The sequence below is a fragment of the Paraburkholderia bengalensis genome (assembly GCF_037126505.1).
GTDB lineage: Bacteria > Pseudomonadota > Gammaproteobacteria > Burkholderiales > Burkholderiaceae > Paraburkholderia > Paraburkholderia bengalensis.
This window is the reverse complement of record NZ_JACFYJ010000069.1, coordinates 1-43,472: the sequence shown is the minus strand read 5'-3', so window position 1 is coordinate 43,472 and position 43,472 is coordinate 1. Positions and strand designations below refer to the sequence as shown.

Sequence of the window (43,472 nt, the reverse complement as noted above, 5' to 3'; positions counted from 1 at the left end):
CGCCGACGCCACCGGCACGCCCGGCGCGGTGGCGCCCGACGCCCCGGAAGCCGCAGTCGCCTGCGCCTGGGCCGTCAGTTGCTTCGCGCCCTGCTTGCCTACCACGTCCGCCGACGATTTGCGCGACGCTCCTTCCTGCTGCCTGATCGCTTCGCCGATGGGGATTGGCTGGCCGAGCGTATCGACGACGGCCTGCATCTCGATCTTCTTCTGCTGGTCGGAAAGCGCGATAGTGCCTTTGTTCAACGCGATGTCGTGCAGGTCGAGCTTCCACTCCGACGGCCTCGCCGACGACTTCAGCTTGAACGTCCAGTTATTGCGCCCGTCGAGCAGCCGTTCGAGATCCACGGACGGATTCACGACATTGATCGTCGGAATCACGATGTCGTGCGTGATCAGCGGCAGCACCTTGACCTGAAAATTGATTTCGTCGAGCGTGGCGAAGTGCTTCTGCTTCGTCCAGTCGGGATTCGCGACCGTGACGTTTTGCGCGGAGAAACGCGGCCACGGCACCCACGCGCGCCAGCCCGTCTCGCCGACGGAATGCCGCCAGCCCACCTTCAGATCGCCTTCGATTGCGAACGGACGCCCGATCGCCTCGCTGACCTTGTCGTTCACGTAGGGCCGCGCGCGATTCCAGTCGAACGTCACAACGAACACCGCCAGCGCCGTGATCAGAATCAGCAGCACGACTACCAGCCACGCGAGAACCTTCCCTATCGATTTGCCGACCGACCCGCTTGCCGAATGCAGCACAGCCATGAGTGCTCCGGAGAAAATACCTGCCTCGATAGTCAGGCGAGCATGCACTGTGCCCGCGTCTGAGCCTCTCCACGCCTCTCTCCACGCCCTCTACGGCTTCGCTATGATGATGCGCTGCGACGAACATCCATTCTTATGCCCCACGACACGAACATGACAGACCGGCCCCTCGTCGATGCCACCGACATCGTGCGGCGCGACGCAACGCGCGGACAAACGCTGCTGCACGCCACGCGCATCGCGATCCGCGCCGGCGAGCGCATCTCGATCACAGGTCCGTCGGGCTCGGGCAAGAGCGTGTTCATGCGCGCACTTGCGCTGCTCGATCCGCTCGATGGCGGCGAGGTGCGATGGCGCGGCAAGCGCATCGCGCGCGCGGCCATTCCTCGCTACCGCCGCCATGTCGCCTATATCCGCCAGCGGCCCGCGCTGCTCGACGGCACCGTCGAAGACAATTTGCGCTATCCGTACACGCTGCGCGCGTATCGCGACGTGCGCTTCGACCGCGCGCAAGCGGCAGCGCTCGCGTCGCAGGCAGGACGCGCCGCCGACTTTCTCGAGCGGCGCGCGAGCGAGCTGTCAGGCGGCGAAGCGCAGATCGCCGCGCTCATCCGCGTGCTGCAGCTCGCGCCCGACGTGCTGCTGCTCGACGAGCCGACGGCCTCGCTCGACCCCGAATCGGCGCTGGCGATCGAAGGTCTCGTGCGCGCGTGGTTCGACGCCGCGCCGCATGCGCGTGCGTGGCTGTGGGTCTCGCACGATCTCGCGCAGGCGGCGCGCGTCTCCAGCCGTCATCTGACGATGCGCGCGGGCGTGCTCGACGACACGCCGCCAGGCGCGCTCACTCCCGCCACGGAGGCCCGCTCATGACCTTGCAGAATCTCAGTCTGTGGGACGTCGCGCTCGCGGCGCTCCTGATCGTCGTGAACGGCGCGGTGTCGCTGCTGCTCAAGCTCGATCTCGAACGCAAGCTCGCGTGGGCGGCCGTGCGCACGGTCGTCCAGCTGCTCGCGATCGGCTATGTGCTCGCGTGGGTCTTCGCGTACGACCGCTGGTACGTGGTGCTGCCGTTGATGATCTTGATGACGCTGATCGCGGGCTTTGCGGGCGCGGGACGCGGCACGCTCACCTATGCCGGGCAGCGCGCGGACAGCATCCTGTCGATCTGGGCGAGCGCGTGGCTCGTCGCGGCCGTCGGCCTGTTCGCGGTGATCCGCATCCGGCCGTGGTACGAGCCGCAATATGCGATCCCCATTCTCGGCATGATTCTCGGCAATACGCTGACGGGCGTGTCGCTCGGCATCGAGCGAATGACGGAGGAACTGACGGCGCGGCGCGACCGCGTCGACATGGCGCTCGCGCTCGGCGCGACGCGCTGGGAAGCGGCACAGGGCCCCGCGCGCCAGGCCGTGCGTGCGGGCATGATTCCGACGCTCAACCAGATGGCCGTGGTCGGCGTCGTCAGCCTGCCGGGGATGATGACGGGCCAGGTGCTCGCCGGGCAATCGCCGCTGCAGGCCGTGCGCTACCAGATCGTCATCATGTTCCTGATTGCCGCGTCGTCTGCGCTCGGGACGGTGGGCGCGGTGCTGCTGACATATCGGCGGCTGTTTTCGCCGGAGCACCGGTTTCTCGCCTCGCGGCTCATCGAGCGCGGCTCGGGCCGCGGCTAGCTGCTCAACCTGTCGTGCCCGTCGAGTCGGCGCTCGCGCAACTCGCCGCGGTGCGCCGGCGTGATGTCGCATGTGCCGGCCCAACTGTTGACGCATGTGCGCCGAACGCAGGCAGATATGCCGCAATTCCGGCCTCGCACGCGGCGCGCGCGTCAGCCCGCCCCGTCACGCCGCACGAAATACGCGACAAGCATGCGCTCAGCGCGCGCACTACCGCTTCGCCGATACCGACACCTGCGAGCCGTCCGACAGCGTCAGCGTCTTGACGCTGCCGTTGGTCGGCATCGTAAAGCGCAGCACCTGGCTCACGCTTGCGTAGTTCGGGCACTTGAGCGACTTGCCGTCTTTCGACACCGCTTTTGTGCCCTTTGGTGTTTGCGCCTGGAAGTTCATCTGCACGGTCGCGGTGCCGTCTTTCGCGACGACGGGCGCGAATCGGATCTGAGTCTGGCGGATCATGGCGCCGTTTGCATCGAGTGGCAGCGACGACAGGTCGGGACAGTCGGCATCGGCCGCGACGGGGCCGCCAGGCGGCACGGTCTTCCACGTGAAGTCGTCGGACTCGCCGGAGCGGATCGTGCGCGTTTCCTGCGAATTGCCGAACTGCTTCGACGTGACCTTGACGGTATAGCGGATCGGGCCGTCCGTGGCTGCCTGCGACGTCACGGTGATGGGCGTCGCCGCGCGCGCGGGCGTGGCCCACGCGGCGAGCGCGAGCGTTGCGCATGCGAGAGAAGCAACAACAGAAACGGCGGGAAGTTTGACGCTGATGCTCATACTGTCACCTCGTTGTTGTGCTGCCGCGCGGCCATGCATTTGCGATCGCGCCGATGGGCGCGCAGCGGTTTTTTTGCATGATGCAGGTGAAGTCTAACGCCAGTGTGTGTTGTCGTTGTGTTTATGGCTTGGTGAAGGCATGCGCGTTTACGCCTAGGCGGCGTGAGCGGTGATGGTTTTTCGTCCGGCAGCGCGAGGCTTTTGTCCCGCTTTGCGGCGCGGGCGGTTGAGTGCTCACCTCAAATGCGCATTGCATCCGCGCTGCGAGTGCGCGGCGCACCGCTGCCCGGATGCAAGTGCAACGAGAAAACCCCAGAAGCGCCTGCGTCGGGAGCCGCGGCCGCGCATGCGTGCGTAAAGTTAGACACGCACGGCGAGCCTCGCGCCGCAGGCACTCGACCATCAAAATCCCGTCAGCACCAGCTTGCCGATCGCGCGCCCCTCTTCGAGCAGCCGATGCGCGCGACGCAGATTCTCCGCATTGATCTTGCCGAGATTCTCGCCGACCGTCGTGCGCAAGACCCCCGCGTCGATCAGACGCGCGACCTCCGTCAGCAGTTTGTGCTGCTCGATCATGTCGGGCGTACCGAACATCGAGCGCGTGAACATGAATTCCCAATGGAACGCCGCGCTCTTCGCCTTCAGCAGTTCGACAGGTACAGGCTTTTCGTTCTCGACGATCGTCGCAATGCCGCCCTGCGGCTTGATGACGGCGGCGGCCGCCGGAAAGTGCCGGTCGGTGTCGTTGAAGATCAGCACGTAATCGACCTGCTCGAAGCCCAGCGCCTTCAGCTGCGCGGGCATGTCGCCGAAATGGTCGACGATATGATCCGCGCCGAGGTCCTTCGCCCACTTCGCCGAGGCGGGGCGCGAGGCCGTCGCGATCACCGTCAGCTTCGCCAGTTGCTTCGCGAGCTGGATGCCGACCGAGCCGACACCGCCTGCGCCGCCGACGATCAGCACCGACTTGCCCGCGTCCTCGCCCTGCGGCGACACGCCAAGGCGCGCGAACAGCGCTTCCCACGCAGTGATCGCCGTGAGCGGCAGCGCGGCCGCGTGCGTGAAATCGAGCGACGCCGGCTTGCGGCCGACGATCCGCTCGTCGACGAGATGAAACTCGCTGTTCGCGCCGGGCCGCGTGATGCTGCCCGCATAGAACACGGGGTCCCCCGCCTTGAAGAGCGTCACGTCGGGACCGACGGCCTCGACGGTGCCCGCGGCGTCCCAGCCCAGCACGCGCGGCGTCTTTTCGACGGTGTCCTTCGGCGCGCGCACCTTGTAGTCGACGGGGTTCACGGAAATCGCTTCGACCTTCACGAGGATGTCGTGACCGGTCGGCTGTGGCTTGTCGATCTCGATATCGACGAGCGAATCGGGGTTGTCGATAGGGAGATAACGGGTCAGGCCGATGGCTTTCATGATGGCTCCTTGATTCGCGAAAAGTCTGCAATGGGATTCGGAAACGGTCGGCAGGTTTGCCGTTCGCGGGCTGGTCCTTCCAAGACGCCGCGCCGATCGCGTTGACTGAACTGTAGAAAATTCTTTACCCTCTGAAAACAATCCAAATGACTGAAACATCTTCTGGATTTTCCGAATAATCGCGCGTTGTCCGCAAACTCGTCCGCAAACCCGTCCGAAATCCGTCAATGAGCCAGCTTCTCTCCCCTTCCGCCGACGAGCGCGATCGTCTCGACCTGCTCGACGTGTCGCTGTTCGTGCGTGCCGCACTGCTGGCGAACGTGTCGGCGGCGGGACGCGAGTTCGGGCTGTCGCCCGCCGTCGCGAGCGCGCGCATCGCCAATCTCGAACGGCTGCTCGGCGCGCGGCTGCTGCACCGCACGACGCGCCGCGTCAGTCTCACGCAGGAGGGCGAGGTCTTCATGGCCCGCGCCGAGACACTGCTCGATGCGGCGGCCGCGGCGCGCGCGTCGGTCGGGCGCGGCCAGGCGGAGCCGCAGGGACGGCTGCGCGTGTCGATGCCGTCGTCGTTCGGACGACAGCATGTGTCGCCTGTGATCGCGCAGTTTTTGCGCCGCTATCCGGGCGTGAGCGTCGATCTGCGGCTCACCGACAAGATCGTCGATCTCGTCGATGCCGGCGTCGACGTCGGCATCCGGCTCGGCGCGCTGAAGGATTCCTCGCTGGTCGCGCGGCGGCTCGCGACGAACCGGCGCGTGATCTGCTGCGCGCCGTCGTATCTCGCCGAACGCGGTGCGCCGCATCATCCGTCCGATCTCGCGCAGCACGAATGCGTGATCCTCGCCGATCAGCGCGACTGGTCGTTCGTTACACCGGCCGGGCCGCTTTCCGTGCGCGTCGGCGGCCGGCTCGCAACGGACAATGGCGAAGTGATCCGCGACGCGCTGCTGGCGGGTTTCGGCATTGCGTTGAAATCGACGTGGGACGTCGCGCCCTATCTGCGCAGCGGCGAACTGGTGAGCGTGCTCGATTCGTATCCGCTCGCGGAAACGGTCGCGATCTGGGCGGTGTATCCGTCGCGCGCGTTCGTGCCGCCGAAGACCGTCGCGTTCATCGACTTTCTCGCCGCGCACTTCGGTGATCCGCCGTATTGGGACCATCGGGACGCCGCGCGCGGCGACGCATCGCGCTGACACGTCAAGCCGCGCTATAGGTTTATTCGTGTTCGTCGCCGGAATCGTCGGAATTGCGGTTGACGTTCGCGTCATTCTGCGTGCGGGCCTGATAGTCGCCGCCGCCGCGCCGGTCGGTGTCTTCGAGACCGCGTTCGAGATCGCGATGCGCCTGCTTGCCCACACCGCGCGGCGCGTGCTCGTCCTGCGACCCCGTGCTCTGGTCGGCCTCATGCGGCAACGGCGCGGCCTGCTCGCCGAACGGGCGCTTGCGCACGTTGGATTGATCGTCGCCTTGCGGGCGTGAGCCCTGTTGTTCGTGCTCGTCGCCCGTTGCGTGCTGCTGTGACGTTTTCATGCTCATCTCCCTGATGGGAAAGCGCTCGCGCCCTCCCGTTGAGTGTGCGCGTTGAGTTTGCGCCTTGAGTTGCGCCGATTGGCGCCGTTCAATCGTGCTCCGCTGTAGCGAGCCTGCGCTGCATCGCAGCCGTGATGCGCTGCTTGGTCTTTGCGTAATCGGCCCACGGATCGTTTGTCAGCGAGTCGAGCCGTTCGTGTACGTTCGAGATGTTCCATTGATCGCCGGCCGTGGTGTTGGGCACTTCGTCCCAATCGAGCGGCACCGACACGCCGAGCCCCGGCCGCGCGCGTAGCGAATACGCGCAGACGGTGCTCGAACCCCGGTTGTTGCGCAGATAGTCGACGAAAATCTTGCCCTTGCGGTTCTGCGCGCCCATCTTGGCCGCGAAGTGCTTCGGCAGCGCCGTCGCCATATGCTGCGCGACGGCCTGGGAGAACGCCTTGACCTCGTCCCAGCCGAGCTGCTTCGCAATCGGCACGACGACATGAAAGCCCTTGCCGCCGCTCGTCTTGCAGAACGACTTGAGCCCGAGTTCGTCGAGCAGTTCGCGCGTCAGTTGCGCCGCCTCGACCATCCGCTTCCAGCCGAGCGCCGGATCGGGATCGAGATCGAACACCATGCGGTCGGGCTTCTCGATGTTCGCGGCCACCGCGTTCCATGTGTGCAGTTCGATCGTGCCCATCTGCGCCGCGCCGACGAGCGCCGCCTGGCTTTCGATCGTCAGCAGCGGCGGATGGTCCGGGTCCAGCCCCGGATGCTGCGTGATGTTCGGAATCGCCAGCTTCTGGCTGTGCTTCTGGAAGAACAGTTCGCCGCCGATGTCTTCGGGTGCCCGCACGAGCGCAACCGGACGGTCTTTCAGATACGGCAGCATCCACGGCGCAACCGATGCGTAGTACTCGGCAAGCGCGATCTTTTGCACACCCGTGCTCTTGTCGATCACGCGATCGGGATGCGAGATGCGCACGCCCGCGACCGTCGCGGTTCCCGCCTTGCCGGCAGACTTCGCCGACGTTTTCGCCGGCGCTCTCTCCGGCGCTTGAACTGCGCCCGCCGCGCCTCGTGCCGCGCGTTTTGTCGCGGCCTTTGCCGGTGCGGCGTCTGGCACGTCCGCCGCCTTCGACGCGCGCTTTTTCGCCGCCGACGGTTTCGCTTTCGCCTGCTCGGCGCCCGGCTCCCGCGCTAGCTCCTGTGTCATCTGTTGCACGTCGGCTCCTTTGCGTGGTGTTTCGTGGACGATCTGCTTCGGGGACTTGTCGTTGCGCAAGCCGACGAACGACGCCTGCCGCACGATGCCGTCGCTCGTCCATTCCGCGAAATTGCATTCGGCGACGAGTTCCGGCTTCACCCAGTGCACGCGCGTGCGGCTGCGCTCGCGCGGCTCGCTCGCGAACGGCATCGTTGCCGATTCGCGCGCGTCGAGCTCCTTGCGGATCGCGCGCAGCCTGGCCGCGTCGAAGCCCGTGCCGACGCGCCCCGCGTACTGCAGCGCGCCCTTCGTGTCGTACACGCCGAGCAGCAGCGCCCCGAAGGCTTCGCGGCTGCCGGCGGGCTCCGTAAAGCCGCCGATCACGAATTCCTGGCGGCGCCTGCACTTGAGCTTGATCCATGCGGGCGAGCGGCCCGACACGTAGAGACTGTCGCGCCGTTTGCCGATGATGCCTTCGAGGTTCATGTCGCATGCGCTTTTGAGCAGGTCGTCGGCGGCGAAGCCGAAGTCGGCGGAAAAACGCAGCGTGTCGTCGGCGGCCGTTTCGAGCAGCGCATGCAGGATCGCGCGGCGCTGTTCAAGCGGCACGCCGCGCAGGTCGTAGCCGTTCAGATAGGGCAGATCGAACAGATAGAGCGTGATGTCCTGCGGGCGGTTCGCGTCGAACGCGTTTTGGAGCGCCTGGAAGTCCGGTACGCCATGGCTGTCGAGCACGACGGCCTCGCCGTCGAGCCACGCGCTGTCGACGGCGATGCGCGCAATCGCCTGCACCTGTTGCCGGAATTTCGCGGTCCAGTCGTTGCCCGCGCGCGTGAAGATTTTCACGGGCGGCTTTGCCTCATGGTCGATGCGCGCCAGCACGCGATAGCCGTCGAACTTGATCTCGTAGAGCCAGTTGTCGCCGCCGGGCGCGCTGTCGACGAGCGTGGCGAGTTGCGGCTTCAGCGTCTCGGGCAAGGCCGCTGCCACCGCGCCTTCTATCGACGGATGAGCGGCCAGCTCGCGCAACGATTCCGCGTTGCGCGTCGCGACGATGTCGGGACGGTCGGCGGGCGTGCCTTTTGCCTTGCGCGACGCGGCGGCTTTCGTCGCCTTGATCGACGTGTTGGCGCGTTCTTCCTTCGTCGTTCCCTTCATCGTTCCCTTCGCCGCAGCAGACTTGCCCGCGCCGTTGTCGCGCGCGCCCGGCGCATCGGACAACACGCTGCCCTGCCGCGCTTCGAGCACGTCGAAATCGGCTTCGCTGCGGGCGTCGTCGTCGCGTTCCTTGATGAGGAGCCACTGCTCTTTGTCGCCGCTGCCGCGCATGTGGCTGCGCACGAGCGTCCAGCCGCCGTGCAGCTTCTCGCCGTTCAGCTGGAACTTGAGCTTGCCCGCCGCGTACGCTTCGCGCGCGCCCGCTTCGCCGCCTGCGGGCTCCCACGTGCCGCGATCCCAGACGATCACCGAGCCCGCGCCATAGTTGCCCTCCGGAATCTCGCCTTCGAACGAGCCATATTCGAGGGGATGATCTTCGACGTGCACGGCAAGCCGTTTGACGGACGGATCGAGGCTCGGCCCCTTAGGCACGGCCCATGACTTGAGCGTGCCGTCAAGCTCGAGCCGAAAGTCGTAGTGCAGGCGCCGGGCGTCGTGTTCCTGGATCACGAACGACAGGCCGTCACGCGCCGCGCCCTTGCGCGGCACGCGCTTCGCGCCCGAGGTGGTGGTTGCGCGCCTGGTGCGCGCGGCGATGCCCGACGGCTCCGGCGTATCGTCGAAGCGGCGTTTGCGGTGATAGGTCTCGAGCTTGTCCGTCATATGCGCTTCCCGCTTCAAGGCTTCACGTCCTGGGCGGCGATGGCGTCGCGATCACGCGGCTCGCCGCTTGCGCGCGGCCGTGGCCGTGCTCTTGCGGGCCGTCGTCTTCGCGCGACGCGTGGTCTTCTTTGCAGCCGCGCGCGGCTTCGCCGGCGCTTTGTCGTCGGCGTGATCCGCGTCGTCCGCGTCGGCTTCGGCTGCTTCGGCTGCTTCGTTCTCCGTCGCACGCGCGGCGCCCTTGCTCTTGCCGCCGCGTCCGAGGCTGCGCTTGAGCAGGTCCGACAAGTCGAGGATATCCGCCGATGGCTGCGCTTCGCGCGGCGTTTCGATATCCATCACCTCTTCCGTCTTGCCCGCGCGCACCTTCTTGTCGACGAGGGCGAGGATGTCGTCGCGGAACGTGTCCTTGTATTCGGACGGGTCCCACTTGCCGCTCATGTCGTCGATCAGCTTTTTCGCCATCTCCAGCTCGCGCGGCGTCACGCCCGCCTTCTTCGCGTCTTCGTCGGGGAGCTTGAATTCGTCGAACGGGCGCACTTCGTCGTCCCAGCGCAGCGTGTTCAGCGCGAGCATCGGCCCGACGGGAATCAGCGCCGCCAGATGCTGCTTGTTGTGCATCACGACGTTCGCAATGCCGATCTTGCCCGACGATTTCATCGCGTCGCGCAGCAGCGCGTAGACCTTCTCGCCCTTGCGATCGGGCGTCAGGTAGTACGGCGTGTCGAGATAGAGGAACGGAATCTCGGGCGCTTCGACGAACGCGATGATGTCGACCGTTTGCGTCGATTCGGGATTGGCCGCCCGAATCTCTTCGTCCGTCAGCACGACGTACTTGTCCTTCTCGTACTCGTAGCCGCGCACGATGTTGTCCCGCGTCACTTCCTTGCCCGTGCGCTTGTTGATCTGCCGATAGCCGATGGGATCGATCGTGCGCCTGTCGAGCAGGTTGAAGCCCACTTTCTCCGATTTCGTGGCGGGATACAGTTGCACAGGCACATGGACGAGACCGAAGCTGATTGCGCCTTTCCAGATCATATGAGCCATCGCACGCTCCCGAAGTTGAATGCCATGCGAAGCAGCAAGCGTGCCCAGTGTCGCCCGGGCGCGCGCCTGTCTGCCTGTTTCCGCGAATCGCGTTCGGATCGAGCGCGCGCAGCGCGGCGGCCGCTGTGCGCCGCTGTAAGTCTTGCCTTCAGCAGGAAAAAGCTACGGACGCCGATTCAACGTGCGACGTGCGTGCGCATCATGTCCGCGTGGCCGGGGCCAGATGCGTCGGACAGCTGCGTCAGGTCGCCACCGTGCATGGCACGGCCGCGTAGCCGCGAAAGCGCACGCGTCCGCCGCGCGTCGGCTCGCCGCTGATCCTGTACGACGGGAAGCGCCGCACGAAACGCCCGATCGCGATCCGCGCCTCCAGACGCGCAAGCGACAGTCCCGCGCATTGGTGTATGCCGAAGCCGAACGCGAGATGCCGGTTCGGCGTGCGCCGGATGTCGAAGCGGTCGGGGTCCGCGAACTGCTCGGGGTCGCGGTTCGCGGCGCCGATGCACAGCGTCACGGGCGTGCCGCGCGCAACGGGCACGCCGCCGATCTCCGTGTCCAGCATCGTCATCCGGTTGCCGAGCTGATTCGAGCTTTCGAAGCGCAGGCATTCCTCGACCGCGCTTTCGATCAGTTCCGGCTCGCGCAGCAGCGCGTCGCGTTCGCCCGTCCACACGCTCAACGTGACGAGGCCGTTGCCGATCAGGTTCGTGGTCGTTTCGTGGCCTGCATTCAGGATGAAGATGCAGTTCTGCAGCAACTCGACTTCCGATAGCTGCTCACCGCCCGCCTCGCCCTGGATCAGACGGGTAAGCACGTCGTGCTGCGGGTCGCCAGGCGCTGCGCGGCGCCTCGCGACGAGATCCTTCAGATACGCGACGAACTCTGTCACGGCGCGATTGCCGCGTTCGTGCTGCTGCGGCGTGAGCGAGGGTTCGAGCGCGCCGAGGATCGCGAGCGACCAGTCGCGCAACGGCTCGCGTTCGTCGTGCGGCACGTCGAGCAGGTTGCCGATCACCTCGACGGGGATCGCTGCCGCGAAGTCGCCGATCAGATCGATCTCGCCGCGCGCGGCCGCCCGGTCGAGCAGTCCATCGACGAGCCGCACCAGGCCGTCCTCCATCGCGGCGATCGCGCGCGCCGTCAGCGCGCCAGCGATCAGCTTGCGCACGCGCGTGTGCAGCGGCGGATCATTGAACACGAGGCTCGTCGTGTGATGCTCGAACAGCGGCGTCGCGCCGTACTTGGGCGCGAACTCGACTTTCTTGTCCGAGCTGAAGGTCTTCGGATCGCGATAGACGGCCTGAACGTCGCGAAAACGCGTCAGAAACAGCGAGCCGTCAGGCATGCGCTTGATGGGCTCATGCGCGCGCAAAGCGTGGTAGACGGGATACGGGTCGGCGTGAAACGATGCATCGAGATGCCGCAGATCGAAAAGTCGGGCGATGTCGGCGCTGCTTTGCGTCGCGTGGGACGAGGTCATCGGTGTCTCCGTGTTGTCTTCGCCGCTCATGCGGCTGCTTGTTGTGGCTGCTTGTTGTGGCTGCTTATGCAGCGGCTCGTTGTGACTGCTTGCCGTGCGGCTGCCGGTTTCGAGACGCCAGTATGAACCATGACGCTGCGCGCGTGCAGCGTCCCGCCGCGCCCGCGCGATGCGTGCGAATGCATCGCGCGGGCATCGCTTGCTTCAATCGATACGAACGCTACTTGCCGGGAAACGGCGCGAACGCCTGGCTGCAATCGACGGGCGCGACGTTCGCAGCCGCCGCCAGCGTGACAGACACGCCGCTGCCCACCTGCGACGGCAAAGACGTGCCGCCCGGCCCGATCGCGAACTGCGTGTCGGCTCCTTTCAGGCTAAGCGGCGCGGCGTCGGCGACGACATTGTTCAGCGAGATCAGCAGCAGATTCGCGACGGGCGGATTCGGCACGCCCGTCGTCCTCGCCGACCACCCGGCAGCGAGCAGGACGGGACTGGCCGAATTGAAGCCCTGGAACGTGTACCCCGACGCATTGACGATGCGCACGCCATCGAGTGCGATGCCCTGGAAGTTCGGATGGAGGCCGGCGCTCGTCGTCGGGCTGTAGTACGGAAAGAAGGTCAGCGCGTCCGACGCGAGCGCAGGAGTGGGATCGGACGTGCGGATGCAGACGTTCGTGTACCGGATGTTCGACACCAGCCCGCCGCGGCTCCAGTCGGACTTGATGCGCAAGCCGTTGTCCGCGCCGTTGATCGACAGCTGGTAGACGTTCACGTTGCTCACGCTCGGATACACGCCGCCGACGGGCGTCACGTCGGCATTCGCCACGCCGTTGTCCGCACCCGACGATACACTGCCGATCGACATGCCATGCCCTACATAGAAGTGGCTGTGGGCGACGGTCACGTTGTACGTGCGTCCATTGACGGGCGCCGTGCCGCCCTTGATCGCCATGTTGTCGTCGCCCGTGCGGATGGACGTGTAGGCAATCACGATGTTGCTGGCGTCGCCCGTCAGCTTGCCGGGTTGCCTGGGTTGCTCGTGATCGGCCCGGAACTCGCGGGATCGATGTCGTCGGTGTTCTTCGCGGTGAGCGTGCTGTACGGCATGCCGAGATAGTTCGTCATCGCTTCGTACGCGGCCGTCGGCGTATAGATCTTCACGCCCCACGCCGTGAAGCCTTCGACGCCGCTCGGCACGACGTGACTTCGGTGCGTTTTGCAGCGTCACGCGATAAAGCGTGAAGTTGCGGCCATTATTGATCTGGATCAGCCGCGGGTTGTTCTGCGACTGGCTCAGCACCCCGTTCGCTTTCCAGCCGATGTCCCACCAGCTCATCGCCGCGCCGTCCGGGCGCTTCAGCAGCGCCCGGTCGTTCGGCACACTGCTGACGAGCGGGCTGCCGCCGCGTCCGTCGATCGTGCCGTCGCCGACGACGGCGGCGTTGCCCGCCTTGCTTGCCGTCATCAGCGCGTTGCAGCCGTTGTCGCTCGCGGTGATCAGGCCGCAGCTCGGGGGCCCTTGGTCTTGTCGTACTGGCGCGGATCACGCGATGCGAACAGCGTCACGCTTCTGTCCGAAACAATGGAAAACCACATGGACAATTCCCGATGGCGCTCCCTTTTATTTGGTAATACGACATATTTGAGATATGTCGCCTGACTGCGCTGATCCGCGTACGAGCCCGGCTCGCCGGTCTTCCGGAGCGAACCCGCTACAATAGGCGGATTTCCCGCGTGCCCCTTCCCGCTCCAACATGAATCTCGTCATCCAAAGCCCCACGCCGCTTGCCGCCGAACATCACAAGCCGCTCCTCGCGTTGTCGCGCGGCGCTGATCTGACCGTGACCGATCCGTACGCGGTCCGCATCGGCAACGCCGAACTCGCGCAGCGCGCCGATCTCGACGTCTACTGCGGGACGCATGCGCTCGACTATGCGTTCGTCGAAGCGGGCCGCCGCTTGACCGATTTCGGCCTCGTGGCAATGGATATGGATTCGACGCTGATCACGATCGAATGCATCGACGAAATCGCGGATTTTTGCGGCCGGAAGGCGGAAGTTGCGGCAATCACCGAAGCGGCGATGCGCGGTGAAATCAAGGATTTCAACGAAAGCCTGACGCGCCGCGTCGCGCTGCTCGAAGGCCTCGATGCGAGCGCGCTGGAAAAGGTCTACGAAGAGCGGCTGCGACTGTCGCCCGGCGCCGAAAAAATGCTGGCGGGCGCGAAGGCGGCGGGTCTCAAGACGCTGCTGGTATCGGGCGGCTTCACCTTCTTCACCGACAAGCTCCAGGCGCGTCTCGGTCTTGACTTCGCGCGCGCGAACACGCTGGAAATCGTCGACGGCAAGCTGACGGGGCGTGTGCTCGGCGAGATCGTCAACGCCGACGTGAAGGCGCGCACGCTGCGCGACACTTGCGACAAGCTCGGCATCGAACCGACGCGCGCGATCGCGATGGGCGATGGATCGAACGATCTGACCATGATGTCGGCGGCGGGACTGTCGGTTGCGTTCCGCGCAAAGCCCGTCGTGCGCGAGGCGGCGAGCGTCGCATTCAATCACGTCGGGCTCGACGGATTGCTACGGCTGTTTTGAAGCCACGCTCTGCCCGCGTGAAAGATCGCTAAAGGAAAAAGCCCGCTCGTGAATGAGCGGGCTTTTTTACGCCATGCGGCGCGGCGTTCGGACGGCGTTCAGCCCAGTGCGACGAGGCAGCGCTCGATGTCCGCGCGCAGGTCGGCTTCCTCTTCGAGCCCGACGTAGAAGCGCACCAGCGTGCCGCGATGCGGCCACGACGACTCGGTGCGCATCGACGCGACGTTGTACGGCATCGCGAGACTCTGCGCGCCGCCCCAGCTCCAGCCGAGCGAGAACAGTTCCAGCGATTCGCAGAACGTGTCGATCTGCTGCGGCGTGTAGCGCGCGTCGAACACGACCGAGAACAACCCGCCCGCGCCCGTGAAATCGCGCTGGTAGAACGCGTGGCCGGGACAATCGGGCAACGCCGGATGCAGCACGGCGGCGATTTCCGGGCGCGTCTTCAGCCATTTTGCGAGTGCCAGCGCGCTTCTGTCGTGCTGCTCGAAGCGCACTTTCATCGACGGCAGGCTGCGCAGGATCAGCGAGCAGTCGTCCGACGACACGCCGATCCCCATGCGCATGCGCGCCAGCTTCAGCTTCAGATGCAGTTCGCGGTCGACGGTAATCGTCGCGCCCATCAGCACGTCGCTGCCGCCCGACTGATACTTCGTGAGCGCCTGCATCGAAATGTCGACGCCGTGATCGAACGGCCGGAACGAGAGCCCCGCGGACCACGTGTTGTCGATCGCCGTGATGACGCCGCGCGCGCGGGCGGCCGCCGTGATGGCGGGAATGTCGGACACTTCCATCGTCACCGAGCCGGGTGCCTCGAGCCAGATCAGCTTCGTGTTCGGCCGGATCAGATCGGCAATGCCCGCGCCGATCATCGGGTCGTAATAGCGCGCGGTGATGCCGAAGTCTTTCGCGAGCCACTCGGCGTGGTCGCGGTTCGGCGAATACACGTTGTCGGGAATCAGCACGTCGTCGCCCGATTTGACGAGGCCGAAGTACACGTTCGAAATCGACGACAGCCCCGACGGCTGCAACAGTGCGTGATTGCCGCCTTCGAGCGCGGCGAGACGCTGCGCGAGCGCGATCGACGTCGGCGTGGCGTGCAGGCCGTAGCGCCACTGCGCGTCGTTCTTCCAGTCGAGCGCGCGCATCGCCGCAAGGTCGGGAAAAACGACGGTCGACGCGCGCGCGACGGGCACCGAGAACGATTCCCAGCCGGGCGTCAGCTGGTCGCTCGGCTGAACGATGCGGGTCTGCAAGCCGTGCTTCGGAGTGTATTGAGTCATGGTCAGTGAGAGTTGGATTCGAAGTGGCGATGTAGCGAAGTATCGAGGCGATGAAGCGCGGGCTCACTCGCCCGTTGTCAGATTGCTCACGCCGTTGACGGGCTGGCTGCCCGTGCGGGCCGGCGCCGGCTGCGGCGCCGCTTGCGGCGCGGCGGGCTGCCCCTGTGCAGGCGTCTGAGGCGCCGTGCTCTTGCCCATGACAGCGGCCGGCTTTTGTCCCGCCGCGAGCGGCCGCAACGAGAACTCCTGCGGATTGGAGTCGTCGACGTTCATCCGCTCGCCTTCAAGCGAACCGTCGGCGGCGAATTTGCCGACCCAGTTGCCCGTGATGTGCGTGCCGTCGTTCGACTCTTCGACTTCGAGCGTGTCGCCGTCGCGGTCGCCCGCGATCAGGATCACTTCGCCCGTGTCGGCGTACTGGTATTCGCCGTGCACGCCGCCGGCATCGTCGGCATCCGTTTTCTTGCCAAGACGCAGCACGATCTGCCGCGTGCCGAGCGTGCCCGCGTACTGCGGAAATTTAGCGAACTCCGGGCTCGGCTTCAGCGGCAACTGGATCGGCGCAGGCGCCGCGAGCTGCTTGACGGCGTCGCTTTCTGCGTGCGTCGTGGCGGGCAACGCGACCATCATGGCCAGCGCGGCCGCCGCGAGCATCGTGGGCCACAACGCCTTGTACTTCGACTTCGATACGTGCATCCGTTATTTCCTTTCAACCGGCTTGATCACATCCGCGCCGCGAGCGGGGTTCGACCGGTTATACCGCAAGTTCGTCGGGAAGCGGGCTGCGCTGACCGCGCAGCCCGCCTCACATGCCGCCCGGACCCGCTCAGATGCGCTCGAAAATCGCGGCGATGCCCTGCCCGCCGCCGATGCACATCGTTACGAGCGCATAGCGCCCGCCGATGCGCTGCAGCTCGTACAGCGCCTTCACCGTGATGAGCGCGCCCGTCGCGCCGATCGGATGGCCGAGCGAAATGCCCGAGCCGTTCGGGTTGACCTTCGCGGGATCGAGATTCAGCTCCTTGCTGACGGCGCATGCCTGCGCGGCGAACGCCTCGTTTGCTTCGATCACGTCCAGATCGCTGACTTTCAGGCCGGCGCGCTCCAGCACCTTCTGCGTCGCGGGCACGGGACCGATGCCCATGTAGTTCGGATCGACACCCGCATGCGCATACGCGACCAGCCGCCCGAGCGGCTTGGCGCCGCGCTTTTCCGCGATACTGCGCTCCATCAGCACGACAGCCGCCGCCGCGTCGTTGATGCCCGACGCATTGCCTGCCGTCACCGTACCGTTTTCCTTCGCGAACACGGGCTTCAGCTTCACGAAGTCGTCGGCTGTGGCGTTCATGCGCACGTGCTCGTCGGTGTCGAACACCGTGTCGCCCTTCTTCGACGCAATCGTGATGGGAAGAATCTGTTCCTTGAAGTAGCCGGCCTCGATCGCCTTTGCCGCGCGGCGGTGCGATTCGAGCGCGAGCGCGTCTTGGGCTTCGCGGCTGATGTCGTATTTCTTCGCGACGTTTTCGGCCGTTACGCCCATGTGGATCGTCTGAAACGGATCATGCAGCGCGCCGAGCATCATATCGACGATGCTTGCGTTGCCCATGCGCTGGCCGAAACGCGCCGACGGCATGATGTACGGCGCGCGGCTCATGCTCTCGGCACCGCCTCCGATTGCGATGTCGGCGTCGCCGAGCAACACCGACTGAGCCGCCGAGACGATCGCCTGCAGACCCGAGCCGCACAGACGGTTCACGGTCAGCGCGGGCGCGTGCTGCGCGACGCCGCCGTTGATCGCCGCAACGCGCGCGAGGTACATGTCCTTCGGTTCCGTGTGGATCACGCTGCCGAACACGACGTGGCCGACCTCGTCACCGCCGACGTTCGCGCGCGACAGCGCCTCGCGCACGATCCGCGCGCCCAGTTCCGTCGGCGCGAAGTCTTTCAGGCTGCCGCCGAAATCGCCGATTGCCGTACGAACGCCGCTCACTACCACCACTTCACGTTGCATGCCTGCTCCTCCAGTTGTCTCAGATGAACGCCGCGCGCGCGACAGGCGCTGCGCGCGACCTTGTTTTGCTGAACCCGCTCGGGCTGTCTGATGGTGCCCGATGTTATTGTGCAGTGCAACAGTCTGATCGTGCTATTTTCGTTTCGTTCAGGCGCCGATGATCCGCTCGACCGTCGCACGGTCGGGAATCGGCGCGACGGCGCCGAAGCCTTGTGTCGACAGCGCGGCTGCGATGTTCGCATAGCGCGCTGCCTCGAAAGGATCATCGCCCGCGACGATGCGCGCGATGAACGCGCCACCGAAACAGTCGCCCGCGCCCGTCGCGTCGACGGCGCTCACGACGTGGCCCGGCACGACGCGGCGCTCGTCGGGTGTGGCGATATACGAGCCTTCCTTGCCCAGCTTCAGCGCAACCACGCCCGGCCCCTGCGCGAGCAGGAAATCGACGATCGCGTCGCGATCCGTCAGGCCCGTCAGCTCGGCGACGTCGTCCCAGCTGGGCAGGCAAATGTCCGTCTGGCGAATCGCCTCAAGCATGATCGCGCGCGCCCGCGCGAGCGGCCACAGCTTCAGGCGCAGGTTGGTGTCGAAGCTCACGCGCACGCCGCCTGCACGTGCGTGTGCCATCGCGGCGAGCGCGGCGTCGCAGGCGCTCACGCTGATCGCGAGACTGATGCCCGACAGATGGATGAGCTGCGCGGCGGCGATGGCGCCGAGCGGCAGGTCGCGCGGCGCGTAACGGCTCGCGGCGGAACCCGCGCGCAGATAGTCGAACTGATGGCCGGACGGACCGTGCGACACGAAATACACGCCCGTGGGCGCCTGTTCGTCGACGCGCACAAACGACGTGTCGACCTGCTCGCGCTGCCACAAGTCGAGCAACAGCCGCCCGAACTGGTCACTGCCGACGGCCGACACGAAGCCCGTCGACGCGCCCTGGCGCGCGGCCGCGATGCAGAAGTTCGACGTATCGCCGCCGAAGCCTTGCAGATAGGTCGGCTGGCCCTTTTCGGACTGGTTGAATTCGACCATAGCCTCGCCGAGCGCGAGGATGGACGGCGTCCGGGCGGCTGCGGTCGACGACATCGCTTAGACCTCGCCCCAGAGATCGTGGCCGTCGGCCCCCGTGATCTTCACCGACACGAAATCGCCCACCTTGTAGCGCTTCGACGCCTTCGTCGCGGGCGCGATATAGACAACGCCGTCGATTTCCGGCGCATCGGCCGCCGTGCGGCCAATGCCGCCGTCGGCGTTGATTTCGTCGACGAGCACTTTCAGCGTCTTGCCGACCTTGCGCGCAATGCGCTTTGCCGATACTTCTTCGGCGACTTCCATGAAGCGCGCGCGGCGCTCCTCGCGGACTTCGTCGGGTAGCGCGCCGTCGAGTTCATTGGCCGTCGCGCCTTCGACGGGCGAATACGCGAAGCAGCCGACGCGATCCAGTTCCGCCTCGCGGATGAAGTCCAGCAGCGTTTCGAACTGCTCTTGCGTCTCGCCGGGGAAACCGGCGATGAACGTGCTGCGGATGGTCAGGTCCGGACAGATTTCGCGCCACGCGCGCACGCGCTCGAGCACCTTTTCGGCGTTCGCCGGGCGCTTCATGCGCTTGAGCACCTCGGGATGCGCGTGCTGGAACGGCACGTCGAGATACGGCAGCACGTGACCCTTGAACGGGCCTTCCGCCATCATCGGGATCACTTCGTCGACGCTCGGATACGGATACACGTAATGCAGGCGCACCCACGCGCCGTATTGCGCGGCGAGTTCGCCGAGCGCGGCGACCAGATCCGTCATGCGCGTCTTGATCGGCTTGCCGTTCCAGAAGCCGGTGCGGTACTTGACGTCGACGCCATAGGCGCTGGTGTCCTGCGAAATGACCAGCAGTTCCTTCACGCCCGACTTGAACAGGTTTTCCGCTTCGAGCATCACTTCCGCGACGGGACGCGACACGAGATCGCCGCGCATCGACGGGATGATGCAGAACGTGCACCGGTGATTACAGCCTTCGGAAATCTTCAGATACGCATAGTGGCGCGGCGTCAGCTTGACGCCCGCGGCAGGCACCAGATCGACGAACGGGTCATGCGGCTTCGGCAGATGGCTGTGCACGGCCTGCATCACTTCGCCGAGCGCGTGCGGGCCCGTCACGGCCAGCACCTTCGGATGCACTTCTTCGATCAGATTCGAGCCGCTCGCGCTCTGCTTCGCGCCCAGGCAGCCCGTGACGATTACCTTGCCGTTCTCCGTCAGCGCTTCGCCGATGGCGTCGAGGCTTTCCTGCACGGCTTCATCGATGAAGCCGCACGTGTTGACAACGACGAGATCCGCGCCGTCGTAGGTGCCGGAGATCTCGTAACCTTCCGCGCGCAGCTGGGTAATGATCTGTTCGGAATCGACAAGGGCTTTCGGGCACCCGAGGGAAACGAAACCCACTTTCGGGTTCGAAGCGGTGGGCGCGGCGGGAGAAGAAGTCTGCGACATAGAATGGTCCGGCGAGAAGCGATGAGTGACGCGATGGTTGGGGGCTTGGGCGTGCAGCCCGGTGCCAGATCGCGGCAAACGTAGGGTGCACCGCGCGACGGCGCCGTGTGAGAATGGCCGTGGCGTAAAGGGCCGCGCAGATGACCGCAGATGGCAGTCGGGACGGCGGCCCCGCGCAAGCAACCTCATATTATACCGCGCGCACGATACGCCGGCATCGCGCCGCCCGTCGTACGCGCGACGGCAGGCAGCATGCAGCGTCCGCCCGGCTCGCTGCCGGGCGGACATGAAAAACACTCATCGGAATACCGCCGGACGACCGCCCGCCTACTTCTTCTCCGGCTCGGGATTTCCCTGCGGCGTAGGCTGCGTGAACGGGAACGAGCTGAACATGGTTTTCGCCTGGTTCTGCATCTGCTCCTGCATCTGCACGAACATGTTCTTCGACTGCTCGATGTAGCTCGTCATCATGCCCTGCATCATCGGGGCTTGCATGTTCATGAACTGCGACCAGACTTCCGGATTCATCGTTTTGCCTTCGTACAGGCCCTTCGACTGGTCCGCCAGCTTGTTCTGGATATCGATGAACGCCTGGATGTTCTTTTCCAGGTACGTGCCCATCATCCCTTGCATCGCGTGTCCGTAGAAACGGATGATCTGCGACAGCATGATCGACGAGAACATCGGCAAACCGCCGCTTTCCTCTTCGAGAATGATCTGCAGCAGGATGCTGCGCGTGAGGTCTTCGTTGCTCTTGGCATCGATGACCTTGAATTCCTCCTGATCCAGCACGAGCTGCTTCACATCGGTCAACGTGATGTAAGTGCTGGTCTCTGTATCGTACAGTCGACGGTTCGGATATTTCTTAATGAGTCGTTCGGCTGTTTTCTTTGTAGTAGTGGTCATGTAACGCCTTTGAGCGCGAATGAAGCGCAGAAACGGCGTCCTGCCGCGCGCGCAGCCTTGACACTGCGCGCACAAGACGCCGCCAGAAACATCTGAACCATGCAAGGTCCCATCTCGCCCGGCCAGCGACAAAACGGGACATTCATGGATCAGCCCATATGCAGGCCGCCGTTCAGCGAGAAGTCGGCCCCCGTCGAGAAGCCCGACTCGTCCGACGCCAGCCATGCAACGATCGACCCGATTTCATCCGGCGTGCCAAGACGGCGCACCGGAATCGTCGCGACGATTTTTCGAGAACGTCCGCGCGGATCGATTTCACCATGTCCGTGCCGATGTAGCCCGGCGAAACGGTGTTGACCGTCACGCCCTTGGTGGCCACTTCCTGCGCGAGCGCCATCGTGAAACCGTGAATCCCCGCCTTGGCGGTCGAATAGTTCGTTTGGCCGAACTGACCTTTCTGGCCATTCACCGACGAAATGTTGATCACACGTCCCCAGCCGCGCTCGACCATCCCGTCGATCACCTGCTTCGTCACGTTGAAGAGGCTGGTCAGGTTCGTGTCGATCACGGCCGTCCAGTCTTCATGCGTCATCTTGCGGAACACGACGTCGCGCGTGATGCCCGCATTGTTGACCAGCACATCGATTTCGCCGACTTCGGATTTCACCTTGTCGAATGCCGCCTTGGTCGACTCCCAGTCGCCCACGTTGCCTTCCGACGCGACGAAATCGAAGCCCAGCGCCTTCTGGTCTTCGAGCCACTTGACGCGGCGCGGCGAGTTCGGGCCGCAACCCGCGATCACCTTGAAACCATCCTTGTGCAGACGCTGGCAAATGCTCGTGCCGATGCCACCCATGCCGCCCGTTACGTACGCAATTCGTTGTGACATAAAACACACTCCATTATCGTTTTACGAGACGCCAGCCGCCTCGTGCTTCGCCTTCCTGTGCCACCCGGCCTCCCGAGGCGCGGAACACGGACCGCGGGAAAAGCCTGGTGGACCGCGCCACGCTGCGGCCATCGCCCGAGGGCGGATGCCGGCGCGCGTGGCGGCCTCCTCAAAACAGCCGTCTACGGACGCGTCCGCACGCTTAGGGACGCATCCCGACGCTTAAGGACGCTCGACCGCGAGCGCCACGCCCATGCCGCCGCCGATGCACAGCGACGCAAGGCCCTTCTTCGCATCGCGCTTCTGCATTTCGTGCAGCAGCGTGACGAGAATCCGGCAGCCCGACGCGCCGATCGGGTGACCGATCGCGATTGCACCGCCGTTCACGTTGATCTTCGACGTGTCCCAACCCATCTGCTTGTGCACGGCCAGCGCCTGCGCGGCGAACGCCTCGTTGATTTCCATCAGGTCGAGATCGTTCACGCTCCAGCCCGCGCGCTCGAGACAGCGGCGCGATGCCGGCACGGGCCCCATGCCCATCACCTTCGGATCGACGCCCGCGTTCGCGTACGCCTTGATGCGCGCGAGCGGCGTGAGACCGAGCGCCTCAGCCTTCTTCGCCGACATCACCACGACGGCAGCTGCGCCGTCGTTGATGCCCGACGCGTTGGCCGCCGTCACTGTGCCTTCCTTCGAAAATGCCGGCTTCAGGCCCGCGAGCGATTCGGCCGTCACGCCGTGACGCACGAATTCGTCAGTCGTGAACGACAGCGGATCACCCTTGCGCTGCGGAATCTGGATGGGCACGATTTCATCATCGAAGCGGCCCGCCTTCTGTGCGGCTTCCGCCTTATTTTGCGAAAGCGCCGCGAACTTGTCCTGGTCTTCGCGTGTGATGCCGTACTCCTTCGCGACGTTTTCCGCCGTGACGCCCATGTGGTACTGGTTGTACACGTCCCACAGGCCGTCGACGATCATCGTGTCGATCAGCTTCGCATCGCCCATGCGGAAGCCGTCGCGCGAGCCCGGCAGCACGTGCGGCGCGGCGCTCATGTTTTCCTGGCCGCCCGCGACGACGATATCCGCGTCGCCCGCGATGATCGCGTTAGCCGCCAGCATCACGGCCTTCAGGCCCGAGCCGCAGACCTTGTTGATGGTCATGCCGGGCACGGCCATTGGGAGACCCGCCTTGATCAGCGACTGGCGCGCCGGATTCTGACCCGAACCCGCCGCCAGCACCTGGCCCATGATGACTTCGCTCACCTGCTCGGGCTTCACGCCCGAACGTTCCAGCACGGCGCGGATCACCGTGGCGCCCAACTCCGGCGCCGCAATCTTCGCCAGCGACCCACCGAATTTGCCGACAGCCGTGCGAGCTGCCGATACGATCACTACGTCAGTCATTTCCGTTTCCTCTGGGGCTGCGGCCAGCTTCGCCACAGTCACCCGTCAAGTTGATAATCCGGTCAGTCAGCATTCCTGCGATACAGCGTCTGTCTCACTCCATCCGTCGTCACTCGTTATCCGGTTCTCGCTGGCCGAACGCCGGATGCTTCGGCCCACGAACGATTACTCGCGCTCCTGCACATAGCGGCCGGGCGCAGGTTCGATCACCGGAAATTCCGCCGAGCCCGCCTGCGCCGGCGCCTTGATCTTCTTGCCGCCGTACTGGTCGAGCCACTTCGTCCACTCGGGCCACCAGCTGCCTGCTGTTTCCGAAGCCGATTCGAACCAGTCGTCGGGGTTCTCGGGCAACGTCTTGTCGTCGCCCGCCACCGACCAGTAACTGCGCTTGTTCTTCGCGGGCGGATTGATCACGCCGGCGATGTGTCCCGACGCGCCGAGCACGAAGGTGCGCGGCCCGGTCAGGAGCGGCACCGAGGCATACGCCGATTCCCACGGCACGATGTGATCTTCGCGCGAGCCGTAGATGAAGGTGGGCACATCGATGCGCGACAGATCGACCTTCTCGCCGCACGTCGTGAGCGCACCCGGCTCGCGCAGCTTGTTTTCGAGATACGTGTTGCGCAGATACCAGACGTACATGGGACCGGGCAGACTCGTCGAATCGCTGTTCCAGTACAGCAGATCGAACGGCATCGGCGTGCGGCCCTTCAGATAGTTGTCGACGACGTAATTCCAGACCAGATCGTTCGGGCGCAGGAACGAGAACGTGTTCGCGAACTCGATACCGCGCATGAGGCCCGGCGGCGAGCCGTTCTTGCCGCCGATGGTCTGCTCGCGCATCTGCACGTGCGCCTCGTCGACGAAAATGTCGAGCACGCCCGTGTCGGCGAAATCGAGCATTGCCGTGAGCAGCGTCATCGACGCGGCGGGATGTTCGCCGCGCGCCGCCGCCACGGACAGCGCGGTGGCGAGCAGCGTGCCGCCGATGCAGAAGCCAAGCGTGTTGATCTGCTCACGGCCGCTGATCTGGCGCGTCGTGTCGATTGCCGTCAGCACGCCATCGGCGATGTAGTCGTCCCAGGACTTGTCGGCGATCGACTGATCGGCGTTGCGCCACGAAATCAGATAGACCTGATGACCGGACTCGAGCGCGTGAGCGACCAGCGAGTTTTCGGGCTGCAGATCGAGGATGTAGTACTTGTTGATGCAAGGCGGCACGATCAGGAGCGGCCGCTCATACACGTTCGCCGTGCGCGGCTTGTACTGGATCAGCTGCATCAGTGCGTTCTCGAACACGACGGAGCCTTCCGTCATCGCGAGATTCTTGCCGACGCCGAAACGCGTTTCGTCCGTCTGCGAAATCTTGCCGCGCTGCATGTCGCTGAGCAGATTCATCACGCCCTGCCGCAGGCTCTCGCCATTGCTCTCGAGCAGTGTCTTCTGCGCTTCCGGATTGAGCGCAAAAAAGTTGCTCGGCGAGGCGGCAGCCGTCCATTGCTGCACGGCGAAGCGAATGCGCTCACGCGTTTTCTGGTCGGTCTCGATCGAATCGGCGAGCTGCTGCAGATAACGCGCGTTCAGCAGATACCACGCCGCCGTGTATGCATAGACGGGCGTGGTCTTCCATGCTTCCGAGCTGAACCGGCGGTCCTTCAGCTCGAAGCCATTCGAGCTCGCCTGGGTCGCCTGTTGCAGCAACTGCATGGCGTCACGCGAATAGTCCGACTGCAACTGTTGAAGACGCGCCGGCGGAATCGACGCGCTCGGCACCTTCAGCCCCGCGAGCTGCTGCGTGAACTGTTGCGCGAACTGCGGAGGAAACGTCTGTCCGAAGAATGCATTGAACGGCTGGGAAGCACCGCCGTCCGGTTGGCCTTGCGTCGAAGCGAACTGCTTGGCCAGCTGCTCGACGAAGGGATTGGAAAAAGGCATCGAGCCAGCCTGCGCCGTCGCCGCTTTCGCGAAGTCGGGCATGGATGGAACGCTAAAAGGATTGCCGCTTGCTGCCGCAGGCGCTCCAAGCGAACGCCAGGCATTCATCCAGGCGTCGAACCATTGTTGCACCCCTGCCGCAGTCGCTTGCTGCTGCGTGCGGTCCGATGAGGTGCCCGTGCGAGAAGAAGTCGAGGAAGATTGAGATGCAGCCATGCCTGCTTTTGACCGAAAAGTCCTCGCGGACGGGTTGAGAGGCAGGTACTCGCGCGGGAGCAGCGATTGAATCGAGACCGCGTTGCGTCCTTGCCCAGTGGAGAACATTCTTGCGCCCCATCGCAAGGCATGTCAATGCTTGCTCCCGATTTTGCCGCAGTGCGATATTTTTTTCATCATCGTTTTCCCGATGTATTTCAACGCAATTGCCCAGCGGAAGAACGATCTTGCAGTGCAATGCAAAACGAGCCCGTTGCGACGGGCTCGTTTATCGAATGGGTCTGGCTTCAAACGCTTGTGCGTCGCGCGATCGCGATGGCACGCGTGGGTTCGCGCAGTGCAGCATCGAATGCGTTGCGTGAATCGTCCGATGTGATCAGGTGCAGCAAATTTGCCTTTGCACAGCAGCACTTATCGTCGCGGCTATTTGTCATCCAGCCAGATCAACGCGGCCATGCGGCCCGTCTCGCGATCGCGGCGATAAGAATAAAAACGCTCGCGTTCAGTGACCGTGCAATGGTCTCCGCCGACCACCTGCGTGACGCCTATCCGTGCAAGCCGCAGACGCGCAAGCCTGGGCAAATCGGCGAGGTACTTGCCCGCGTGATCCGGATGATCGACGAAGGCGCTGGCCACATCATCGCGTTGTGCGCCGTCGACACCATTCATGAAGGCGTCACGCACGTCTGGTCCGACCTCGAAAGTCTGCGGACCGATACAGGGACCAAGATACGCATGCAACGCTGACATGTCAGTGTCTGCCAGCTGGGCCACGCGTTGCGCCGTCTGTTCGACGACACCCGCTGCGAGACCTCGCCAGCCCGCATGCGCGGCGCCCACCGCGCGCCCTTGCGGATCGCACAGCAAGACGGGCATGCAGTCGGCAATCATCACGACGCATAGCGTGTCCGTCCGGTCGGTCACGCTCGCGTCGGCCTGCAGCGCCGGCTCGCCGCGCCGTGCGGCCGCGATGGCATCGGCGGCATCGACGACGCGTGCGCCATGCACCTGCGAGAGCCACGCAGCGTCGCGATGCCCCGCGAGCTTCATCAGCCGCGCGCGATTCGCATCGACATGCGCGGGATCATCGCCCGACTTCTTGCCGAGATTCAGCCCGCCCGCGCCGTCCACGCCATCGCGCCACGTGCCGAACGGCGGCAGGCTCACGCCGCCGTTGCGCGTCGTGACGAGCGCGCGCACGCGCGGCGATACACGCCACTCGGGGCGAAGCACATCGTTCATCGTCAGTTCAGGCAGCGTCATCTGCGGTCGTCCTTGTCGTCGGTTGAGTCTTCGTCGAGATCGTCCTCGTCGTCGTAGCCTTCGTCGATCAAGGCGCCTTCGTCGTCGTAGTACGCTTCGTAGTCGTCTTCTGCACCGTCGTATTCGTATTCGTCTTCGTGCTCGCGGCCGAGTCCCAATGCTTCGGACAATTCAGCGATATCGTCGGGAACATCCGCGCGCCACTGCATCGTGCGACCCGTTTGCGGATGAACCAGCGCGAGACGCCACGCGTGCAGCGCCTGGCGCGCGAAGCCGCCCGGCAGCGGCGCCACGGAGCGCTTGCCGCGCGCGCGTCCGTACACGGGATCGCCGAGCAGCGGATGGCCAATGTGCGCGCAGTGCACGCGGATCTGATGCGTGCGCCCCGTCTCCAGATCGCAGTGAATGGCCGACACGGGCTGCCGCTCCCACACCGTCGAATCGATCCGCCTGAAGTGCGTGCGCGCGGGCTTGCCCGACGCGCCTGTCACGACGGCCATGCGCGTGCGTTCGCGCGGGTCACGGCCGATGGGCGCGTCGATCGTCCCTTCGTCCGGCATGTTGCCCCACACGAGCGCGAGATAGCGGCGCTTCACGGTCCGCGCCTGCAGCTGGCGCACGAGATCGGTTTGCGCTTCGAGGGTACGGGCAACGACCATCAGGCCCGAGGTCTCCTTGTCGAGCCGGTGCACGACGCCCGCGCGCGGCAAGCCTGCAGCTGCATCGCCATAACGATGCAGCAGCCCGTTCAGCACGGTGCCGCTCCAGTTGCCCGCGGCGGGATGCACGACCAGTCCCGCCGGCTTGTTGATCACGACGAGCGTGTCGTCTTCGTAGACGATGTCGAGCGGCACGGGTTCCGGCGTGAACGCGAGCTGCTCGGGCAGCAGGTCGGGCACCAGTTCGATCGATGCGCCGAGCGGCACGGGCTGGCGGATCTTCGCTGGCTGTCCGTCGACGCGCACGCGCTGCCCTTCGATCCAGCTTTGCAGCCGGCTGCGCGAGAACTCCGGAAAGACTTTGGCGAGCACCTTGTCGAGGCGATCGCCCGCCAGCTCGGGCGGCACGGTCACGACACGCGGCGCCTCAACCGCGCGCGGCGCAGCGGCCGGTTCCCCTGTTGATGAGTCGGCGCTGTCGGCGCTTGGGCTATAATCTTTGTTGCTCTTCCGCGCGCCCTGAACGGGATACTGAGTGGGACGCGGAGTATTGGAACGGGTCATCGAGACTGGGTCACCTGGACGTAAAGCTAGACTGGAAAATGCGAGCCTTGAACATCATTACTCAAACTGTTCGAAAGACGGTGGCCCAACGGATGGCCGGGAAGATGGCCAGCTACGCCGCTTGCGCGGCAGCCGTCACGCTGGTGGCGGCCTGTCATGGCCTGCCGGAAAAGACGGACGAAACGGCCACGTGGACCAACAACAAATTATATACGGAGGCGCAAGACGCCTTGAGCGGCGGGGACTTCGGCAAGTGCGCGAAATACTTCGAAGCGCTCGAGGGACGCGACCCGTTCGGCCACTTCGCGCAACAGGCGCAGATCAACGTCGCGTACTGCAACTGGAAGGACAGCGAAACGGACGCCGCCGACCAGGCCGTCAACCGCTTTATCCAGCTTCACCCGGATCACCCGGACATCGCCTACGCGTACTACCTGAAGGGGATGATCCACTTCAACGACGACCTCGGTCTGTTCGGCCGCTTCTCGGGCCAGGATATGAGCGAGCGCGACCCGAAGTCGCTGCGCGAGTCGTATGACGCATTCAAGGTGGTGGTCGACAAGTACCCGCAAAGCAAGTACGCGCCGGACGCGGCACAGCGCATGCGCTACATCGTGAACGCGCTCGCGTCGCACGAGGTCCATGCGGCCGACTACTACTACCGCCGCGGCGCCTACGTGGCCGCGATCAACCGCGCGCAACTCGCGATCAAGGAATACAAGAACGCGCCTGCTATCGAAGACGCGCTGCACATCATGATGCTGTCGTACCAGAAGCTCGACCAGCCGCAGCTCGCGGAAGACACGAAACGCATCCTGGCAGGCACCTTCCCCGACAGCCCGTACATCACGGGCCACGCGCGTCCCGGCAAGGAAAAGTCCTGGTGGCAGTTCTGATGATCCCCGTCGCCTGAAGGCAAAAAGCATAAAAAACGCCACGGTTCGATACCGTGGCGTTTTTGTTTGCGCGGCAGCGTCAGCCGCGCTCAATCGCGCTCGAACAGCGCAATCGATTCGACGTGCGACGTGTGCGGGAACATGTTCACGACGCCCGCGCCCTTCAGCCGATAGCCGGCCTCATGCACGAGCAGGCCCGCATCGCGCGCCAGCGTTGCCGGGTTGCACGACACGTAGACGATGCGCCTGGGCAGCGGACCTTCGCCGCTCTGCGCGATCTCGGCCAGCGCCTTCGATACGGCCAGCGCCCCTTCGCGCGGCGGATCGATCAGGTACTTGTCGAAATGGCCGAGCGCGCGGATGTCGTCGGCCGTGACTTCGAACAGGTTGCGGCACGCGAACGACGTGTGGCCGTCCACGCCATTTTCTTTCGCGTTATCGAGCGCCCGCGAGGTCAGCACATCGCTGCCTTCGATGCCGACCACCTCGCGTGAAATCCGCGCGAGCGGCAGCGTGAAGTTACCGATCCCGCAAAACAGATCGAGCACGCGGTCCGTTTTGGCGGGCGCGAGCAGCCGCAGCGCGCGGCCGACCAGCACGCGGTTGATCTGGTGATTGACCTGCGTGAAGTCCGTCGGACGAAACGGCATGCGGATGCCGAACTCGGGCAGCGTGTAGTCTAGCTGACGGTCGAGCGGATAGAACGGATAGACGGTATCCGGGCCTTTCGGCTGCAGCCAGAACTGGACGTTGTGCTGATCGGCGAAATCGCGCAGCACCTGTTCGTCGGCGGCGTTGATCGGCTCGAGAATGCGCAGCACCAGCGCCGTCACCGACGAACCCACAGCCAGCTCGATCTGCGGCATGCGATCCCGAATGGACAGCGCTTCCACCATGTGGCGCAGCGGCACCAGCATGTCGGACACGTGCGGCGGCAGCACTTCGCAACTCGTCATGTCGGCGACATAGCTGCTCTTCTTCTCGTGAAAGCCGACCAGCACGCCGCCCTTTTTCACGACGTTGCGCACCGTCAGACGCGCGCGATAACGGTAGCCCCACGACGGCCCGTGGATCGGCCGGAACACCGTTTCGGGACGCAGCCTGGCCAGATGCATCAGATTGTCTTCGAGCACGCGCCCTTTCACGGCGACCTGCGCGCGCACATCGAGATGCTGCATCGAACAACCGCCACAGGTGCCAAAAAACTTGCACTGCGGGCGGGTACGGATCACGCTCTCTTTAAGAATATCGACGACCTGCGCCTGTTCGAAACTCGGTTTCTTCCGGTAGCTCGAATAGGTAACACGTTCGCCGGGCAGCGCGCCCTCGACGAAGATCACCTTGCCGGGCGAGCCGTCTTCCGTGACGGTGCGGCCGACGCCGCGCGCTTCCATATCGAGCGAGTCGATATCGAGTTCGGGCGCCTTGAACGGGCCGGCGGCGGCGTCTGGGCGCGCCTCTTTGCCCTTTCGGGGCGACCGCGTTCTACCAATGTGGGGGACAGTTTCGGACACCTGCGACTTCCTGACAGACTGGGTAAAAGTGGAACCAAACACGAGATTGTAGACGAACGACCAACACCGACGGAGATTTGACGATGCGACTGATCAGCTGGAATGTCCAGTGGGGACGCAGTGCGCACGGGGACGTGAACCTGTCGCGCACGATCGACGAGGCACGGCGGCTCGCCGATTTCGACGTACTGTGCATGCAGGAAGTGACGCGCGGCTTTTCGGTGCTGGCGGGTCATCCCGGCGACGACCAGTTCGCCGAACTGGCCGATCTGCTGCCCGGCTACACGGTGCTCGGGGCAATCGGCGCAGACCTGGCGCCGCTCAAGCTGGACGCGCCCGCCGCGCCGCGCCGACAGTTCGGCAATGCGCTGGCGACGCGCCTGCCCGTCGAGCGCGTGATCCGTCATTCGCTGCCCTGGCCTGCCGACCCCGATTCGCCGTCGATGCAGCGGGTTGCCCTCGAAGCCGTGCTGCGGGCGCCGGGCGGGCCGGTGCGCGTCATCGTCACGCATCTGGAGTTCTATTCGCTCAAGCAGCGGCTCGGCGCAGGTCGACCGGCTGAGGGACATGCAGCAGGAAGCGGCTGCGCACGCCGCGCACCCCGCGCCCGCCGAGAATGCGATCGGGCCTTTCACCGATACCGGGCGGCCCGTCAGCGCGATCGTCTGCGGCGATTTCAACAGCGCATATGACAGCGAGGCGTATCGGCGGATGCTGGAACCGCTTGACGGCAGCCCCGCCTTCATCGACGCATGGACCACGCTCCATCCCGGGCAGACACCGCCTATGACGGCAGGTGTCTACGACAAGGCGCAATGGTCGGATGGGCCGCTGACCTGCGATTTCGTATTCGTCACCGAGGATTTGCAGCCGCGGCTGCGCAGTTGCGAGATAGATGGCGCCACGCGGGCTTCCGATCATCAGCCCATCGTGGTCGAGGTGGATTGATCCCGTCTGTAACGCGGGTCGTGCGGCGCGGTGGTCCGTGTTGGCGCCTGTGTGGCGCTGACGCGGATGCCCGTAACCGCGAAAAACCGTCCGCGCCGCGAAGCAAAAACCTAAACTTCGAAAGCGGCCAGATACTCTGCCCAATGCGGTGCAGGGTCCTGCGCGAGGGCATTTTTCACGAACGCGATCTCATCGGCGTATGCCTGCGGCGAAAACACGCCGCGCATCAGCTGAAACCGGCAAAACAGCAGATAGGTATTGACGACATCCGTCTCGCAATAATTGCGGATCTCGTCGATGCGCCCTGCCTGGAACGCGTGCCACACCTGGCCGCCGTCCATCCCGAGCTTGCCGGGAAAGCCGCACAGTTTCGCGAGCGCGTCGAGCGGCGCATTCGCGCGCGCCTGATACATCGCGAGCACATCCATCAGATCGGTGTGCCGCGCGTGGTAACGGCTGATGTAGTTGTTCCACTTGAAATCGCGGTCGTCTTCGCCCAGATCCCAGTAGCGGTTCGCGCGAATGCCGTTGATCAGCGCGCGGTAATGCAGCACGGGCAGATCGAAGCCGCCGCCGTTCCACGAGACGAGCTGCGGCGTGTACTTTTCGATGGTCCGGTAGAACGACTGCACGAGCGCCGCCTCGCCGTCCGCGGGCGCGCCCAGCGAGCGCACCCGAAAACCGTTGTCGTCGCGGAACACGCACGAAATGGCCGCGACCCGCTGCAGATGATGCGGCAGGAAATCGCTGCCCGTCTTCTCGCGCCGTGCCGCGAATGCGTGCTCGGCGACTTCTTCGTCGGACATCGTCGCGGGAAGACTTTCAAGCCGGCGAATGCCGGCGACATCGGGAATCGTCTCGATGTCGAAAACCAGAATTGGAGTCATCAGTTTCTAGAGAACGGCGTCCTTGCGCACGCCATTGGAAGCAAAGAAGCGCTTCAGGCGCACGAGCGCCTCTTGCTGGATCTGGCGCACACGCTCCCGCGTGAGGCCCATTTCGTCGGCGAGTTCTTCGAGTGTGGCCGGTTCGATGTGATTCAGGCCGAAGCGCCGCTCGATCACATGCCGGTGCTTGTCCGACAGCCGCGCCAGCCACGCGCGCGTCAGCGTCTCCAGCTCGCGATGCTGCACTTCGGCATCGGGCGACTGGCTGGTGTCGTCCGACAACAGATCGAGCAGGCTGCTGGCGGGATCGAGATCGAGCGGCGCGTCGAGCGACGCCGTGTGCTCGTTGAGCGCGAGAATGTCGGTGACTTCGTCGGTGGTCTTGCCCGTCAGATACGCGATGTCGTCGATGCTCGCGTCGCGCCGGTCGGCCGCCTCGCCCGAATTCATCGAATTCTTCTCGAGATGGCGCTTTGCGCGCAGCACCTGGTTCAGTTCGCGGATTACATGCACGGGCAGCCGCACCGTGCGCGCCTGATTCATGATTGCGCGCTCGATGCTCTGGCGAATCCACCAGGTCGCGTAAGTCGAAAAGCGAAAGCCACGCGTCGGGTCGAATTTTTCGATGGCGTGCATCAGGCCGAGGTTGCCCTCTTCGATCAGATCGAGCAGCGGCACGCCGCGATTCAGATAGCCCTTCGCGATGCTGACCACGAGCCGCAGATTGCGCTCGATCATGACCTGACGCGCCTCGAACTCGCCCGCCTTCGCGAGACGCGAATAGCGCTGCTCTTCCTCGACGGTGAGCAGCGGCTTCACGCTGATCCGGTTCAGATAGTGCTGGATCGTGTCGGCCGTGAGCTCGGCCTGAAGCAGCGCGCGGAAATCGTCGGCGTCGGGCGCGGAATCGTTTGCGCCTTCTCGCGATTCGGATTCTTCTTCGCCGCCCGACGCGCGCTCGTCGAGGTCGTTCGAATTGTCGAGATCGTCGACGTTGTCGTCGTCGACCTCCGAAGCGCCAGCATCGTCCACCGAAACATGCGTGGTGCGGCTCACGGACTCAGTGTCTGCTTGCGATGGGCGGCGCTTCGATTTCGGCATGGTCGTATCGCTTGGCTTTATTGCGGCGGCAAATACTTCAATGGGTCGACAGGCTTGCCCTGCCGGCGAACTTCGAAATGCAACATCACGCGGTCCGAATCACTATTGCCCATTTCGGCAATCTTCTGCCCTTTGGTCACCGCGTCACCCTCTTTTACCATCAAAGCACGGTTATGTGCATACGCCGTGAGATAAGTCGCGTCATGTTTGATGATAATGAGATTGCCGTAACCGCGCAGCCCATTTCCTGCATAAACCACCCGCCCGTCGGCGGAAGCCTTTACCGGCTCCCCCGCCGCGCCGCCGATGTTCACGCCTTTGTTCTTCGAGTCGTCGAAGCCGTTGAGCAGCGGGCCACGCACCGGCCAGGCAAACGACACGTTGCCGTTGGACGCCGTCGCATCGCTTGCGGCAGGCGGCGGCGTGACGGGCTGCGCACCGGCAGCGCCCGGCGCCGCACCGTAAATGGGCGGCTGCTGGCTAGCGGCCCCAGCCGACGGCGCCGGCTGCGTGCCGGCTAGTGGTGCGCTTTGCAGCGCACCACCGCCGATCGGCGCAGTCGCGACGCCCGGCACCGCGGGTGCACCGTTCGCGCCCGGCGGCGCCACGCGCAGCAACTGGTCGACTTCGATCTGGTTCGGATTCGTCAGGTTGTTCCACGCGGCGATGTCGCGATAATTTTGACCGTTTTCGAGCGCGATCCTATACAGAGTGTCGCCAGGCTTCACTCGGTAGTAGCCCGGGGGCGGCGGACCAAGCGGCACGGCCGGCTGTGCGCCGGGTGCGACGCCCGTCTGCGTGACCGTGCCGAGCGTGCCGGAGCGATCGACGACGGGCGCCTGATCGAGCCGCGTCGCACATGCGGCCAGGACGGACAGCATGGCCACGCAAACGCTGCGCTGAGCGACGGACAACGGGACATTCAGGCTGGTTCTTTGCATCGCGCGAAACATACTCATCGGGTTCAAATCACTCCGGATTTTAAGGGGACAAAGAAAACGCGATCAAGCCGCGATTCGCGCCACTGCGCGGGCCCCGTGCGCTCGACGAGCGTGAGCACCTGCGACTGTCCGTCCTGCGATCCGACGGGCGCGACGAGGCGCGCGCCGATGGCGAGCTGCTCGAGCAACGCTTGCGGCACGTCGAGCCCCGCAGCCGCGATCACGATCGCGTCGAACGGCGCCGCCGCCGGCAAGCCGATGCGGCCGTCGCCATAGTGCAGACGGATGTTCGGAATGCGCAGCGGACGCAGATTGGTCTTTGCACGTTCGTAAAGCGGTTTGATGCGTTCAATCGAATACACGTCGCGCGCGACCTGACTCAGCACGGCGGCCTGATAGCCGCAGCCCGTGCCGATTTCGAGCACGTTGCCGAGCGTGCGGCCCTGCGCGGCAAGCTCGATATCCGCGCGACCACCGACGGCTTCGAGATCGTCTGGTGATGGCCGATCGGCAGCGCGGCATCCTCGTAAGCCTGCGTCGCGAGACCGGGATCGACGAACATGTGGCGCGGCACCATCGCCATCGCGTTGAGCACGCGCGGGTCCGTGATGCCGTTCGCCCGCAGCCGTTCGACCATGCGCTCGCGCACCCGCTCGGACGTCAGCGTGTGCGCGCTCGTCAACGCCACGTTCGGCGCGCCCATGCGCTCGAACGATGCCGTCACGGGACGCGGCAACTGGTTGCGCGCACCGTCATTGCGAATCGTGGAGGCGCTTTTCGTATTGACGATTCCGGACGCGCTTTTTGCAACGGCGCCTTTGGCAACCGCGTTGTTGACAGCAGGATGGCTCGCCATTGACGGCGATCGGGCGGACGAAGCGCCCTTCGCATCCGGTTTCAGAATGCTGGCGACGCCCTTCGCACCCGCGGAAGGCTTGCCGCCCGCTGCGGCGCCTGAAGCGGCGCTCGAAGCGGCGCGTGCGCGGCCCGCCGACTGCGCATTCACATTCGATGGCTTGGACGCTGCCGTTTTTTGCACGGCCGATCCGCTCGACGCTTTTGCACCGCGCGCGTCGGCGCGGCGCGGTTCGCGCACCAGGTCTTCGAGGCCAAGCGGAAAGCGCTTTGCGCGCTCGCCGGTCATGAAGCGCCGCCTTCGGCGCGCAGCCAGTCGCGCGCCGCGGGCAGCATGGCCGTGTGGGTCAGATCGAGTTGCAGCGGCGTGATCGATACGAAGCCGTTCGCCACCGCGTGGAAATCGGTGCCTTCGCTGGCGTCGCGCGCGGCGCCCGCCGGCCCGATCCAGTAGATCGGCTCGCCGCGCGGGTTGGTCTGGCGGATCACGGGCAGCGACGGATGCCGCTTGCCGAGCCGCGTGATGCGCCATTCGCTCAACTGCTCGTAAGGCAGGTTCGGAATATTGACGTTCAGCAATGGATGACCGGGCAACGGCCGCTCGAGATAATGCGCGACGATTTCGGCGGCGACGCGCGTCGCGTCTTCCAGATGCACCCAGTCCTTATCGACGAGCGAGAACGCGATGGCGGGGACGCCGAACATGATGCCCTCCGTCGCGGCGGCGACGGTGCCCGAATACAGCGTGTCCTCGCCCATGTTCTGGCCGTTGTTGATGCCGGACACGACGAGATCGGGCGTGTGGTCGAGCATGCCCGTCAACGCGACGTGAACGGAATCGGTTGGGGTGCCGTTCACGTAGTAGAAGCCGTTGGCCGAGCGCAGCACCGACAGCGGGCGCGACAGCGTCAGCGAATTCGACGCGCCGCTGCAGTTTTGTTCGGGAGCCATCACGGTGACATCGGCGAGCGGCTTCAGCGCTTCATAAAGCGCAGCGAGGCCCGGCGCCAGATAACCGTCGTCGTTGCTGAGTAGGATTCGCATCCGCCGATTGTAACCGAGGAAACAAGGCACGCGAACGACACACAGGCCCGCCGTATGCCTATGCTTTCGCCCATCGCGACGCGCGCGGCACGTCATTGCAAAAGCGTACGGTCGTTCGCGCCTGCTTTACACTGCTTCGTTGCGAGCGTTCGTCGCGATGCGGCGCCGTGCACTGGCAAGATGATCGATACAGCACGTGCGTTGTGCGCCATCCACAGCGGCCATGTCGATCGAAAGCACACTGACGAATCGCGCATGAAAGCGCAATATGCGCCCTGCACTTCACTGAATACCTGTCGATGGGAGACACGATGCGCGCAATCCGCTGCAACCAGTATGGCCCGCCCGAAAGCCTCAGCATCGAGGAGCTGCCCGATCTCGTGCCGCAAGCCGGCCAGGTCGCGATCGACGTGAAAGCCGCAAGCGTCAATTTCCCCGACGTGCTGATCATCCAGAACAAGTATCAGTTCAAGCCGCCCCTGCCCTTCACGCCGGGCGCGGAGGTCGCGGGCATCGTGCGCGCCGTCGGCGATGGCCTGTCGCAGTTGCGGCCCGGCATGCGCGTGGTCGCCTACACGCAGCAAGGCGGTTTTGCCGAACAGGCGCTGGCTGACGCCAGCGCGTGCGTGCCGCTGCCCGACGACGCCGATCTGGAAACGGCCGCCGTGTTCACGCTCGCTTACGGCACGTCGCATCACGCCGTGGTCGACCGCGCGGCGCTGCAGCCAGGCGAAACGATGCTCGTGCTGGGCGCGGCAGGCGGCGTCGGGCTTGCGGCCGTCGAGATCGGCAAGGCGCTCGGCGCGCGCGTGATCGCGGCGGCGTCGAGCGACGAGAAGCTCGCCACCTGCGTCGCACACGGTGCCGACGCAACCATCAACTACGCGATGGAAGATTTGCGCGAGCGTGTCAAGGTGCTGACGGACGGCAAAGGCCCCGACGTGATCTACGACCCGGTCGGCGGCAGCTATGCGGAGCCTGCGTTTCGCAGCATCGGCTGGCGCGGGCGATATCTCGTCGTCGGCTTTGCAAACGGCGAGATTCCGAAGCTGCCTCTCAATCTCGCGCTGCTCAAAGGCGCGAGCATCGTCGGCGTGTTCTGGGGCGATTTCGCACGGCGCGAGCCGCAGCGCAACGCAGCCGCGTTCCAGCAGATGCTCGGCTGGATTCGCGAAGGCAAGCTCAAGCCGCTCGTGTCGGCGCGCTACCCCCTCGAAGACACGGCGCGCGCGCTCAACGATATGGCGCAGCGCCGTGTGCTCGGCAAGATCGTCATTACGCCTTGAGCGTCAGGACTCGCACCCGCCGCAATGAAAACGGCGCGTCAAGCACGCGCCGTGTTTCTTCATGCCCAGCGAGCGATCAGAGTTTCTCTGTCTCGCCGCTTTTCGGTTGCCATTTCATCAGGCGCTTTTCCAGCGTGCCGACGACGGCGTCGAGAATCAGCGCGAACGCCGTCAGCACGAGAATCCCGGCGAACACGGTGTTGATGTCGAACGTGCCTTCGGCTTGCAGGATCAGATAGCCGACACCGCGCGCCGAGCCCAGATACTCGCCGACCACTGAGCCGACGAACGCCAGTCCCACCGACGTATGCAGGCTCGAAAACACCCAGCTCATCGCGCTCGGCAGATAGACGGCGCGCAACAGCTGCTTGCGGTTTGCGCCGAGCATGCGTGCGTTCGCGAGCACGACGGGGCTCACTTCCTTTACGCCCTGATAGACGTTGAAGAACACGATGAAGAACACCAGCGTGACGCCGAGCGCGACTTTCGACCAGATGCCGAGGCCGAACCACACGCCGAAGATCGGCGCAAGAATCACGCGCGGCATCGAGTTGGCGGCCTTGATGTAAGGATCGAATAGCGCGCTCGCCATCGGCGATAACGCGAGCCACAAGCCGACGCCAAGCCCGAGCACCGTGCCGAGCGCGAAGGCGAGCACGGTTTCGATCAGCGTGATCCACAGATGCAGGTAGATCTCACCCGTCGCAAACCATTCCCAGATCCGCACCAGCACCTTCTGCGGCTCGCCGAAGAAGAACGCGGCCTTGTTGGGATCGTCGAAATAGAACGCGGGTAACAGCGTCGGGCTCGTCAACACGTACCACAGCACGAAGCACAGCACGAGCAGGGACCACTGCCAGACGGCGAGATTCGCGCGGTTCGGGCGCAAGGCTTTCCACATGTCAGTTGCTCTCCTGCGCGACCGTCAGTTGCTGCTGATAACCCTTGAGCACTTCGTCGCGCAACACGCTCCAGATTTGCGCATGCAGTTCGACAAAGCGCGGATGCGAACGCACTTCGGCAACATCGCGCGGGCGCGGCAGATCGATTGCGAATTCGCCGATAGGATGCGTGCCCGGCCCTGCCGACAGCACGACGACGCGGTCCGACATCGCGATCGCCTCGTCGAGATCGTGCGTGATGAACAGCACGGCCTTGCGCTTCGCGGCCCACAGATCGAGCAGCTCGTTTTCCATCAGGTGCCGCGTCTGGATGTCGAGCGCGGAGAACGGCTCGTCCATCAGGATGATGTCGGGATCGAGGATCAGCGTCTGCGCCATCGCGACCCGCTTTCGCATGCCGCCCGACAACTGATGCGGATAACGGTCCTCGAACCCGCCGAGCCCGACGCGCTTCAACCATTCTTCCGCGCGTGCGCGGGCTTCGTCGCGCGGCACGTCGTGGAACTGCAGGCCTGCCAGCACGTTGTCGAGCGCCGAGCGCCACGGCATCAGCGCGTCGGCCTGGAACATGTAGCCCGCGCGCCGGTTGATGCCCGCGAGTCTCTCGCCGAACACCGTCACCGACCCCGCCGACGGTTCCAGCAAGCCGGCGCCGACGTTCAGCAATGTCGACTTTCCACAGCCCGTCGGCCCGACGACGGAGACAAACTCGCCGGGCGCGATGCGCAACGTCGTGTCCTTGACAGCCGTGTAGCGTTGTCCGCGTTTTTCGCGCGACGCAAATGTACACGTAATGTTTTCGAGCGCCAGGGCGGCAACGGTCATCGTTTGGCTCGCTTGTATTTTGTTCTATGCATTACGCCTTGACCGTCGCGAGCGCCTTCTTGACGAAGTCGTTCGTCCAGGTTTTCGACAGATCGATCGGTTTGCCCTTCACGGTTTCGTCGAACGCCTGCAGCGTTTTCAGCGACGTCGCGGGACCGTCGGCGGGCATCAGGCCATCGGGCGACATCGCCTCTTTGACGTGTTGCCACGAATCGAGGTACAGCGCGCGGTCGCCGAGCAGGTACGACTCGGGTACGGTATTGATCAGCTCGGTGCCCGTGGCCGACTGCAGCCACTTCAGCGCGCGCACCATCGCGTTGGTCAGCGCCTGCGTCGTATTCGGATTCTTGTTGATGAACGCCTGCGATGCGTACAGGCAGCCCGCCGGCATGTTGCCGCCGAACACCGTGTGCGTGTCGGCGAGCGTGCGGGTGTCCGACACGACGCGGATTTCGCCTGCGCGTTCGAGCTTCGTCATCACGGGGTCGAGATTGGCGAGCGCGTCGATCTGCCCGGATTGCAGCGCGGCAATCGCACCAGCGCCCGCGCCGACGCCGATGAACGACACGTCCTTCGCGGTCAGTCCCGCTTTCGCGAGCACGAAGCTCGCCATGATCGACGTCGACGAACCCGGCGCGGTCACGCCGATCTTCTTGCCCTTCAGATCCGCGATCGTCTTGTAGTTCGCCATCGTCTTCTTCGACACGGCGAGCACGATCTGCGGCGCGCGCCCTTGCAGCACGAATTCGCGGAAATACTGGTTCTTCGCCTGCAACAGCAGCGTGTGCTCGAACGCGCCGGACACGACATCTGCGCTGCCGCCGACAGCCGCCTTCAGCGCCTGCGAGCCGCCCGCGAAGTCCGAGATTTCGACTTCGAGCCCTTCGTCCTTGAAGAAATTGCGCCGCTCCGCGATGGTGAGGGGCAAATAGTAGAAGAGATTTTTGCCGCCGACGGCGATCGCGACTTTCGACGTCTCCAGCTTGCTCTGTCCGAACGCGAGCGGCGAGCCGACGAGCGATGCGCCCGCCAATGCCGCCGAGCCTGCGAGGAAGCTTCTTCGTTGCATGGTCCTGTCTCCGATTGTTGTTCTGTTGCGGGCTGCTTCGCCCGTCTTCGTGCGCGAGTCCGAGCGCCGGTTACACGATCTGTTGCGCGTGCAACCTTGCGATGTGGTCCGCATCATAACCCAGTGAATGCAGAACTTCATCCGTATGTTCACCCAGTTCGGGCCCGAGCCAGCGCGTCTCGCCGGGCGTGTCTGAGAGCTTTGGCGTGACGTTCGGCAGCGTGATGTCGCGCCCGTCCTGCCACTTGAAGGTCTGGATCATCTGGCGCGCGACGTACTGCGGATCGCTGAACATGTCGGCCACGCTGTAGATGCGGCCCACGGGCACATCGGCGGCGTTCAGCACGTCGAGTGCCTCGTCGATCGTGCGATGCGCGAGCCACGCGGCGATCGCGCCGTCGATCTCCTGCGTGCGCGGCACGCGGCCGTCGTTGTGCGCGAGGGCGGGATCGTTCGCGAGATCGTCGCGGTCGATCGCCGTCATCAGGCGCTTGAAGATGGGGTCGCTATTGCCGCCGATCACGATGCTGCCGTCGCGGCACGGATACGTGTTCGACGGCACGATGCCGGGCAGCGACGCGCCCGTGCGTTCGCGCACCATGCCGTAGACGCCATATTCGGGCACCACGCTTTCCATCATGTTGAACACGGCCTCATACAGCGCAACGTCGACGACCTGACCCTTGCCGCCGTTCACCTGCTTGTGATGCAGCGCCATCAGCGCGCCGATCACGCCGTGCAGCGCCGCGATCGAGTCGCCGATCGAAATGCCGATACGCGGCGGCGGCAAGTCCGGATAGCCGGTGATATGGCGCAGCCCGCCCATCGATTCGGCAATCGCGCCAAAACCGGGACGGTCGCGATACGGCCCCGTCTGCCCGTAGCCCGACAGGCGCACCATCACAAGGCCGGGGTTGTCGGCCGACAGCACGTCATAACCCAGCCCGAGTTTTTCGAGCAGACCGGGCCGGAAATTCTCGACGACGATGTCGGCCTCTTTCGCGAGCTTGCGGACGATTTCCTTGCCTTCGTCGGCTTTCAGATTGATCGTCACCGACTTCTTGTTGCGCGCCTGCACGGCCCACCACAGCGACGTGCCGCCCACTTCCGGGTACAGCTTGCGCCATTTGCGCAGCGGATCACCGCCCTTCGGATCTTCGATCTTGATGACGTCGGCGCCGAACTCGCCGAGAAAGCGCGCGGCGAACGGACCGGCGATCAGCGTGCCGAGTTCGAGCACCTTGACCCCCGCGAGCGGGCCTTTTGGCGCGTTGCGAGGATCGTCAGGCTTGTCGGCCGTTGAGGAAGTCGATGCGCTCATGTGTCTCCTGATTCTTTTTTCGAGTGGCCGTTCGGCCCCGTGTCTGCGCGTCTGCGCACGCCAGCAGGAACGAGCAGGAACAAGCGGCAACAAGCGGGCCCGCTACATCGAACGCCGGTCCAGCATCGCGCGCGCGATCGTGCCCGCGTCGACATACTCCAGCTCGCCGCCGACGGGCACGCCGCGCGCGAGCCGCGTGACGGCGAGGCCGCGCGCCTTCAGCGTTTGCCCGAGGTAATGCGCGGTGGCCTCGCCTTCGTTCGTGAAGTTGGTGGCAAGCACGACTTCCTTCACGATGCCGTCCGAGGCGCGCTTGACGAGCCGGTCGAAGTGAATCTCTTTCGGGCCGATGCCGTCGAGCGGACTGAGACGGCCCATCAGCACGAAATACAGGCCGCGCCAGGTCATCGTCTGTTCGAGCATGATCTGGTCGGCGGGCGTTTCGACGACGCACAGGAGCGTCGGGTCCCGCTCGGTATCGCTGCAGACCTCGCAGATCTGCGCTTCCGTGAACGTGTTGCACTTCTCGCAGTGCTGCAGATGCTCCGTCGCAAACAACAGCGAGCGGCCGAGCTTCTCTGCGCCTTCGCGATCGTGCTGCATCAGGTGATAAGCCATGCGCTGCGCGGACTTCGGACCGACGCCAGGCAGTGCGCGCAGCGCTTCGACGAGCGCCGACAAGGCGGAAGGTTGTTTCATGCTGGTACGGCGGCGTCGATCGATAGAGGGTTGAATCGCGCACAGGACGTGGCGCGGACGTGGCGCGCGCAAGTGCGCTCGCGCGTGACAACGCGTAACGCCCATCCAGGCGGGCGCACGCGCGGCCAACCGGCCACGAGGCGCCCGCGCGACGCCCGGTGCGATCAGAACGGCAGCTTGAATCCCGGCGGCAGCGGCAGGCCGGACGTCATGCCGCCCATCTTCTCCTGCGCGGTGGCTTCCGCCTTGCGCACGGCATCGTTGAATGCAGCGGCGACGAGGTCTTCGAGCATGTCCTTGTCGTCGGCGAGCAGGCTCGGATCGATCGACACGCGGCGCACATCGTTCTTGCAGGTCATCGTCACCTTGACGAGACCCGCGCCCGACTGCCCCTCGACTTCGATCTGCGCGAGTTGCTCCTGCATCTTCTTCATGTTCTCTTGCATCTGCTGGGCCTGCTTCATCAGCCCGGCGAGTTGGCCTTTCATCATGGACTTGCTCCTTCTTGATAGTCGATTCGGGTTCGCGCGCCTGACGCGCGGCGTGCGTGAAAATCAGTGGCTGGCGGCGCTCTGCCCGCCTTCGGCGCCCGGCGCGAGCGGACGCACCGAGCCCGGCACGATGCTCGCGCCGAATTCCCGGATCAGCGACTGCACGAACGGATCGGCGCCGATCTCGCGCTCGGCTTCCTGTTGACGTTTGGCGCGCTCGATCGAATCGAGCACGGCGGCCGTGCGCCGCACGGGACCGACTTCGACCTGCACATCGATCTCGCTGCCCAGACGCTCGGCGAGCGCCGCCTTGAGCTTCGCGATCTGCGCGGCTTCCGTGTAAAGCTGGACGGCCACGTTGAGCCTCAGCGTCTTGCCGTCGACGGACATCAATTCGCTGTTGAACGCGAGCTGGTAGGCAATGCCTTTGAGCGGCAGCGTCACGGCGAGCGCGGGCCAGTCGCCTTCGAAACCGATTGCGTCGAGCCGCACGGCGGCCGGCAGCGTGCGAATGTCGACGACGGGCGCCGGCGCAGGTGGCGCGGCGGACGCGTGAGTCCGGCCGACGAGCATGTCGTCGGGGCCGCTGTCGAAGACGGGCACGAAGTTGTCGTCGGGCGGCGCGAAATATGCATCATCCGACGAGGCGGGTAAGTAGTCGTCAGGCGCAATGTCTTCCCACGGCGGCACGGCTGATCCGCCCTGCTGCTGTGCCGCGCGCGGCGTTTGGGGACGCGCCGCGGCTTCCTGCTGCGCGGCGCCAGCCCGGCGCGCGGGGTCGGGTGTCGGT

The 43,472-nt window shown here is 64.9% G+C and carries 36 protein-coding genes and 3 pseudogenes; 7 read left to right on the top strand and 32 right to left on the bottom strand.

All coding sequences use genetic code 11. From position 1 onward, the window contains the following. Positions 1-762 (bottom strand): AsmA family protein (locus tag H3V53_RS30620; RefSeq protein ID WP_336601061.1); only part of this gene is annotated, 762 nt, incomplete at its 3' end. A gap of 153 nt (positions 763-915) precedes the next feature. Between H3V53_RS30620 and H3V53_RS30615 the strand changes: the two genes are divergently transcribed. Both H3V53_RS30615 and H3V53_RS30610 read left to right on the top strand, forming a co-directional pair. Then, a complete protein-coding gene (locus H3V53_RS30615) occupies positions 916-1,632 on the top strand; it encodes an ABC transporter ATP-binding protein (protein WP_336601060.1) in 717 nt (238 codons plus the stop codon). Next, positions 1,629-2,435: an ABC transporter permease gene (locus tag H3V53_RS30610; RefSeq protein WP_336601059.1), complete on the top strand. Its 807-nt coding sequence runs from the start codon at positions 1,629-1,631 to the stop codon at positions 2,433-2,435. The genes H3V53_RS30615 and H3V53_RS30610 overlap by 4 nt, the downstream gene beginning before the upstream one ends. 210 nt (positions 2,436-2,645) lie before the next feature. Here the strand turns inward: H3V53_RS30610 and H3V53_RS30605 are convergent, their stop codons facing one another. Together H3V53_RS30605 and H3V53_RS30600 are read right to left on the bottom strand one after the other, a co-directional pair. Further along, entirely contained in the window at positions 2,646-3,212 is a 567-nt protein-coding gene (locus H3V53_RS30605) for a DUF6013 family protein (protein ID WP_336601058.1), read from the bottom strand. Positions 3,213-3,614: 402 nt separating this feature from the next. Further along, positions 3,615-4,631 (bottom strand): zinc-binding alcohol dehydrogenase family protein, encoded by a 1,017-nt coding sequence (locus H3V53_RS30600; protein WP_336601057.1) that lies wholly within the window; start codon positions 4,629-4,631, stop codon positions 3,615-3,617. Positions 4,632-4,858: 227 nt separating this feature from the next. Here H3V53_RS30600 and H3V53_RS30595 point away from each other — a divergent pair, with 227 nt between their 5' ends. Further along, positions 4,859-5,824, top strand: a complete 966-nt coding sequence (locus tag H3V53_RS30595) for a LysR substrate-binding domain-containing protein (protein ID WP_054926738.1) — start codon at positions 4,859-4,861, stop codon at positions 5,822-5,824. Between the two features lie 22 nt (positions 5,825-5,846). Here the strand turns inward: H3V53_RS30595 and H3V53_RS30590 are convergent, their stop codons facing one another. From H3V53_RS30590 to H3V53_RS30570, 5 genes are all read right to left on the bottom strand, one after another. Next, positions 5,847-6,161 (bottom strand): hypothetical protein, encoded by a 315-nt coding sequence (locus H3V53_RS30590; protein ID WP_054926741.1) that lies wholly within the window; start codon positions 6,159-6,161, stop codon positions 5,847-5,849. 88 nt (positions 6,162-6,249) lie between these two features. Further along, entirely contained in the window at positions 6,250-9,174 is a 2,925-nt protein-coding gene (ligD, locus tag H3V53_RS30585) for a DNA ligase D (protein ID WP_336601056.1), read from the bottom strand. A 51-nt stretch (positions 9,175-9,225) separates the two neighbouring features. After that, positions 9,226-10,218: a non-homologous end joining protein Ku gene (gene ku, locus H3V53_RS30580; protein WP_336601055.1), complete on the bottom strand. Its 993-nt coding sequence runs from the start codon at positions 10,216-10,218 to the stop codon at positions 9,226-9,228. 241 nt (positions 10,219-10,459) lie between these two features. Continuing rightward, positions 10,460-11,698, bottom strand: coding sequence for a cytochrome P450 (locus tag H3V53_RS30575; RefSeq protein WP_336601054.1), 1,239 nt, complete (start codon positions 11,696-11,698; stop codon positions 10,460-10,462). A gap of 220 nt (positions 11,699-11,918) precedes the next feature. Next, positions 11,919-13,163, bottom strand: coding sequence for a glycosyl hydrolase family 28 protein (locus tag H3V53_RS30570; RefSeq protein ID WP_336601053.1), 1,245 nt, complete (start codon positions 13,161-13,163; stop codon positions 11,919-11,921). 289 nt (positions 13,164-13,452) lie between these two features. Here H3V53_RS30570 and serB point away from each other — a divergent pair, with 289 nt between their 5' ends. Then, positions 13,453-14,292 carry a phosphoserine phosphatase SerB gene (gene serB, locus H3V53_RS30565; RefSeq protein ID WP_336601052.1) on the top strand — a complete coding sequence of 280 codons (840 nt, stop codon included), beginning with the start codon at positions 13,453-13,455 and terminating at the stop codon, positions 14,290-14,292. 98 nt (positions 14,293-14,390) lie between these two features. Here serB and H3V53_RS30560 read toward each other — a convergent pair whose 3' ends face one another. The 11 genes and pseudogenes from H3V53_RS30560 to H3V53_RS30510 form a co-directional block, all read right to left on the bottom strand. After that, positions 14,391-15,575: a cystathionine beta-lyase gene (locus H3V53_RS30560; RefSeq protein WP_336601051.1), complete on the bottom strand. Its 1,185-nt coding sequence runs from the start codon at positions 15,573-15,575 to the stop codon at positions 14,391-14,393. A 63-nt stretch (positions 15,576-15,638) separates the two neighbouring features. After that, positions 15,639-16,271, bottom strand: coding sequence for a hypothetical protein (locus H3V53_RS30555; protein WP_336601050.1), 633 nt, complete (start codon positions 16,269-16,271; stop codon positions 15,639-15,641). 130 nt (positions 16,272-16,401) lie between these two features. Next, positions 16,402-17,586 (bottom strand): beta-ketothiolase BktB, encoded by a 1,185-nt coding sequence (gene bktB, locus H3V53_RS30550; protein ID WP_336601049.1) that lies wholly within the window; start codon positions 17,584-17,586, stop codon positions 16,402-16,404. 147 nt (positions 17,587-17,733) lie between these two features. Beyond that, positions 17,734-18,672: a sugar kinase gene (locus H3V53_RS30545; RefSeq protein WP_336601048.1), complete on the bottom strand. Its 939-nt coding sequence runs from the start codon at positions 18,670-18,672 to the stop codon at positions 17,734-17,736. Between the two features lie 3 nt (positions 18,673-18,675). Continuing rightward, positions 18,676-20,067, bottom strand: a complete 1,392-nt coding sequence (rimO, locus tag H3V53_RS30540; RefSeq protein ID WP_336601047.1) for a 30S ribosomal protein S12 methylthiotransferase RimO — start codon at positions 20,065-20,067, stop codon at positions 18,676-18,678. A 327-nt stretch (positions 20,068-20,394) separates the two neighbouring features. Next, positions 20,395-20,973: a polyhydroxyalkanoate synthesis repressor PhaR gene (gene phaR, locus H3V53_RS30535; protein WP_336601046.1), complete on the bottom strand. Its 579-nt coding sequence runs from the start codon at positions 20,971-20,973 to the stop codon at positions 20,395-20,397. Positions 20,974-21,122: 149 nt separating this feature from the next. Continuing rightward, positions 21,123-21,862: pseudogene (locus tag H3V53_RS30530) on the bottom strand (3-ketoacyl-ACP reductase). Positions 21,863-22,084: 222 nt separating this feature from the next. Beyond that, a complete protein-coding gene (locus tag H3V53_RS30525; RefSeq protein WP_336601045.1) occupies positions 22,085-23,266 on the bottom strand; it encodes an acetyl-CoA C-acetyltransferase in 1,182 nt (393 codons plus the stop codon). Positions 23,267-23,431: 165 nt separating this feature from the next. After that, complete coding sequence (gene phaC, locus H3V53_RS30520) at positions 23,432-25,417, bottom strand: class I poly(R)-hydroxyalkanoic acid synthase (protein WP_336601044.1); 1,986 nt, start codon at positions 25,415-25,417, stop codon at positions 23,432-23,434. Positions 25,418-25,840: 423 nt separating this feature from the next. After that, positions 25,841-26,680 carry a peptidoglycan editing factor PgeF gene (gene pgeF / locus H3V53_RS30515; protein ID WP_336601043.1) on the bottom strand — a complete coding sequence of 280 codons (840 nt, stop codon included), beginning with the start codon at positions 26,678-26,680 and terminating at the stop codon, positions 25,841-25,843. Continuing rightward, on the bottom strand, positions 26,677-27,903 hold the full coding sequence (locus tag H3V53_RS30510; protein ID WP_336601042.1) for an RluA family pseudouridine synthase: 1,227 nt from the start codon (positions 27,901-27,903) through the stop codon (positions 26,677-26,679). Before H3V53_RS30510 ends, pgeF begins: the two co-directional genes overlap by 4 nt. Positions 27,904-27,995: 92 nt before the next feature. Here H3V53_RS30510 and H3V53_RS30505 point away from each other — a divergent pair, with 92 nt between their 5' ends. After that, positions 27,996-28,799 carry an outer membrane protein assembly factor BamD gene (locus H3V53_RS30505; RefSeq protein ID WP_419539596.1) on the top strand — a complete coding sequence of 268 codons (804 nt, stop codon included), beginning with the start codon at positions 27,996-27,998 and terminating at the stop codon, positions 28,797-28,799. 89 nt (positions 28,800-28,888) lie between these two features. Here the strand turns inward: H3V53_RS30505 and rlmD are convergent, their stop codons facing one another. Continuing rightward, positions 28,889-30,313, bottom strand: coding sequence for a 23S rRNA (uracil(1939)-C(5))-methyltransferase RlmD (rlmD, locus tag H3V53_RS30500; protein ID WP_419539595.1), 1,425 nt, complete (start codon positions 30,311-30,313; stop codon positions 28,889-28,891). 83 nt (positions 30,314-30,396) lie between these two features. Here rlmD and H3V53_RS30495 point away from each other — a divergent pair. After that, positions 30,397-31,261 (top strand): annotated as a pseudogene (locus tag H3V53_RS30495) (endonuclease/exonuclease/phosphatase family protein). Positions 31,262-31,371: 110 nt separating this feature from the next. Here the strand turns inward: H3V53_RS30495 and H3V53_RS30490 are convergent. The 5 genes and pseudogenes from H3V53_RS30490 to surE all read right to left on the bottom strand — a co-directional run bounded on the left by H3V53_RS30490 (position 31,372) and on the right by surE (position 36,089). Next, positions 31,372-32,148, bottom strand: a complete 777-nt coding sequence (locus H3V53_RS30490) for a 3'-5' exonuclease (protein WP_336601041.1) — start codon at positions 32,146-32,148, stop codon at positions 31,372-31,374. 6 nt (positions 32,149-32,154) lie between these two features. Beyond that, positions 32,155-33,249 carry an RNA polymerase sigma factor RpoS gene (rpoS, locus tag H3V53_RS30485; RefSeq protein WP_054926725.1) on the bottom strand — a complete coding sequence of 365 codons (1,095 nt, stop codon included), beginning with the start codon at positions 33,247-33,249 and terminating at the stop codon, positions 32,155-32,157. A gap of 17 nt (positions 33,250-33,266) precedes the next feature. After that, the gene (locus tag H3V53_RS30480; protein ID WP_336601040.1) at positions 33,267-34,208 is read right to left on the bottom strand and encodes a peptidoglycan DD-metalloendopeptidase family protein; all 942 of its coding nucleotides are present in this window, start codon (positions 34,206-34,208) and stop codon (positions 33,267-33,269) included. Positions 34,209-34,213: 5 nt separating this feature from the next. Next, positions 34,214-35,334: pseudogene (locus H3V53_RS30475) on the bottom strand (protein-L-isoaspartate(D-aspartate) O-methyltransferase). Then, positions 35,331-36,089: a 5'/3'-nucleotidase SurE gene (gene surE / locus H3V53_RS30470; RefSeq protein ID WP_054926722.1), complete on the bottom strand. Its 759-nt coding sequence runs from the start codon at positions 36,087-36,089 to the stop codon at positions 35,331-35,333. Before surE ends, H3V53_RS30475 begins: the two are co-directional and overlap by 4 nt. Before the next feature lie 311 nt (positions 36,090-36,400). Between surE and H3V53_RS30465 the strand changes: the two genes are divergently transcribed. Further along, entirely contained in the window at positions 36,401-37,375 is a 975-nt protein-coding gene (locus H3V53_RS30465; protein WP_336601039.1) for an NADPH:quinone oxidoreductase family protein, read from the top strand. Between the two features lie 76 nt (positions 37,376-37,451). Here the strand turns inward: H3V53_RS30465 and H3V53_RS30460 are convergent, their stop codons facing one another. The 7 genes from H3V53_RS30460 to H3V53_RS30430 form a co-directional block, all read right to left on the bottom strand. Beyond that, entirely contained in the window at positions 37,452-38,276 is an 825-nt protein-coding gene (locus tag H3V53_RS30460) for an ABC transporter permease (RefSeq protein WP_336601038.1), read from the bottom strand. 1 nt (position 38,277) lies between these two features. Beyond that, positions 38,278-39,102 carry an ABC transporter ATP-binding protein gene (locus H3V53_RS30455; RefSeq protein ID WP_336601037.1) on the bottom strand — a complete coding sequence of 275 codons (825 nt, stop codon included), beginning with the start codon at positions 39,100-39,102 and terminating at the stop codon, positions 38,278-38,280. 31 nt (positions 39,103-39,133) lie between these two features. Then, complete coding sequence (locus tag H3V53_RS30450; protein ID WP_336601036.1) at positions 39,134-40,171, bottom strand: ABC transporter substrate-binding protein; 1,038 nt, start codon at positions 40,169-40,171, stop codon at positions 39,134-39,136. A gap of 70 nt (positions 40,172-40,241) precedes the next feature. Next, positions 40,242-41,492: a CaiB/BaiF CoA transferase family protein gene (locus H3V53_RS30445; RefSeq protein ID WP_336601035.1), complete on the bottom strand. Its 1,251-nt coding sequence runs from the start codon at positions 41,490-41,492 to the stop codon at positions 40,242-40,244. Between the two features lie 102 nt (positions 41,493-41,594). Continuing rightward, complete coding sequence (gene recR / locus H3V53_RS30440; protein WP_054926717.1) at positions 41,595-42,191, bottom strand: recombination mediator RecR; 597 nt, start codon at positions 42,189-42,191, stop codon at positions 41,595-41,597. 164 nt (positions 42,192-42,355) lie between these two features. Continuing rightward, on the bottom strand, positions 42,356-42,682 hold the full coding sequence (locus H3V53_RS30435) for a YbaB/EbfC family nucleoid-associated protein (RefSeq protein ID WP_006048866.1): 327 nt from the start codon (positions 42,680-42,682) through the stop codon (positions 42,356-42,358). Between the two features lie 63 nt (positions 42,683-42,745). Then, positions 42,746-43,472: DNA polymerase III subunit gamma/tau C-terminal domain-containing protein (locus H3V53_RS30430; protein WP_336601034.1), on the bottom strand; the 727-nt coding region annotated here is incomplete at its 5' end.

What these genes read in the sequence shown, in the direction of transcription:
- H3V53_RS30615 (WP_336601060.1), top strand. Translation starts at nt 916, where the DNA reads ATGACAGACCGGCCCCTCGTCGATGCCACCGACATCGTGCGGCGCGAC.
- H3V53_RS30610 (WP_336601059.1), top strand. Translation starts at nt 1,629, where the DNA reads ATGACCTTGCAGAATCTCAGTCTGTGGGACGTCGCGCTCGCGGCGCTC.
- H3V53_RS30605 (WP_336601058.1), bottom strand. Translation starts at nt 3,212, where the DNA reads ATGAGCATCAGCGTCAAACTTCCCGCCGTTTCTGTTGTTGCTTCTCTC.
- H3V53_RS30600 (WP_336601057.1), bottom strand. Translation starts at nt 4,631, where the DNA reads ATGAAAGCCATCGGCCTGACCCGTTATCTCCCTATCGACAACCCCGAT.
- H3V53_RS30595 (WP_054926738.1), top strand. Translation starts at nt 4,859, where the DNA reads ATGAGCCAGCTTCTCTCCCCTTCCGCCGACGAGCGCGATCGTCTCGAC.
- H3V53_RS30590 (WP_054926741.1), bottom strand. Translation starts at nt 6,161, where the DNA reads ATGAAAACGTCACAGCAGCACGCAACGGGCGACGAGCACGAACAACAG.
- ligD (WP_336601056.1), bottom strand. Translation starts at nt 9,174, where the DNA reads ATGACGGACAAGCTCGAGACCTATCACCGCAAACGCCGCTTCGACGAT.
- ku (WP_336601055.1), bottom strand. Translation starts at nt 10,218, where the DNA reads ATGGCTCATATGATCTGGAAAGGCGCAATCAGCTTCGGTCTCGTCCAT.
- H3V53_RS30575 (WP_336601054.1), bottom strand. Translation starts at nt 11,698, where the DNA reads ATGACCTCGTCCCACGCGACGCAAAGCAGCGCCGACATCGCCCGACTT.
- H3V53_RS30570 (WP_336601053.1), bottom strand. Translation starts at nt 13,163, where the DNA reads ATGACGGCAAGCAAGGCGGGCAACGCCGCCGTCGTCGGCGACGGCACG.
- serB (WP_336601052.1), top strand. Translation starts at nt 13,453, where the DNA reads ATGAATCTCGTCATCCAAAGCCCCACGCCGCTTGCCGCCGAACATCAC.
- H3V53_RS30560 (WP_336601051.1), bottom strand. Translation starts at nt 15,575, where the DNA reads ATGACTCAATACACTCCGAAGCACGGCTTGCAGACCCGCATCGTTCAG.
- H3V53_RS30555 (WP_336601050.1), bottom strand. Translation starts at nt 16,271, where the DNA reads ATGCACGTATCGAAGTCGAAGTACAAGGCGTTGTGGCCCACGATGCTC.
- bktB (WP_336601049.1), bottom strand. Translation starts at nt 17,586, where the DNA reads ATGCAACGTGAAGTGGTGGTAGTGAGCGGCGTTCGTACGGCAATCGGC.
- H3V53_RS30545 (WP_336601048.1), bottom strand. Translation starts at nt 18,672, where the DNA reads ATGTCGTCGACCGCAGCCGCCCGGACGCCGTCCATCCTCGCGCTCGGC.
- rimO (WP_336601047.1), bottom strand. Translation starts at nt 20,067, where the DNA reads ATGTCGCAGACTTCTTCTCCCGCCGCGCCCACCGCTTCGAACCCGAAA.
- phaR (WP_336601046.1), bottom strand. Translation starts at nt 20,973, where the DNA reads ATGACCACTACTACAAAGAAAACAGCCGAACGACTCATTAAGAAATAT.
- H3V53_RS30525 (WP_336601045.1), bottom strand. Translation starts at nt 23,266, where the DNA reads ATGACTGACGTAGTGATCGTATCGGCAGCTCGCACGGCTGTCGGCAAA.
- phaC (WP_336601044.1), bottom strand. Translation starts at nt 25,417, where the DNA reads ATGGCTGCATCTCAATCTTCCTCGACTTCTTCTCGCACGGGCACCTCA.
- pgeF (WP_336601043.1), bottom strand. Translation starts at nt 26,680, where the DNA reads ATGACGCTGCCTGAACTGACGATGAACGATGTGCTTCGCCCCGAGTGG.
- H3V53_RS30510 (WP_336601042.1), bottom strand. Translation starts at nt 27,903, where the DNA reads ATGACCCGTTCCAATACTCCGCGTCCCACTCAGTATCCCGTTCAGGGC.
- H3V53_RS30505 (WP_419539596.1), top strand. Translation starts at nt 27,996, where the DNA reads ATGGCCGGGAAGATGGCCAGCTACGCCGCTTGCGCGGCAGCCGTCACG.
- H3V53_RS30490 (WP_336601041.1), bottom strand. Translation starts at nt 32,148, where the DNA reads ATGACTCCAATTCTGGTTTTCGACATCGAGACGATTCCCGATGTCGCC.
- rpoS (WP_054926725.1), bottom strand. Translation starts at nt 33,249, where the DNA reads ATGCCGAAATCGAAGCGCCGCCCATCGCAAGCAGACACTGAGTCCGTG.
- H3V53_RS30480 (WP_336601040.1), bottom strand. Translation starts at nt 34,208, where the DNA reads ATGAGTATGTTTCGCGCGATGCAAAGAACCAGCCTGAATGTCCCGTTG.
- surE (WP_054926722.1), bottom strand. Translation starts at nt 36,089, where the DNA reads ATGCGAATCCTACTCAGCAACGACGACGGTTATCTGGCGCCGGGCCTC.
- H3V53_RS30465 (WP_336601039.1), top strand. Translation starts at nt 36,401, where the DNA reads ATGCGCGCAATCCGCTGCAACCAGTATGGCCCGCCCGAAAGCCTCAGC.
- H3V53_RS30460 (WP_336601038.1), bottom strand. Translation starts at nt 38,276, where the DNA reads ATGTGGAAAGCCTTGCGCCCGAACCGCGCGAATCTCGCCGTCTGGCAG.
- H3V53_RS30455 (WP_336601037.1), bottom strand. Translation starts at nt 39,102, where the DNA reads ATGACCGTTGCCGCCCTGGCGCTCGAAAACATTACGTGTACATTTGCG.
- H3V53_RS30450 (WP_336601036.1), bottom strand. Translation starts at nt 40,171, where the DNA reads ATGCAACGAAGAAGCTTCCTCGCAGGCTCGGCGGCATTGGCGGGCGCA.
- H3V53_RS30445 (WP_336601035.1), bottom strand. Translation starts at nt 41,492, where the DNA reads ATGAGCGCATCGACTTCCTCAACGGCCGACAAGCCTGACGATCCTCGC.
- recR (WP_054926717.1), bottom strand. Translation starts at nt 42,191, where the DNA reads ATGAAACAACCTTCCGCCTTGTCGGCGCTCGTCGAAGCGCTGCGCGCA.
- H3V53_RS30435 (WP_006048866.1), bottom strand. Translation starts at nt 42,682, where the DNA reads ATGATGAAAGGCCAACTCGCCGGGCTGATGAAGCAGGCCCAGCAGATG.